At 71.8% G+C, this 56,077-nt stretch carries 53 protein-coding genes and 1 pseudogene (2 of these 54 running past the window's edge); 22 read left to right on the forward strand and 32 right to left on the reverse strand.

Features of this window, described 5'->3' with window-relative positions; genetic code table 11:
- Window positions 1–627: the 5' portion of an NAD(P)-dependent oxidoreductase gene (locus ACFQRI_RS21170; protein ID WP_380671301.1), read on the reverse strand. It extends 435 nt beyond the left edge of the window; 627 of the gene's 1,062 nt are visible here — the first part of the coding sequence; its start codon is at window positions 625–627; the stop codon falls past the left edge of the window.
- A gap of 78 nt (window positions 628–705) precedes the next feature.
- On the opposite strand from ACFQRI_RS21170, the gene ACFQRI_RS21175 reads away from it, so the two are divergent.
- Entirely contained in the window at window positions 706–1,455 is a 750-nt protein-coding gene (locus ACFQRI_RS21175; protein ID WP_380671303.1) for a DeoR/GlpR family DNA-binding transcription regulator, read from the forward strand.
- Window positions 1,456–1,462: 7 nt separating this feature from the next.
- Here ACFQRI_RS21175 and ACFQRI_RS21180 read toward each other — a convergent pair whose 3' ends face one another.
- The 4 genes from ACFQRI_RS21180 to ACFQRI_RS21195 all read right to left on the reverse strand — a co-directional run bounded on the left by ACFQRI_RS21180 (window position 1,463) and on the right by ACFQRI_RS21195 (window position 5,706).
- Window positions 1,463–2,749 carry an MFS transporter gene (locus ACFQRI_RS21180; protein ID WP_380671305.1) on the reverse strand — a complete coding sequence of 429 codons (1,287 nt, stop codon included), beginning with the start codon at window positions 2,747–2,749 and terminating at the stop codon, window positions 1,463–1,465.
- Window positions 2,750–3,041: 292 nt separating this feature from the next.
- Window positions 3,042–3,434: a hypothetical protein gene (locus ACFQRI_RS21185; protein ID WP_380671307.1), complete on the reverse strand. Its 393-nt coding sequence runs from the start codon at window positions 3,432–3,434 to the stop codon at window positions 3,042–3,044.
- A gap of 109 nt (window positions 3,435–3,543) precedes the next feature.
- Complete coding sequence (locus ACFQRI_RS21190) at window positions 3,544–4,032, reverse strand: glutathione peroxidase (RefSeq protein ID WP_380671309.1); 489 nt, start codon at window positions 4,030–4,032, stop codon at window positions 3,544–3,546.
- 117 nt (window positions 4,033–4,149) lie between these two features.
- On the reverse strand, window positions 4,150–5,706 hold the full coding sequence (locus ACFQRI_RS21195) for an IclR family transcriptional regulator (protein ID WP_380671311.1): 1,557 nt from the start codon (window positions 5,704–5,706) through the stop codon (window positions 4,150–4,152).
- Window positions 5,707–5,913: 207 nt separating this feature from the next.
- Here ACFQRI_RS21195 and ACFQRI_RS21200 point away from each other — a divergent pair, with 207 nt between their 5' ends.
- The 4 genes from ACFQRI_RS21200 (at window position 5,914) to ACFQRI_RS21215 (ending at window position 9,622) form a co-directional block, all read left to right on the forward strand.
- Window positions 5,914–7,257, forward strand: coding sequence for an MFS transporter (locus tag ACFQRI_RS21200; RefSeq protein ID WP_380671313.1), 1,344 nt, complete (start codon window positions 5,914–5,916; stop codon window positions 7,255–7,257).
- Between the two features lie 11 nt (window positions 7,258–7,268).
- A complete protein-coding gene (locus tag ACFQRI_RS21205; RefSeq protein ID WP_380671315.1) occupies window positions 7,269–8,252 on the forward strand; it encodes an NAD(P)-dependent oxidoreductase in 984 nt (327 codons plus the stop codon).
- A 21-nt stretch (window positions 8,253–8,273) separates the two neighbouring features.
- On the forward strand, window positions 8,274–8,924 hold the full coding sequence (locus ACFQRI_RS21210; protein ID WP_380671317.1) for an RraA family protein: 651 nt from the start codon (window positions 8,274–8,276) through the stop codon (window positions 8,922–8,924).
- A 98-nt stretch (window positions 8,925–9,022) separates the two neighbouring features.
- Entirely contained in the window at window positions 9,023–9,622 is a 600-nt protein-coding gene (locus ACFQRI_RS21215) for an ABATE domain-containing protein (protein ID WP_380671319.1), read from the forward strand.
- A 185-nt stretch (window positions 9,623–9,807) separates the two neighbouring features.
- Here ACFQRI_RS21215 and ACFQRI_RS21220 read toward each other — a convergent pair whose 3' ends face one another.
- On the reverse strand, window positions 9,808–10,413 hold the full coding sequence (locus ACFQRI_RS21220; RefSeq protein WP_380671321.1) for an MBL fold metallo-hydrolase: 606 nt from the start codon (window positions 10,411–10,413) through the stop codon (window positions 9,808–9,810).
- 279 nt (window positions 10,414–10,692) lie between these two features.
- Here ACFQRI_RS21220 and ACFQRI_RS21225 point away from each other — a divergent pair, with 279 nt between their 5' ends.
- On the forward strand, window positions 10,693–11,787 hold the full coding sequence (locus ACFQRI_RS21225; RefSeq protein ID WP_380671323.1) for an LLM class flavin-dependent oxidoreductase: 1,095 nt from the start codon (window positions 10,693–10,695) through the stop codon (window positions 11,785–11,787).
- A gap of 111 nt (window positions 11,788–11,898) precedes the next feature.
- Window positions 11,899–13,203 carry an MFS transporter gene (locus ACFQRI_RS21230; protein WP_380671325.1) on the forward strand — a complete coding sequence of 435 codons (1,305 nt, stop codon included), beginning with the start codon at window positions 11,899–11,901 and terminating at the stop codon, window positions 13,201–13,203.
- A 124-nt stretch (window positions 13,204–13,327) separates the two neighbouring features.
- Here ACFQRI_RS21230 and ACFQRI_RS21235 read toward each other — a convergent pair whose 3' ends face one another.
- Window positions 13,328–13,996, reverse strand: a complete 669-nt coding sequence (locus ACFQRI_RS21235) for a haloacid dehalogenase type II (RefSeq protein ID WP_380671327.1) — start codon at window positions 13,994–13,996, stop codon at window positions 13,328–13,330.
- A 91-nt stretch (window positions 13,997–14,087) separates the two neighbouring features.
- Between ACFQRI_RS21235 and ACFQRI_RS21240 the strand changes: the two genes are divergently transcribed.
- The gene (locus ACFQRI_RS21240) at window positions 14,088–14,675 is read left to right on the forward strand and encodes a TetR/AcrR family transcriptional regulator (protein ID WP_380671329.1); all 588 of its coding nucleotides are present in this window, start codon (window positions 14,088–14,090) and stop codon (window positions 14,673–14,675) included.
- Window positions 14,676–14,736: 61 nt separating this feature from the next.
- On the opposite strand, the gene ACFQRI_RS21245 is transcribed toward ACFQRI_RS21240, so the two are convergent.
- Complete coding sequence (locus tag ACFQRI_RS21245; protein WP_380671331.1) at window positions 14,737–15,684, reverse strand: GlxA family transcriptional regulator; 948 nt, start codon at window positions 15,682–15,684, stop codon at window positions 14,737–14,739.
- 121 nt (window positions 15,685–15,805) lie between these two features.
- On the opposite strand from ACFQRI_RS21245, the gene ACFQRI_RS21250 reads away from it, so the two are divergent.
- The 3 genes from ACFQRI_RS21250 to ACFQRI_RS21260 all read left to right on the forward strand — a co-directional run bounded on the left by ACFQRI_RS21250 (window position 15,806) and on the right by ACFQRI_RS21260 (window position 17,291).
- Window positions 15,806–16,435 (forward strand): cysteine hydrolase family protein, encoded by a 630-nt coding sequence (locus tag ACFQRI_RS21250; RefSeq protein ID WP_380671333.1) that lies wholly within the window; start codon window positions 15,806–15,808, stop codon window positions 16,433–16,435.
- A 116-nt stretch (window positions 16,436–16,551) separates the two neighbouring features.
- Window positions 16,552–16,806 carry a hypothetical protein gene (locus ACFQRI_RS21255; RefSeq protein WP_380671335.1) on the forward strand — a complete coding sequence of 85 codons (255 nt, stop codon included), beginning with the start codon at window positions 16,552–16,554 and terminating at the stop codon, window positions 16,804–16,806.
- A 155-nt stretch (window positions 16,807–16,961) separates the two neighbouring features.
- Window positions 16,962–17,291: a carboxymuconolactone decarboxylase family protein gene (locus ACFQRI_RS21260; RefSeq protein ID WP_380671337.1), complete on the forward strand. Its 330-nt coding sequence runs from the start codon at window positions 16,962–16,964 to the stop codon at window positions 17,289–17,291.
- A gap of 225 nt (window positions 17,292–17,516) precedes the next feature.
- Here ACFQRI_RS21260 and ACFQRI_RS21265 read toward each other — a convergent pair whose 3' ends face one another.
- From ACFQRI_RS21265 to ACFQRI_RS21275, 3 genes are all read right to left on the reverse strand, one after another.
- Entirely contained in the window at window positions 17,517–17,846 is a 330-nt protein-coding gene (locus ACFQRI_RS21265) for a hypothetical protein (RefSeq protein ID WP_380671339.1), read from the reverse strand.
- A gap of 145 nt (window positions 17,847–17,991) precedes the next feature.
- Window positions 17,992–19,473, reverse strand: coding sequence for a SulP family inorganic anion transporter (locus ACFQRI_RS21270; RefSeq protein WP_380671341.1), 1,482 nt, complete (start codon window positions 19,471–19,473; stop codon window positions 17,992–17,994).
- Window positions 19,474–19,810: 337 nt separating this feature from the next.
- On the reverse strand, window positions 19,811–20,203 hold the full coding sequence (locus ACFQRI_RS21275; protein WP_380671477.1) for a MerR family transcriptional regulator: 393 nt from the start codon (window positions 20,201–20,203) through the stop codon (window positions 19,811–19,813).
- 554 nt (window positions 20,204–20,757) lie between these two features.
- On the opposite strand from ACFQRI_RS21275, the gene ACFQRI_RS21280 reads away from it, so the two are divergent.
- Both ACFQRI_RS21280 and ACFQRI_RS21285 read left to right on the forward strand, forming a co-directional pair.
- The gene (locus ACFQRI_RS21280; protein ID WP_380671343.1) at window positions 20,758–22,365 is read left to right on the forward strand and encodes a peptide chain release factor 3; all 1,608 of its coding nucleotides are present in this window, start codon (window positions 20,758–20,760) and stop codon (window positions 22,363–22,365) included.
- 226 nt (window positions 22,366–22,591) lie between these two features.
- Window positions 22,592–23,278 carry a nucleoside deaminase gene (locus ACFQRI_RS21285; protein ID WP_380671345.1) on the forward strand — a complete coding sequence of 229 codons (687 nt, stop codon included), beginning with the start codon at window positions 22,592–22,594 and terminating at the stop codon, window positions 23,276–23,278.
- Between the two features lie 138 nt (window positions 23,279–23,416).
- Here the strand turns inward: ACFQRI_RS21285 and ACFQRI_RS21290 are convergent, their stop codons facing one another.
- The 8 genes from ACFQRI_RS21290 to ACFQRI_RS21325 all read right to left on the reverse strand — a co-directional run bounded on the left by ACFQRI_RS21290 (window position 23,417) and on the right by ACFQRI_RS21325 (window position 36,140).
- Window positions 23,417–28,903 (reverse strand): ATP-binding protein, encoded by a 5,487-nt coding sequence (locus tag ACFQRI_RS21290; protein WP_380671346.1) that lies wholly within the window; start codon window positions 28,901–28,903, stop codon window positions 23,417–23,419.
- 572 nt (window positions 28,904–29,475) lie between these two features.
- Entirely contained in the window at window positions 29,476–29,904 is a 429-nt protein-coding gene (locus ACFQRI_RS21295; RefSeq protein ID WP_380671348.1) for an OsmC family protein, read from the reverse strand.
- Between the two features lie 184 nt (window positions 29,905–30,088).
- Window positions 30,089–31,507 (reverse strand): sugar porter family MFS transporter, encoded by a 1,419-nt coding sequence (locus ACFQRI_RS21300; RefSeq protein WP_380671350.1) that lies wholly within the window; start codon window positions 31,505–31,507, stop codon window positions 30,089–30,091.
- A gap of 101 nt (window positions 31,508–31,608) precedes the next feature.
- Window positions 31,609–32,385 (reverse strand): TIM barrel protein, encoded by a 777-nt coding sequence (locus ACFQRI_RS21305; protein ID WP_380671352.1) that lies wholly within the window; start codon window positions 32,383–32,385, stop codon window positions 31,609–31,611.
- Complete coding sequence (locus ACFQRI_RS21310; RefSeq protein WP_380671354.1) at window positions 32,382–33,467, reverse strand: Gfo/Idh/MocA family oxidoreductase; 1,086 nt, start codon at window positions 33,465–33,467, stop codon at window positions 32,382–32,384. Before ACFQRI_RS21310 ends, ACFQRI_RS21305 begins: the two co-directional genes overlap by 4 nt.
- 46 nt (window positions 33,468–33,513) lie before the next feature.
- Window positions 33,514–33,867 (reverse strand): VOC family protein, encoded by a 354-nt coding sequence (locus tag ACFQRI_RS21315; RefSeq protein WP_380671358.1) that lies wholly within the window; start codon window positions 33,865–33,867, stop codon window positions 33,514–33,516.
- 5 nt (window positions 33,868–33,872) lie between these two features.
- Complete coding sequence (locus ACFQRI_RS21320) at window positions 33,873–34,931, reverse strand: sugar phosphate isomerase/epimerase family protein (RefSeq protein ID WP_380671360.1); 1,059 nt, start codon at window positions 34,929–34,931, stop codon at window positions 33,873–33,875.
- Between the two features lie 30 nt (window positions 34,932–34,961).
- Window positions 34,962–36,140, reverse strand: a complete 1,179-nt coding sequence (locus ACFQRI_RS21325; protein WP_380671362.1) for a Gfo/Idh/MocA family protein — start codon at window positions 36,138–36,140, stop codon at window positions 34,962–34,964.
- A gap of 236 nt (window positions 36,141–36,376) precedes the next feature.
- Between ACFQRI_RS21325 and ACFQRI_RS21330 the strand changes: the two genes are divergently transcribed.
- From ACFQRI_RS21330 to ACFQRI_RS21340, 3 genes are all read left to right on the forward strand, one after another.
- The gene (locus ACFQRI_RS21330; RefSeq protein ID WP_380671364.1) at window positions 36,377–37,396 is read left to right on the forward strand and encodes a LacI family DNA-binding transcriptional regulator; all 1,020 of its coding nucleotides are present in this window, start codon (window positions 36,377–36,379) and stop codon (window positions 37,394–37,396) included.
- A 129-nt stretch (window positions 37,397–37,525) separates the two neighbouring features.
- On the forward strand, window positions 37,526–37,912 hold the full coding sequence (locus ACFQRI_RS21335) for a MerR family transcriptional regulator (protein ID WP_380671366.1): 387 nt from the start codon (window positions 37,526–37,528) through the stop codon (window positions 37,910–37,912).
- 62 nt (window positions 37,913–37,974) lie between these two features.
- Complete coding sequence (locus ACFQRI_RS21340) at window positions 37,975–38,673, forward strand: nitroreductase (protein WP_380671368.1); 699 nt, start codon at window positions 37,975–37,977, stop codon at window positions 38,671–38,673.
- A 104-nt stretch (window positions 38,674–38,777) separates the two neighbouring features.
- On the opposite strand, the gene ACFQRI_RS21345 is transcribed toward ACFQRI_RS21340, so the two are convergent.
- Together ACFQRI_RS21345 and ACFQRI_RS21350 are read right to left on the reverse strand one after the other, a co-directional pair.
- Window positions 38,778–39,539, reverse strand: coding sequence for a glucose 1-dehydrogenase (locus ACFQRI_RS21345; RefSeq protein ID WP_380671370.1), 762 nt, complete (start codon window positions 39,537–39,539; stop codon window positions 38,778–38,780).
- A 58-nt stretch (window positions 39,540–39,597) separates the two neighbouring features.
- Window positions 39,598–40,527, reverse strand: a complete 930-nt coding sequence (locus tag ACFQRI_RS21350; protein WP_380671479.1) for a xanthine dehydrogenase family protein molybdopterin-binding subunit — start codon at window positions 40,525–40,527, stop codon at window positions 39,598–39,600.
- 213 nt (window positions 40,528–40,740) lie between these two features.
- On the opposite strand from ACFQRI_RS21350, the pseudogene ACFQRI_RS21355 reads away from it, so the two are divergent.
- From ACFQRI_RS21355 to ACFQRI_RS21370, 4 genes and pseudogenes are all read left to right on the forward strand, one after another.
- Window positions 40,741–41,145 (forward strand): annotated as a pseudogene (locus tag ACFQRI_RS21355) (cyclophilin-like fold protein); the annotation flags it as partial.
- 275 nt (window positions 41,146–41,420) lie between these two features.
- A complete protein-coding gene (locus ACFQRI_RS21360) occupies window positions 41,421–41,702 on the forward strand; it encodes an MDR/zinc-dependent alcohol dehydrogenase-like family protein (protein WP_380671485.1) in 282 nt (93 codons plus the stop codon).
- A gap of 39 nt (window positions 41,703–41,741) precedes the next feature.
- Window positions 41,742–42,155 (forward strand): (R)-mandelonitrile lyase, encoded by a 414-nt coding sequence (locus tag ACFQRI_RS21365; RefSeq protein ID WP_380671372.1) that lies wholly within the window; start codon window positions 41,742–41,744, stop codon window positions 42,153–42,155.
- A 795-nt stretch (window positions 42,156–42,950) separates the two neighbouring features.
- Complete coding sequence (locus tag ACFQRI_RS21370) at window positions 42,951–43,721, forward strand: sunset domain-containing protein (RefSeq protein WP_380671374.1); 771 nt, start codon at window positions 42,951–42,953, stop codon at window positions 43,719–43,721.
- Between the two features lie 42 nt (window positions 43,722–43,763).
- Here the strand turns inward: ACFQRI_RS21370 and ligD (ACFQRI_RS21375) are convergent, their stop codons facing one another.
- The 10 genes from ligD (ACFQRI_RS21375) to ACFQRI_RS21420 form a co-directional block, all read right to left on the reverse strand.
- Entirely contained in the window at window positions 43,764–44,678 is a 915-nt protein-coding gene (gene ligD, locus ACFQRI_RS21375; protein ID WP_380671376.1) for a non-homologous end-joining DNA ligase, read from the reverse strand.
- Complete coding sequence (gene ligD / locus ACFQRI_RS21380; RefSeq protein ID WP_380671378.1) at window positions 44,675–45,673, reverse strand: non-homologous end-joining DNA ligase; 999 nt, start codon at window positions 45,671–45,673, stop codon at window positions 44,675–44,677. The genes ligD (ACFQRI_RS21375) and ligD (ACFQRI_RS21380) overlap by 4 nt, the downstream gene beginning before the upstream one ends.
- Window positions 45,670–46,263, reverse strand: coding sequence for a DNA polymerase ligase N-terminal domain-containing protein (locus ACFQRI_RS21385; protein ID WP_380671380.1), 594 nt, complete (start codon window positions 46,261–46,263; stop codon window positions 45,670–45,672). Before ACFQRI_RS21385 ends, ligD (ACFQRI_RS21380) begins: the two co-directional genes overlap by 4 nt.
- A gap of 167 nt (window positions 46,264–46,430) precedes the next feature.
- On the reverse strand, window positions 46,431–46,889 hold the full coding sequence (locus tag ACFQRI_RS21390; protein WP_380671382.1) for a PPC domain-containing DNA-binding protein: 459 nt from the start codon (window positions 46,887–46,889) through the stop codon (window positions 46,431–46,433).
- 111 nt (window positions 46,890–47,000) lie between these two features.
- Window positions 47,001–48,395, reverse strand: coding sequence for a hypothetical protein (locus ACFQRI_RS21395; protein ID WP_380671384.1), 1,395 nt, complete (start codon window positions 48,393–48,395; stop codon window positions 47,001–47,003).
- Window positions 48,392–49,195: an alpha/beta fold hydrolase gene (locus ACFQRI_RS21400; protein WP_380671386.1), complete on the reverse strand. Its 804-nt coding sequence runs from the start codon at window positions 49,193–49,195 to the stop codon at window positions 48,392–48,394. The genes ACFQRI_RS21395 and ACFQRI_RS21400 overlap by 4 nt, the downstream gene beginning before the upstream one ends.
- Before the next feature lie 74 nt (window positions 49,196–49,269).
- Window positions 49,270–51,159, reverse strand: coding sequence for a helix-turn-helix domain-containing protein (locus tag ACFQRI_RS21405; protein ID WP_380671388.1), 1,890 nt, complete (start codon window positions 51,157–51,159; stop codon window positions 49,270–49,272).
- A 30-nt stretch (window positions 51,160–51,189) separates the two neighbouring features.
- Entirely contained in the window at window positions 51,190–52,521 is a 1,332-nt protein-coding gene (locus ACFQRI_RS21410) for an MFS transporter (protein WP_380671390.1), read from the reverse strand.
- 49 nt (window positions 52,522–52,570) lie between these two features.
- Entirely contained in the window at window positions 52,571–53,350 is a 780-nt protein-coding gene (locus tag ACFQRI_RS21415; protein ID WP_380671392.1) for a 3-hydroxybutyrate dehydrogenase, read from the reverse strand.
- Between the two features lie 101 nt (window positions 53,351–53,451).
- Window positions 53,452–54,249 (reverse strand): IclR family transcriptional regulator, encoded by a 798-nt coding sequence (locus ACFQRI_RS21420; RefSeq protein ID WP_380671394.1) that lies wholly within the window; start codon window positions 54,247–54,249, stop codon window positions 53,452–53,454.
- Window positions 54,250–54,404: 155 nt separating this feature from the next.
- On the opposite strand from ACFQRI_RS21420, the gene ACFQRI_RS21425 reads away from it, so the two are divergent.
- Window positions 54,405–55,115 (forward strand): CoA transferase subunit A, encoded by a 711-nt coding sequence (locus ACFQRI_RS21425; protein WP_380671396.1) that lies wholly within the window; start codon window positions 54,405–54,407, stop codon window positions 55,113–55,115.
- The gene (locus ACFQRI_RS21430; RefSeq protein ID WP_380671398.1) at window positions 55,112–55,741 is read left to right on the forward strand and encodes a 3-oxoacid CoA-transferase subunit B; all 630 of its coding nucleotides are present in this window, start codon (window positions 55,112–55,114) and stop codon (window positions 55,739–55,741) included. Before ACFQRI_RS21425 ends, ACFQRI_RS21430 begins: the two co-directional genes overlap by 4 nt.
- A 58-nt stretch (window positions 55,742–55,799) precedes the next feature.
- Here ACFQRI_RS21430 and ACFQRI_RS21435 read toward each other — a convergent pair whose 3' ends face one another.
- On the reverse strand, window positions 55,800–56,077 hold the end of the coding sequence (locus ACFQRI_RS21435) for a QsdR family transcriptional regulator (protein WP_380671400.1). Its footprint extends 328 nt past the window's final position; 278 of the gene's 606 nt are visible here — the last part of the coding sequence; its start codon lies off the right edge, out of view; its stop codon occupies window positions 55,800–55,802.

Genomic DNA, 56,077 nt, shown 5'->3' on the forward strand with positions numbered 1-56,077 from the left:
GAGCGCACCGGCGGGCAGGTAGGGGTCGTGCACGACGACCTCGGCACCCATGGCGGCGACGATCCGCGCCACGTGCTGCCCGACCGCGCCCGCTCCCAGCAGCCCGATGGTCGACCCGGAGATCTCGCCGCCGACCACGTCGTGGCGGTAGAAGTCCCCGCGCCACTCGCGGCGCAGCAGGCTCCCGTGCAGCGCGGGCAACCGACGCAGCGCGGCGAGCAGCAGGGCCAAGGTCATCTCGGCGGTCGCGATGCCGTTGCGCCCCGGGACGTTCACGATGCGCACGCCGCGCGCGGCGGCGGCCTCGACGTTGATGTTCACCGGCCCGCCGCGCCCGACGCCGATGAACTCCAGCTCCGGAACCGCGGACAGCGCGCGCTCGGTGATCGGGGCCAGCTGCGTGACCAGGCCCCGGTGCCCGCGGAGGGCGTCGATCAGCTCGTCCTCGCTGCCGGAGGCCTCGTCGACCTCGGCGACCGCGCCGAACGGCTCGTCGGGCCACGGGAGCTCCAGCTCGCTCACCGCAGCTCGGGAGCCGAGCCGGTCGGTGATCTCCGCGCGGAAGATCGCCGACCGGATGAACCGGTCTCCGGCTGCGAGGACGGGGAATGGCGGGCTGGGACTCATGCGGGTCCTTCCTGCGGTGAGCGGCTCCGGCGTGGTGGTGCCGATGCCGGCTGTCGAGCGGGTCATACGATGCTCTTCGTGAAGAGTCTGGCCATGGAGGAACGAATCGAGTGGCTGCGCGCCGAGCTCCGATCCGCCGGATCGGTCTCCCTGAGCGAAGCGGCGGAGGCCCTCGGGGTCAGCGAGATGACCGTCCGGCGCGATCTGCGGCAGCTGGAGGACGAGGGCGTCGCGCGCCGGATGCGCGGCGGAGCGCGCCACGCCGAACCCGTCAGCTTCCAGCACCGCGACAGCGCCAGGGCGGGGGAGAAGCGCCAGATCGCCGAGAAGCTGCTGCCGCTGGTGCCCGACCAGGGTCTGGTCGTGCTCGACTCGTCGACCACGATGTACCGGCTGGCCGCGCTGATCTCCTCGGCGGCCGGGCTCACCGTGCTCACCAACAACATCCAGACCTTCCAGGTGCTCCAGGGGCGCCCTGGGGTGACCCCGGAGCTCACCGGGGGCCAGTTCGACGAGCGCAGCGATTCCCTGGTGGGACCGTTGGCCGCGGGCACGGTCGAGCAGCTCACCCCCGACGTGTTCTTCGCCTCCACCGGCGGCATCGACTCGGCGACCTGCTTCGAGTCCACGGTGGAGGAAGCGGCCCTGAAGAAGGCCTGCGCGCGGGTGTCGCGTCGGATCGTGATCGGGGCGGACTCCGCCAAGCTCGGGGTTCGGGACCGCGCCGCCTCGGTGGCCCTGGACGACGTGGCCGCGCTGTGCACCGAGCTCGAACCGGACGACCCGCGGCTGGCCGAGCACCGGCCGCGGGTGCGCCACCTCATCTGAGGGGTCGTCACGCCGGTTCGCTCGCCCGCTGCTCGGGCTCGCTGGCGGCCAGCGCGTTCTGATCGACCTTCATCCGGAAGCTCAGCCCGAAGCCGATCAGGTAGGTAGCGGCCAGCGCCAGCACGGTCCCGGTCGTGCCGACCCGGTCCCACAGCACGGTGACCAGCAGCGATCCCACGAACTGCGAAGCTCCGGCGGAGAGGTTGAGCAGCGCGACGGCCTGTCCGCGGCGGTTCGGCTCCAACGCGGGCATCAGCGCCGACAGCGGGACGTAGGCGGCGATCGCGACGCCGAAGACGATCACGGCGCCCGCGGTCAGCAGCGCGTTCGGTCCCGCCAGCACGGGCGTGAAGTAGAGCAGCAGCGTCGCGGCGCACATGCCGAGGCCGCCGAACCAGCGGATGGTGCGCACCCAGCCGACCCGGTCGCCCAGCACGCCCCACATGAGGTTGGTGAACACGGTGACCAGGTAGACCAGGCTCCACAGCTGCAGCCAGCGCTCCTGGCTGAAACCGATGTCGCGGACGAAGACGATCGGCAGCATCACGATGAAGCCGTAGAGGGAGAGCTGGTTGATGACCCGCTGGATCATGCCGTAGGCCAGCTGGACGTTCTGGAACGGCATCCGGAGCGTTTCCACGAGCGTGAGCCCGAGGCCGCGCAGCGTGCGCTCGCCGGAGATCGAGGGGCCTCGGCCGCGCACCAGGAACGTCGCCATCAACCCGCCCACGGCGATGAAGCCGATCGCGCTCCAGAGGGTGGTCACAGCACCGATCCACGGGATCGTGAGGCTGGGGAGGTAGGAGCCGAAGACGCCGACGCCGAGCGAGTAGGAGCACCAGAACCAGCCCATGGCCGAGGACATCCGGTGCTGCGGGGCGGCGTAGGAGATCCACACCACGAACCCGAAGACGAACATCGGGTAGGCGATCGCGCGGATCGCGTACATGAGCACCATCAGCGGGTAGTTGTGCTCCATCACGCCGAAGAGCATGAAACCGGCGTGGAAGACGACCCAGCCGACGGTGGCCGCCGCCATGACCCGGCGCGGCCCGTAGTGCTCGGCCAGGACGCCGGAGGCGAAGGCGGCGAACGCGACGACCAGTCCGTAGACGGTGAACAGCGTCCCCGCTTGCGAGGTGCTGAAGCCGGCCTGGGTGACCAGGTAGTCGGAGAGGAACGCCTGTTCGAGGCCGTCGCCGGTCATGAAGAAGGCGATGGCGACGTAACCCCACAGCAGCGCTGGGGACAGTCCCAGGAACGAACGAGATGCCGACGGCGGTGTCGGGGTCATGCGCGGGCTCCTTCGAGAGGTACGAGGCGGCGTCGCCGCGAGGAGCACACTCTGACACATCTTGTGATGTTTTGTTAAGAGGTGTTCAAAGAACAACTTGGCGCGCCGGTGCGCTGCGCGAACGCAGGCGCGGGCGCGGGCGAGGGGGAGCGGGGTGGTGCTCGATCGCTGCCGGGCTGTGCGCCGCGGCGGGGTCGGCAGCCGGGACGACACACGCGCGTCCGCGCCGGGACCGCCGCAGGTCGCGCTCAGCGCGGTGCGCGAATCCGTCGTCGTGCGCGGGCTCCCGCGGCTACCACATCACCTGGCTGCCGACGATGACGGCGACGACGAGGGAGAGCGCGAACGCGCCCCACGCCATCCCCGCCCAGCGCAGGCCGGTCCCGCCGCGGCGGATGGAGAGCACGCCGCCGACGGCGCCGAGGATCAGGCCGATGAGCAGGCCCGCCGGCAGGATCGCCATGAACACCCCTTGGGTCACCGTGCTGATCTCGCCGCTGGGGCAGTGCAGGGAGCCGGGGGTGAACGTGCAGGCGTCGCCGAAGGCCATGGCGGCGCTGAGCGTCCAGAGCGCCACCAGGCAGCCCCCGGCGAGCAGCAGCAGCACGAGCAGCGCTGCGGCCGCCGCGATGCCGAGCCACCTGCGGCGCTTCGGCGTCGGGTGGTCGTCTTGCGGGCTCGTCACGGTGCTCTCCCCGGTCGCGATGGGTCCACTTCGGTGCGCCGAGGTTAGTGATCGCGCTGCGCGGAGCGCATCCGTAGAAGTACTCAGGCGCGCGGCCGGGGTCGGCGGGTCAGGCGGGCAGGAGCTCTTCGAGCGGCTCGACGACTTCGAAGGAGTTCGGGATCGTCTGCGGGGCGAAGCGGGCGGCGACAGTGCCGTCGGGGGCGACGAGGAACTTCTCGAAGTTCCACCGGATGTCGCCGCTGTGCCCGTCCGCGTCGGCGGCCCGGACGAGCTTGGCGTACAGCGGGTGCCTGCGCTTCCCGTTCACCTCGATCTTCTCGGTGAGCGGGAAGGTGACGCCGTAGGTGGTCGTGCAGAACTCGGCGATCTCCTCGGGCGTTCCGGGTTCCTCGGCCGCGAACTGGTTGCACGGGACGCCGAGCACGGTGAAGCCGCGGTCGGCGTAGGTCCGCTGGAGCTGTACGAGCTCGTCGTACTGCCGGGTGAGGCCGCACTTGGAGGCGACGTTGACGACGAGGAGGACCTCGCCCCGGTACTGGGCGAGGTTCGCGGGGCCGCCCTGGAGCGCGCCGATGTGGACGTCGAGGATGGACATGCCGGCGATGCTAGGCGGCCTCCTGCCCGGTGTGCCGGGCAGCCTTCGGCCGCACCATGCTCCCGAGGCCGGCGCGAGGGGCTGAACCGGCTCGCGGGCCCGGCGAGACGCCGAAGACTAGGTCGTGAGCAGGCGCGTGATCTGTTCCGCGGTGCTCGTGAGCGCCGCGGTGAGCTGTGCGACGTCCAGCTGGTCCTTGCGGAACCGCGGAATGGTGAGGGTTACCGAGCCGGCCACGCGTGCTCCTTCGAAGAAGGGGGCGGCCAGCCCGAACGCGTCGGGGATCCGCTCGCCGTCGGCCTCGGCCCAGCCGCGTTCGCGGATGGCGGTCAGATCGCGTCGGAGCTGTCCTCGTTCGGTCCGGGTTCGCGGGGTGAGCGGTTCGAGGGCCTGCTGCTCGACGACCTGGGAACCGGCGTGCGCGAGGATGGCCTTCCCGGCGGCCCCGGCGTGGAGCGGGATGGGGGTTCCCGGGGCGAGGCCGTAGTGCACCGGGTTCGGCCCGGCGACCACCGTGGTCATGACCGCCGTCGCGGTCTCCTGGTCGTACACCGCGAGCGCTGCCGTCTCGCCCGTGTCGGTGGCGAGCCGGGCGAGGTCGGGGGCGAGCACGTCCGGCAGCGGCGGGCGCTCTCCCAGCACCGCGGCCCAGCGCAGCAGCAGCGGTCCCGCGATCAGCTGCTCGGTCGGCGTGGTTCTGGCGATGCCGGACGCCTCCGCGGTGGCCCGGAGCTTGCTCACCGTCGAGGGGTTGGCCCCGACGCGGGTGATGAGCTCGCGTCCCGGGGCCACGCCGTGCGGTTGCGCGGCGAGGGTGGTGAGCAGGCGCTCGAACCGCCCCAAGGCGGTCGAATCCGCGTTGTCGGACGAGCTGGGGAGACCGGCGTTCGAAGGAGTAGGTGAGCCCATCGGGATCCGGCTGAGCGCAGCCGCCGCGTCGCGGACGAGCGGGGCGATGCGCGCCAGGTCCTCGTCGGTGGTTGTGTAGCGGGGACGGGTGGCGGAAATCGCGGCCTTCTCCCCGGACGCGGTCTCGAACGGTGCGGCGACGCCCGACGCGAGCGCGATGTGCTGACCGACGCTGGTGATGTAGCCGGTTCGCTCCGCGTGCGCGAGATCGGCGGCCAGCTGGTGGCGATCGACGATCGTTTTCTCGCTGAAGCGTTGCAGCTCCACGCCGTCGAGGGCGTCCAGGCCGATCGAGCTCAGCAGCGCCTTACCCGCGGCGCCGGCGTGCAGCGGCAGGATCATGCCCGGCGTGAGCTGGTAGCGGACCGGTCCGTCGTGCTCGTGCAGCATCGCGAGGAAACCGGTCGTCGGCAGCGGCCCCCGGACGACGACCATGATCGTCGCCTCGCAGGCGGAGGAGAGCTCGGCGAGCACCGCGGCCGCTCTGCTCAGCACCGGGTGCTGCGCGTGCAGCTGCGCTGCGATCACGCGCAGCCGCGGGCCGACGTGGTAGTTGCTGGAGTCGGCTTCGACGAGGCGGCGCTCGGTGAGGCCTCGGAGCACGCGGTTGACCGTGCTGCGGCTCTCGCCGATCTCGGCGGCGAGCTCGCGCACACCCCACCCGTGCGGACGGGGCCGCGTGATGAGGGTGTCGAGAACGCGCACGATGCGTTCGTTGCCCGCGACCGGGCCGGTCGCGGTGACCTGCGCAGCATCGAGATTCATCTCGCAGCGGTGATCGGCCGCCATCCCACCTCGCTTCGTCGTCGCGGCCCGGTTCGGCCCGGGCGCGCCCCTTGCTCTCACCGGCCGCCTCCCCGGGGACGCGCGGCGGCCGGGACGGCACGGCCTTGACATCTCGGGAAGCCGCACCGAAACTCTAGCGCACATTAACTGAGACGCTGTCCCAATTTTTACAGCAATGGAGCTGGCATGTCCATGACCGATGTCGGTGACGGGCCCGCGGCCTCGACCGCGACCCGGAAGAGAGAAGCGAAGAGGGCGACCGCGGCCGCCGTGTTCGGCACGTTCGTCGAGTACTACGACTTCAGCGTCTACGGCTACGTCGCCGCGACGCTGTCGACCGTGTTCTTCCCGAGCGAAGACCCCGTCCTCGGCTTGCTGAGCACGCTGTTGGTCTTCGGTTCGGCCTTCCTCGTCCGGCCGCTCGGGGCGATCTACTTCGGCCGTCTCGGTGACCGGCGCGGCAGGCGCACGAGCCTGATCGCGTGCATCACGTGCATGGGGCTGGCCGCCGGGCTGACCGGTCTGCTGCCGGGGTACGCACAGATCGGCATCTGGGCACCCGTCCTCCTGGTCATCCTGCGACTCCTGCAGGGGTTCTCCACGGGTGGCGAGATCGGTGGCGCGGCCGCCTACATCCGGGAGTGGGCTCCGGAAAGGCGTCGTTCGCTGTACATCTCGTTCGTCCCCAGCGTCGGGAACTTCGGCAAGGCGCTCGCCGCGGGCATGACCGCGCTCGTCGCGAGCGCCGTGCCCGGCGAGGTCATGCTCAGCTGGGGATGGCGCATTCCCTTCCTGCTGGCGATCCCGCTCGGCGTCCTCGTGCTCGTCCTGCGACTGCGGGTCGAGGACAGCCCGGAGTTCGTCGCGGCGCAGAGCCGGCAGGACTCGCAGCGGAGCGCCGGTGCTCCGCGTCGCCCCGTGCGCGAGCTGTTCAGCGGGCACCGCGCCGCCGTGGCCAAGGTCATCGCCATCGCGCTGGTGCAGAACATCGGCACCTACGTCGGAACCGTGTTCGTCGCGGTCTACCTCAGCGACGTCCTCGGGTTCACCAAGGCGTCGTCCTCGACGATCGTGCTGATCGCGGTGCTCTTCGCGGCGGTGCTCATCCCGGCTGCGGGCCACCTGGGCGCGAGGATGGGCGGCAAGCGATTGCTGATCTGGTCCTACGCGGCCTACATCGTCGTGGTGGTCCCCGCTTTCGCGCTCATGAACCAGGGATCGGTCGGGCTCGCCGTCGCGGGGCTCGCGCTGAGCATGGTGCCCTACGCGCTGTGCCAAGCCGGGACGTACGGAACCATTCCCGAATTCTTCCCGGTGCAGGTGCGGCACACCGGCGTCGCGTTCGGGCACAGCACCGGCGCGGTGATCGGCGGGGGTGGCGGTCCGTACCTGGCCACCTGGTTGATCGATGCCACGGGCAGCACCTTCGTGCCCGCGTTCGTCCTCGTCCTGTCCGCGGCGCTGGGGCTGATCGTCGTCGCGCTCGCGGTCCGCCCCGCCGCGCCCGGAACCAGCCACCTCTACCGATAGCGAGCACCACCTTGCCTACGATCTACGTCTCCGACCCGGTGCACGACGACGTGCTCGCCGATCTCGCCACCGACGGCGTCGTCCACCTCGGGTACGGCGCGAACGCCGTCGACTACGCCGACGTCTGCGAATCCGTCGACGCGGTCCTGCTGCGCGCCGAGGAATTCCCCCGCGGCAAGATCGAAGCATCCCCGAGGCTGCGGATCATCGCACGTCACGGGGTGGGGACCGACAACGTCGACCTCGACGCGGCACGCGAGCACGGGGTGTGGGTGACCATCACCCCCGGCGGGAACGCCAGGGCGGTCGCCGAGCACGTCTTCGCGCTGATCCTCGCCCTGGCCCGCAAGGTTCCCGAGGCGTCGAACCGGACCCGTTCCGGGGTCTGGGGCGAGCGCAAGGACGGCCTGACCGGGGTTGAGCTGAACGGCCGTGCGCTGGGGCTCCTCGGGCTCGGCAGCATCGGTCGCAGGGTGGCCGGCATCGGTCGAGCCTTCGGCATGGACGTGCTGGTCAGCGATCCCGCGGTGGACGCCGAATCGGCCGAGGCGCTCGGGTGTCGGCTCGTGGGCCTCGAAGAACTGATCAGCAGCTCCGACGTCGTCAGCCTGCACGCGCCGCTGCTGCCCTCCACGCGCCACATCATCGGATCCGCGCAGTTCGACGAGATGCGCCCCGGAGCGCTGCTCATCAACACCTCGCGCGGCGGACTGGTCGATGAAGCGGCCCTGGTCGCGGCGTTGCGATCCGGGCGGCTGGGCGGGGCGGGGTTGGACGTCCTGGAAGCCGAGAGCGACAACATGCGCGACCCCGTGTCGTGCAACCGATTTCCGATCGACGAGTTCGACAACCTGCTAGTCACCCCGCACGTCGCCGGTCAGACGGACGAAGCGCTGGCCGAGGTCGGGGGTGCGGCGGTGGCCTGCGTTCGCAGCGCCCTGGCAGGTGGCATCCCGGACAACGCCGTCGTCACGCCTCCGCGCGCGGCCGCCTGAACCCACCGAAGGAGCAGTCTCGTGTTCATCGACGCACCCACCGATTCGATCACCGTTTCCGCACCGCACGACCGTCCAGAACGCTCGCTGCTGGCCCGCCTGGGCAAGGCCCCCGCCGCCAACGTCGGAGACGTCTTCCAGCGCATGCTCGTCCTCGACGGAGGCATTCGCGCCTGCACGGAAGCGACCGCTCTGGTCGGCACGGCTCTTCCCGTGCACACCCGTGCCGGCGACAACCTCGCGATCCACCGCGCTCTCGACGAAGCCCGGCCGGGAGATGTGCTCGTCATCAACGGTCAGTCCGATCGCACGCGGGCGGTCATCGGTGACCTCATCGGCGAGATCATGGCCAGCCGGGGAGTGCTCGGTGCGATCGTCGACGGTGCGGTCCGCGACGTCGCGGCGCTCTCGGCGCAGGGCTTGGCGATCTTCGCTCGTGCCGTCACCCCGGCGGGCCCGTTCAAGAACGGGCCGGGAAGTGTCGGTTCTCCGGTCGCCGTTGGCGGTGTCGTCGTGTCGCCCGGCGACGTCGTCGTGGCCGATGCCGACGGCGTGGCCGTCGTTCCCGCCGGGCGTGCTGCCTGGGCGGCGGAGCGCGTCGAGGAGGTCGTGGAGCACGAGGAGCGGCTGCGCAGCCAGATCATCGCTTCCCGGGACGCGACCTCGAGGTGACCAGCGCAGGACGTCCGCGGAGCCCGGGTCGGGCTCATGGCCGGGTTCGCGCATCCGTCGGAGAAGTCACGGTTGTGCGCGAGCTGTACCATGAGGTCATGACGGAGTCCCTGGTCGAACGGACTGGCCTGCCGCCTGCGCAGGGCGAGGAGGAGCACTTGGCCCTCGCCCTCGCCAACACCGCCATCGCGCTGCCCGGCGAGCAGGTGGTCGACCTCCTGGGGACGCCCGCGCAGGCGAACGACTGGCTGGTGGGGTGCGGGCTGGCTCCAGCGGACGCCGACCTGCAGGAGATGTGCGCGGCGCAACTGCGTTCGCTGCGCGAGCAGATCAGATCGCTGTTCGCCTCCCGGGTCGCCGAGGTGCCGGCGCTGCCCGCTGCGGTGGCGGCCGTCAACGACGCGATGACGCGCGTCCCCGTCGCGCCGCTGCTGCAGTGGGACGACAAGACCGGCCCGTACCGCACTCAGCCGCACCCCACCACGGCGATCGTCGAGCACGCCTTGGCCACCCTGGCCGCCGATGCCGCCGACCTGCTCACCTCCGCCGACGCCGAACGCCTCACCGCGTGCGGCTCCACGCCCTGCAACCGCTTCCTCCTCCGCCAAGGTCGCCGCCACTGGTGCTCCGTTCGGTGCGGAGATCGTGCTCGCGCCGCCCGCGCCTACGCCCGCCGCGGCCGCGCCGGTGCGCAATAGCGCCGCCCGGGACTGGAGTTCGGTCCGGGGCTTCGTCGCGCGGTAGTGCTGGGCGCCTCGAGTCATGATCGCGTCAGGTTCTGCGCTGCTGTCATCGAACGCGCTTGGAGACCCGGCCTTTCGGTGGGGTGACGCCGAAGGCCGGGTCGTTGCCGGGAATTCGGGTGCTTCTGAGGAAGCGGGGTTCAGACCGGGGTGTCCTCGTCGGGGGTGAAGGCCTTCCCGTGGCCGGGGACGATCAGCGCGGGTTCTAGGTCGAGGATCTTCCGGCGGGAGGCTCGCAGGGTCTCGTTGTCGGTGGAGGTGGGGTCTTCCGCTGGGCCGGTCGCGCTCCACCAGGCGTGGGTGAAGACGATCGTGCCCTCGTCGGTCTTCGCGACGGTGGTGATGTCCTGCGGGGTGTGGCCGGGGGTTTCGATCAGCCGGATCGAGGGCGAGAGCTGGTAGCCCTCGGCGGGGCGGTCGTACCAGAGGTCGCCCCGGTAGATCGCCCAGACGTCGTGGGCGCGCGCGTTGGGGAAGAGCGCTGCGTTGAGGGTGTGGTCCGGGTGGTGGTGGCTGAAGACGACGTCGGTGATCTCCTCGGGGCTCAGGCCCGCGCCGGCGAGCGGATCGAGGATGAGCTTGCGGTCGTCGACCATGCCGGGGTCGACGACGACGGCGCGGTCGCCATCGCGCAGCAGCGAGACGGTGGAGGCGACCTGCCAAGGCCTCTCGAAGCCGTCCCGACCCGCGTTGCGCGGATCGCGGACGTCGTAGCCGGAGGTGAGCAGGGTGAATTCGGCGGTCATCCGACGCGCTGCTCCTTGGTCGTGGATGGATGACATGTCCGGCCGCAGGCGGTGCGCCCGTGCCGGGGGTGTTTGAGTCCCGCCGATCGCGGCGCGGGGCGGGACGGGGTCGGCCGGAGGTGCTCGACCCCGCTCAACCGCTTCTCACGGTACATGTTGCAATCATCCGTGACAAACAGCTAGGGTCACGGATGCAACTCGGACCTTCCGTGAAGACGCGCCGGGCGCGGCGCATGCACGGGTGGGCATTCGCCACGCCAGACACCCTGAAGGAACCTCGTGAACGACCTGATCGAGGGCGCGGCTCGCGGCTGCGCCCCCGCGCCCCTGTCCGTCCTCGACACGGCCCTGGCCGGTCGCGGTGTCAGCGCCGCCGATGCGCTGTCCGGCAGCATCGCGCTGGCGCGGCTCGCCGATCGGCGTGGCTTCACCCGCTACTGGGTTACCGAACACCACTCCATGCCAGGAGTTTCCGCATCCAGCCCCGCCGTTCTGCTGGCCCGCCTGACCGCGCACACCTCGCGGCTGCGGCTCGGTGCGGGGGGAGTGATGCTGCCCAACCACGCCCCGCTGATCGTCGCCGAGCAGTACGGCCTGCTCCAAGCCCTCGCCCCGGGCCGCATCGACGTCGGACTCGGCCGCGCCCCCGGCACCAACCCGTCCACCGCCGACGCTCTGCGCCGCGGCCGCTCGGCCGAGGACTTCCCGGGTCAGGTCATGGAGCTCCTGCGCTTCCTCGACGACGACTTCCCCGATGAACACCCCTATCGCCAGCGCGTCTACGCCGTGCCCGGACCGGCCCAGGACCGTCAGAACGACGTGCCGCAGGCGGCCGGTCGTCCCCAGGTCTGGTTGCTGGGCTCCTCGGGTTACTCCGCCCAGCTGGCCGCGCACCTCGGCCTGCCCTTCGCCTTCGCGGGTCAGTTCTCCCCCGTCGGCGTCGCACCGGCGCTGCAGCTCTACCGCGACCGGTTCGCTCCCTCGGCAGTGCTGGCCGAGCCGTACGCGCTCGCCAGCGTCAGCGTCATGGCCGCGGACGACGAGCTCGAAGCCCTGCGGCAGACGCGCAGCTACGCGCACGCGATGATGCGCATGCTCCAGGGCAAGTCGTTCCTCGTGCCCACGCCCGACGAGGCCGCGTCCTACCGCTACGCGAACTCCGAGCAGCAGGTGCTCGACCACTGGATCAGCAGCGTCCTGCACGGCACTCCCGAACAGGTCACCGCGCACCTCGACCGGCTGCACGCGGACGCCGGTCCCGACGAGATCATGCTCGGCTCGGCGGGGCACACCCCGGAGGCGCTGCTGCGCTCCACCGAACTGCTCGCCGACGCCTGCGCGATGCCGTCGGCGCCGGCTGCCGCCGCCCGCTGATGCGCCTGCCCTGAATCCCGGGACCTGCGCGGTCCTGCCGGTGGCCTGGGCCGTCGAGCGGCGCAGCGCCCGCACCACCGACCTCGCCGAACGTTTCGCAACGGAGGCATCATGCACGACGCCGAGGCCAAGCCGCCCAGCCCGCAGGCGAACGCCCCCTCGCTGACCGGGACGCAGAAGCGCACCCTCGCCGTCCTGCTGGTCTCCCAGATCTTCAGCGGGGTCGGGCTGGCGGCCGGGGTCACCGTCGGCGCGCTCCTGGTGCAGGACATGCTCCGTTCCACCGCCCTGGCCGGGCTGCCCAGCGCTCTCCTCACCGCGGGTTCGGCCGTTGCCGCCGTCAGCATCGGGCGGATCTCCCACGCCCTGGGGCGCCGTCCCGGGCTGGCCGCGGGCTACCTCGCCGGGGCGCTCGGGGGCGCCGGGGTCGTAGCCGCGGCCAGCCTCGACCTCCCCGCCCTGCTGGTGATCTCCCTCGTCCTCTACGGCGCGGGCACGGCGGCCAACCTCCAGGCCCGCTACGCCGGGGCCGACCTCGCCGCTGCTCGAAATCGCGCGCGCGCCGTGTCCACGGTCCTGGTCGCGACCACCTTGGGCGGTGTCGTCGGCCCGAACCTCGCCGCTCCCGCCGGTCATCTCGCGACCGCTCTCGGCCTGCCCCCTCTGACCGGTCTTTTCCTCGTCTCCGGCGCCGCCTTCGCCGTCGCGGCGCTGATCCTGATCGTCTGGCTGCGCCCGGACCCCCTCGTGCTCGCCCGTTCGCTGGCCGACGAGCCGGAGGACGCGCCCCGCGTCGGTTCGGGTGCGGTGCCCGAGGATTCGAAGCACGCCGAGCGCCGCCACCCCGGGCTGTGGCTCGGCGTGCTGGTGATGGTCCTGGGTCAACTCGTCATGGTCGCGATCATGACCATGACCCCGGTGCACATGCAGGACCACGGGCACAGCGCCGCGGCTTCCGGACTGGTCATCGCCTTGCACGTCGGCGCGATGTACCTGCCGTCGCCGCTGGCCGGAACGCTGAGCGACCGCTGCGGACCGAAGCGGGTGGTGATCGCCTCCGGGCTGGTTCTCCTGGCTGCCGGGGTCATCGCCGCCGCCTCGCCCGACGACTCCGTCGTCCTGCTCGCCGTCGCGCTGGTGCTGCTCGGCGTCGGTTGGAACTTCGGCCTCGTCAGCGGCACCACCATCCTCACCAACGCCGTTCCCGTCACCACTCGCGCGAAGACCCAAGGCGTGGTCGACGTCGCCGTGGCGGTAGCCGGCGCGACCGGGGGCATGGCCTCCGGCGTCGTCGTCGCAGCGGCCAGCTACCCGCTCCTGGCCCTGACCGGCGCCGCGCTCGCGCTCGTCGTCCCAGCTGCCATCGCGATCTCCGCGAGGCGCGCGCTTCCCGGAGATCGAGCGGGACGACCTTGAACCGGTCGCCGGATCAGGCCCCGGGAGCACGAGTCGCGGGGCCGCGTGGAGAAATGCCGCTGGTGCGACGCCGCGAGGTGCGGGCGCCGTCGGCGATCGCTGCCCGACGCGAGCGAGACCGCGGTCAGGTCAGCTGGAGCAGGCGGTCGGCGACCTCGGTGAGATCGCGCCCGTGCACGTCGGCCGGGGTGTACACGTCGCCGTAGCGACCTTCGAGCCGCTCGCACCAGCCGGCGAGGCAGCCGGCGCGCTTGGCGCCGTGGCAGTCCCAGGCGTGCACCGCCACCAGCGCCGTGTTCTCCGGCGCGGCCCCGAGTTCGCGCGCGGTCAGGTGGTAGATGGCCGGGGCGGGTTTCCACGTGCCGGCTCGGTCAGCGGTGACGACGTCGTCGACGAACCCCGCCAATCCGGCGTTCTCCAGAAATCCGGCCGTGTTCTGCGGATTTCCGACGGTGAGGCAGCCGACGGCCACGCCGGCCTCGGACAACCTGCGCAGCGCCGGCTCGGCATCGGGATGGGCGGGCAGCTCGCGGAATCCGTCCAGCACGTGGTCGATCTCGTCCTCGCTGGCGGTGTGCCGAGCATCGGTGCGCAGCGCCTGCCGAGCCACCGGGTAGAACTCGGCGCGGTCTCCGCTGAGCGTCAACGCCATCGAATCCCGCTGGAATCGCATGAACCAGGGCTGCAGCAGCTCGGCGGGCTGACCGATCTCCTCCAGCCGCCCGGCCAGTGCCTCCACGTCGAGCAGGGTTTCCAGGACGTCGAAGGCCACGGCGTGCACGCGAGCTGTCATGGGGGCTTCCTCCTCGGAGGGGCGTGGAGTGATCGTTTGGTACGTTGGGAACGTACATACCGGTTTGTATAGTGTCCATGCGGAGGCATCGATGGCCGGTTCGAGGACCGGGAGCGGGGGTGGCCGCAGTCCGGCTGCGGAACGCATCCTGACCGTGGCGTCCCAGCTGTTCTACGAGAAGGGGATCAGAGCCGTCGGGGTCAACGCGATCGCTGACCGCGCGCAGGTCACCAAGGTGACGCTCTACGCCCACTTCGGTTCCAAGGACGGGCTCGTGGCCGCGCACCTGCGTTCTCGCGACGCGCGGTGGCAGGCCGAGCTGGGCGAGCGGTTGGCGGCCGCGGGAGCGCCGGGCGAGCGGCTGGCCGCGATCTTCGACGCCTACCAGGCGTGGGCGGTGGCCGATGACTTCCGCGGGTGCGGTTTCGTCAACGCCGCGGCCGAGCTCGCCGATCTCGACCACCCCGCGCGCGCGGTCATCAGCGAGCACAAGGCGAGCGTCGCAGCGCAACTGGAAGACGCGGCCGCCGCTGCCGGCTGCCCGTCGCCCGGCGAAGTGGCGGAGGAGTGCTTGCTCCTGCTCGAAGGCGCTGCGGTCACCGCTGCGCTCCGGCGCGACACCGAACCGCTGCAGCGGGCCCGCCGTGCTGCGCTGCGCCTCTTGCCGTCCTCGAACTAGCCGGGCGCTCCCTTCGGTGCGCGGATCGGTCCGAGTTCGGGCGACGCGGACGCCGGTCGGCTCACGGCGCGGCGGTGAAGCGGAGCCGGTAGGAGGTGGGGGTGGTGTTGTAGTGCTTGACGAAGTTCTGCCGGAACGTGACGGCACTGGTGAACCCGCACGATTCGGCGATGCGGCTGACGCTCCAGGTGGTGGTTTCGAGGAGCCTGCGCGCCTCGTCGAGGCGGTGGATCAGGACCCATCGCGCCGGGCTCATGCCGGTGGTTTCGCGGAACCGGCGGGAGAAGTTGCGCTGGCTCATCGACGCGTGCTCGGCCAGGTCTTCGACGGCGAGGGACTGGTCGAGGTTGGCCAGGGCCCAGGCGATGGTCTGGCCCATGGGGCCGTCGTCGCTGCTCAGCAGCGGTCGTTCGATGTACTGGGCCTGGTCCCCGTCGCGGTGGGGTGCGATGACCAGGTGGCGGGCGATGGTGGTCGCGGCTGTCGATCCGAGGCGGGTGCGGATGACGTGGAGGCAGGCGTCGAGGGCGGACGCCGTGCCCGCCGAGGTGAGCACGTCCCCGTGATCGAGGTAGAGCGCGTCGGCCTGGATCTGCACGGCCGGGTGCTGTTCGGCCAGTTCGTTGGCGGCGGCCCAGTGCGTCGTGGCGGTGCGGCCGTCGAGGATTCCGCTGGCGGCCACCGGGAACGCGCCGAGGCAGAGTCCGATGATCGTCGCGCCGCGCGCGTGCGCACCGCGGATGCGCTCGATGAAGGCCGGCTCGGGCGCGGGGAGGTGAGCGGGCCAGGACGGGAACACCAGCAGGTCGGCCGAAGCGGTCGCGTCGGGTCCGGAGAGGTCGTCGATGACCACTCCTTCGTCGGCGCGCACCGGGCGCCCGTCGGAGCTCCAGACGGTGGTGCGCCAACCGTCCGGGACGGTCTGGCGGGACACCTCGCCGAAGGCGAGCAGCGGCGCGGCCAGGTGGAACGTCGTGATCCCGTCGAAGGCGTGGATGGCGATCCGCATGGTTGGCCTGATTTCATCGAAGGTGGTCTTCCCTGCCACTCACGGTAGCGCGCCCGCGCTCAGCACGATGGGCGTGGCGGTTCACCCGGCCGCCGCTCGATCGTCCGAGGAGGATTTCGCAGTGAACGCCCCGCGCCGTGCTCTCGTCGTCATCGATGTCCAGCAGGAGTACTTCCAGGGACCGCTCGCCGTCCAGCACCCGCCGCGAGACGAGTCGCTGCCCCGGATCGCGCGGGCGGTCGACAGCGCCGTCGAGGCAGGAGTGCCGGTGATCACCGTCCAGCACGAGTACCCCGCGGGCGCACCGGTGTTCGCGGTCGGATCCGAGGGCTGGCAACTGCACCCCGAGATCGAGCGGCGTGCCGAGGCCGCCTCGAAGCACGTGGTCAAGGGCTTCTCCAGCGTCTTCACCGCCGGTGACCTGACCGAGTGGCTGCGCGCCAACGACATCGACACCCTCACGCTCGTCGGGTACATGACCAACAACTGCGTGCTGGCCACCGCTGCTGCGGCCGAACCGCTCGGATTCGCCGTGGAAGTGCTCTCGGACGCCACTGGTGCCATCCACCTGGCCAACGAAGCCGGGAAGGTCTCGGCCCAGCAGGTGCACGAGACGCTCATGGTCCTGCTGCACTCCAACTGGGCGGCCGTCTCCGACACCGACACCTGGGCGGGGGCCGTGTCGGACCAGAAGCCCCTGCCCAAGAGCGACCTCGGCACCTCTGCAGTGCGGGGTCAAGCCGCCCGCTGACCGGAGCGCAGGAGGGGGCGTTCGGCCGCTGAGTCGAGCGCCCGCTGCTCCACCTCAACCGCGCTGAGGCGGAGCACGTCCCGGGCGTCCGCGGACCCGGAAGGTGCGCGGGACTCGTGGGACCGTGCGTCGGCGACCTCGGCGAGCACCTGCCGACCAGCCTCGTGGAGCGCCTCATCGGAGGCGCGAGCCGCAGTCGGATCACCGTCCAAGGCCGCGCGGTCGGGTTCTTCGACGACGTCGACCTCGAACTGGTCGACCGCATGTCCGCGGTGCACACCGGAACCCCTTACGGCATCCGACGTCCCCGCGCCGCGGTCCGCCTCGAGATCACCGACTGGTCCCACCCGGTCCCCAAGACCGACACCTAGCCCGGTCGCATGACCGACCTCTGCCTCGTGCCGATGCCGCGCCGGGCTTCGTCGAACCCGGCCCGATATACCCGTGGGGGGTATGTTCTGTAGGGTGCTGCCGTGGCGGCTGACGGCGGTCACTGGCTATCCCAGGACGAGGAAAGGGCGATCGAATGCATTCTCACGACCACGATGCGAAGTTCATGGCCGACATCAAAGAGGCCGCGCCGGAGATGGTGTCGGCGTTCTTCGGCTTCGACAAGGCCGTGTTCGACGAGAGCACCGGAAACCTCGATCTGGCCACGCGCGAGCTGGTGGCGGTCGGGGTCGCGGTGACCACGCAGTGCTCCTTCTGCATCGAGGATCACGCCGAGCGCGCGGTCAAGGCCGGCGCGTCCAAGGGCGCTGTCGCCGAAGCCGTCATGGTCGCCGCCGCCTTGCGCGCCGGTGGCGGCGTCACGCACGGGTGGAAGGCGATGAAGAGCATCGCCGAGGACGAGTAGGCCGCACCGGAGGCGTCGTGCACGATGCGGGCCCGCCCTCCGGGGCGGGGGCCCAGGGCCCATCGTCAGCTGCGACGAGCCTGCCGTCGATGCGGCCGCCTCGTCGCAGACCGTCCCGCGCAGGCGAGTTCGCGCAGCTGCCGACCCGGGGCGTGCGCGACGAGGCCGCTCATCGCGCACGCCCCGGACGCTCGATCGACCGCGGAGGGCGAGTCCGGGACCGGCCTAGGAGACCACCATCGAGTCGGGGGAGTCCGCGAACCCCAAGATGGGGGAGAGTGCGGGGGAGAAGTCCTCGTCGGCCCGCGAGGCGATCCACTCGTCGAGCTCGGCGACGAACTCGGGGGTCGCCTTGTAGCGGACGCGCTGGGCCGCGGCTTCGTCGACGCGGTCGATGAGCTTGACGACCTGCTCGCTGAACTTCTCGTAGTCGGTGACCTTGTCCAGGAACGCGCTCGCGACCCCGTCGAAGTCGATCTCGGCGACCTGCTCCTCGCCCAGCTCCGGGAGGACATCGGCGATGTAGTCGCCGCACCGGTAGAGCAGGAAGGCCACCCGGTGCAGCGCGATCGAGGTCTTGCCGGACCGGGCGACGCCGATGAAGGCTCAGCACCTGCGCGGCGGGTGGGGCTCGAGCGGGCCAGATGCGACGAGGGCCGCTCCCCGGCTGCACTGCCGGGAAGCGGCCCTCGTCGAACCGTCAGTGGCTGCCTGCGAGCTCCCCGGTGAGGCGGTCGTGCATGGCGGCGCTGCGGGTGTTCAGGCCGACGATCTCGACCTCCTTGCCCTTGGCCTCGTACTTGGTGGTGATCGCGTCGAGGGCGGCCACAGTGGAGGCGTCCCAGATGTGGGCGTCGGTGAGGTCGATGACGACCTTGTCCGGGTCGTTGGCGTAGTCGAACTGGTAGACTAGATCGTTGCTGGAGGCGAAGAACAGCTCGCCGGTGACCTGGTAGACGACCTGGCCGCCGTCCGGGTCGGTGGCCGCGGTGACGTCGACGAGGTGGGCGACGCGGCGGGCGAAGATGACCATCGCGGTGATCGAGCCGACGACCACGCCGATGGCGAGGTTGTCGGTGGCCACCACGACGACCACGGTCACGGCCATCACGAGGATCTCACCGGTGGGCATCCGCTTGAGGGTCTTCGGCGCGATGCTGTGCCAGTCGAAGGTGCCGAAGGCGACCAGGACCATCACCGCGACCAGCGCGGCCATCGGGATCTGCGAGACCAGCGGCCCGAACGAGATGCACAGGATCATCAGGAACACGCCGGCCAGGAACGTGGACAGCCGGGTGCGCGAGCCCGCGGTCTTGACGTTGATCATGGTCTGGCCGATCATCGCGCAGCCGCCCATGCCGCCGAAGAAGCCGGTGACGATGTTGGCGACGCCCTGGCCGATCGACTCGCGGGTCTTGTTCGAGTGGGTGTCGGTGATGTCGTCGACCAGCTTGGCGGTCATCAGCGACTCCATCAGCCCGACCAGCGCGAACGCCAGCGCGTAGGGCGCGATGGTGGTCAGCGTGTCCAGCGTGAACGGCACGTCCGGGATGCCCGGGACCGGCAGCGAGCTCGGCAGCGAACCCTTGTCGCCGACGGTGGGCACGGCGATGCCCGCGGCGATGGTCACCGCGGTCAGGGCGATGATCGACACCAGCGGTGCCGGGACGACCTTGGTCAGCTTGGGGAACAGGACCATGATCACCAGGCCTGCCGCGAACAGCGGGTAGACCATCCACGGCACGTCGATGAGCTCGGGGACCTGGGCCATGAAGATCATGATGGCCAGGGCGTTGACGAAGCCGACCATGACGCTGCGCGGCACGAACCGCATCAGCTTGGCCACGCCCAGCGCGCCCAGGACGGCCTGGAAGATCCCGCCGAGGATGACCGCGGCGATCAGGTAGCCCAGGCCGTGCTGGTGCGACAGCGGTGCCACCACGAGGGCGATCGCGCCGGTGGCGGCGGAGATCATGGCGGCGCGGCCGCCGACGATCGAGATGACCACGGCCATCGTGAACGAGGCGAACAGGCCCACTCTGGGGTCGACGCCGGCGATGATGGAGAACGAGATCGCCTCCGGGATCAGCGCCAGCGCGACGACCAGACCGCCGAGGATCTCGGTGCGCGCGACCTTCGGTGACAGCCACGCCGGTCGGCGCAGCGGGAGTGAATCAAGCACAGATCAACCAGACATGCTCGGGCGCCGCAGCGCGGCGCAGGGCGTTCGCCGCGCGAGGCGGCGGTGACTCGGCAAGGGGGCGGGACGCCTCGCGTCCCGGGAGCAAGCCGTCGACGGTGGCGGCTGGACTGGGTCGGGCGGTCACCACATCCTGCTGGCAGGCAAGAGCGCTCCTCGGCTCGAGGTGCGAGCCGGGGGCGTCGGTGACCCCGGGGGCCGACCGGCGGTGGGTGCACCGCGGCGGCCCGCAACTCTTCCCTTACGTTAGACGAGGAGGTCGCGCTCTTCCGAACGGCTCCGCGCAAATGAGTCCGGGATCACGCGGGCTCGGCTCGGGTCAGCTGCCGCTGGTCCTGGACGTGCGCCGGGGTGCGACCAGGTGATCCCGCAGCATGGCGGCGAACTCCTCGGCGATGGTCAGCTTCTCCCGCAGCTCCGCGCAGGCGTTCTCGGCCGTCGCGGTGAACTCGGCGAGCCGCTGCTCCGGGTCGTCGATCTCCGGCGCGCCCGGGGCGGGGTCGAGGATGGCCAGCAGCTCGCGCATCTCGTCGAGCTGGAAGCCCAGCGGCTTCATCCGCTTGATCAGCTGCAGCCGGTCGACGTCGGGTTCGGTGTAGAGCCGGAAGCCGCCCTGGCTGCGCGCGCTCGGCACGACCAGGTCGACTTCTTCGTAGTAGCGGATCGTGCGCAGCGACAGACCCGTGCGCTCGGCCACCTCGCCGATCTGCATCCGCTCGTCCACGCCGAAACCACTCCTCGCCGACCGCGCTGGCGCGGCCGTCTCGCGTCCTGATTCCCATCACGATACGCAAGGCGGGATTCTCGCCCGGTTACCGCCCGTGAGCGGGCGGGTCCTCCGGCTCGACCCGGGTGCGCAGCAGGGCGGCCGGGATCGCCGCGCACGCACCGGCGGCGATCAGGTGCCCGGTGGTGATGGAGGCGGCCGTCATCGGCGGTCCGAACGCCAGCGGGGAGAGGAACTGACCGGGAGAGCATCGCGGTGCCATACAGCGAGGTCGCCTGGCCTCGCCGCTCCGGCCCGGCGGCATCCCCGATCAGCACGGAGCAGCAGCCCGTTCGCCACGCCGAGCAGCGCGGCAGCACGTCAAATCTACGCTCACGTTAGGGTCGGATGTCGGGCGTTGGTGCCGCTGCGCGCGGATCGCCTGGCCCGGACGAGGGCGTCGCGCGGTGCTCGTTCGAGGTGAGCGCAGATGTGTTTCGGGAGGTCGACGAGTTGACGGAGCTGGGTTGCCGGAGTGCTGATCGCAACGGGGCCGACCGGTGAGCGCCGGGGCGACCGCAGGCCGCGCTGCCGACCCCGCGCAGGAGGCTCGCCGGCGCCGGACGTTCGCGGTGATCAGCCACCCGGACGCGGGCAAGTCGACGCTGACCGAGGCGCTCGCGCTGCACGCGAAGGTCATCTCGGAGGCCGGCGCGGTCCACGGCAAGGCGGGCCGGCGGGGCGTGGTCTCGGACTGGCTGGAGATGGAGCGCACGCGCGGCATCTCGATCACCTCGGCCGCGCTGCAGTTCGCCTACGAAGACTGCGTGATCAACCTGCTGGACACGCCCGGTCACGCGGACTTCTCCGAGGACACCTACCGCGTCCTGTCGGCCGTGGACTCCGCGGTGATGCTGCTGGACGCGGCCAAGGGGCTGGAGCCGCAGACGCTGAAGCTCTTCGACGTGTGCCGGCACCGCGGCATCCCGGTGATCACCTTCATCAACAAGTGGGACCGCCCCGGGCGCGACGCGCTGGAGCTCTGCGACGAGGTGCAGGAGCGGATCGGCTTGCGGCCGATGCCGCTGACCTGGCCGGTCGGCGAGTCCGGCCGGTTCCGCGGCGTGCTGGAGCGGTCCTCGGGGGAGTTCGTCGGCTACGAGCGCACGTCCGGTGGCGCCGCGATCGCATCCGAGCAGCGGCTGTCCCCGGGCGAGGCGCGGGCCGAGGTGGGCGCGGACTGGGACCGGGCGGTCGAGGAGTCCGACCTGCTGTCGGCCTCCGGCGGGGACTTCGACGCCGAGGCCTTCCACGCGGCCACCGCCACGCCGGTGCTGTTCGGCTCCGCGGTGCGCAACTTCGGCATCGGGCAGCTGCTGCAGCAGCTGGTCGCGCTCGCGCCGCGACCCGAGCCGCGCCCGGACGTGCGCGGCCGACCGCGCGAGCTGGACGCGCCCTTCTCGGCGTTCGTGTTCAAGGTGCAGACCGGAATGGATCCGTCGCATCGCGACCGGGTGGCCTTCGCCCGGGTGTGCTCCGGTGCGTTCGAGCGGGGCATGGTCGTCACGCACGCCGCGACGGGCAAGCCGTTCTCGACCAAGTACGCCCAGCACGTGTTCGGCCAGCAGCGCGACACCCTCGACCTCGCCAACCCGGGCGATGTCGTCGGGCTGGTCAACGCCACCGCGCTGCGGGTGGGCGACACGCTCTACACCGGCAAGCCCGCGGTCGAGTACCCCGGCATCCCCAGCTTCGCGCCGGAGCACTTCGCGGTGGTGAGCACGACCGATCCGGGCCGTTCCAAGCAGTTCCGGCGCGGCATCGAGCAGCTCTCGCAGGAAGGTGTCGTGCAGGTGCTGCGCTCGGACAAGCGCGGTGACGCCTCGCCCGTGCTCGCCGCGGTCGGCCCGATGCAGTTCGAAGTGGCGATGCACCGGATGGAGAACGAGTTCCGCGCCCCGGTGCGGATGGAGCAGCTGCCCTACAGCGTGGTCCGGGTCCTGGAGGACGACCAGCAGCGCGCTCTCGCCGACGGGCGCCGCAGCGAAGTGCTCGACCGCGCCGACGGCACTCCGCTGGTGCTGTTCGCCAGCGAGCACGAGATGCGAACCACGCAGCGCCTGCACCCGGAGCTCAAGCTGAGCCCCGTGGTCGGCGCCCAGGGCTGAGGGAATCGACGAAGAAGCCGCGCGCACCGCGCCAGCAGCATCGACCGAACCCGCGCCTCGGCGGTCGCCGCCGCGGGCGCGCTCGGCGTGCGCGTCCTCGAAGCCGTGGCGTTCCCGGACTGGCCCGAGCTGCCCCGCCTGCGCGGCACGCGCGACCTCGGTGGTCCACGCGCCGCAGGAAGCGATCGCTGCCGATGGCGACGTGCGACGCAACTCCGGAACGTGGATGCTCGTCGAACGCGACGATGCCTGGTGGGTGTGCGCAGTGCAGCAGACCAACGTCATCGATCTGCCGCCCGACTGGAACGCCCGCTGCGAGAACGCCTGGCGCGCCCGTTCGGCCGGTGGTCGCCGGGTGGCGGGCCTGCGGATCCGCAGCCGATCCCGAAGCGGGGCGCGACGGAGGACGACGACGGCCGGTCCGCGAGGAAGCAGCCGCAGGAGGGGAGCCGTGCGCGAATACGGCGAGTTGATGGAGCACGCGATCGAGCAGGCGCGGATCGGTGCGGCCGAAGGCGGAATACCGATCGGTGCGGCGCTGGTCGTCGGCGGTGAGCTGCTGTCCGCGGGGCGAAATCGCCGCGTCCAGCGGGCGAGCCCGACGCTGCACGCGGAGATCGATTGCATCGAGAGCGCGGGGCGCCAGGCGGCGTCGACCTACCGGCGGGCCACCTTGTTCACCACGTTGTCGCCCTGCTTCCTGTGCACCGGGGCGGTGCTGCTCTTCGGGATTCCGCGCGTGGTGATCGGCGAGAACCGCACCTACGCGGCAGGCGAGGAGCTGCTGCGCGGCCACGGGGTGGAGGTCGTGGTCCTCGACCTGGACGAGTGCGCCGAGCTGATGGCCGACTTCGTGACCGCGCGGCCGGAACTGTGGCACGAGGACATCGCGGTCGACGACGCCGGCGGTTGAGCGCGGCGCTCGCGGTTTCCCGCAGGGTTCGTGCCCCACGACGCGTTCTCGCTGCGCACCGGTGGTCGCCGAGGAGTACGGCGCCCGGGCTCGACCGGGAGCCCGGGCGCCGTCCGCCTTGGACCAGCTGCGGGTGCGTCAGCCCTTCAGGCCGTTCTCGACGGCCTCGATGATGCGCGGACGCAGCTCGGCGGCGCTGATGATCGCGTCCACCGATCCGACGTCGACCGCGCGCTGGATGTTGTGCGCCTGGTCGAACTCGGCGGCGACCTCGCTGAGCTTCTCGGCCCGCACGGCCGACCGCGTCTCCGCGAGCTGCGTGCTCAGCGCCGCTCGCTCGGCGCCGCTGGCGGTCGAGATCTGCTCCTGCAACGCGGCCACCCGCGGGTCCTTGGCGGTTCGGTCGTTCACCTCGCCGGAGAACACGACGGCCGCCGCGGGCGCCCCGCCGAGCACCGAGGCGAACGAGCCCTCCAGCGCCAGGACGGTCATGTTCGGGTTGAGCGCCTTGGAGAACACCACGAACGCGCCGCCGTGGTAGCGGGAGATCACGCAGAACACGATGGGCCCGTCGAAGTTGACGATCGCCCTGCCGATCTCGGCGCCGTACTCCAGCTGCAGCTTGCGCAACGACTCCGGGGAGCCGTCGAAACCGGACAGGTTGGCCAGCACCACCAGCGGGCGATTGCCGGAGGCGGCGTTGATCGCGCGCGCGGTCTTCTTCGACGACCGCGGGAACAGGGTGCCCGCGGTGTAGGAGTCCGGGCCGTCCGTGGGCGGGAAGCCGCGGCGGGGCACCGAACGCGACTCGATGCCGATCAGGCAGACCGGTCGGCCGCCGATGTGCGCGTCCTGCACCGCGGCGGTGTCGGCGTCGGCCATGCCCGCCCACCGCTCCGCCACCGGGTGGTCCTGGTCGGAGACGGCGCGCATCACCGTGCGGATGTCGAACGGCTTCTTCCGCTCCGGGTTGTGCTCGGCGGAGAAGATCTGGCCCACCGTGCTGAAGTCGCTGCCGACGACGGCGTGCGGGAACTCGGAGACGTCGCGGTCGAACGGGTCGCTCGTTCCCGCGTTGCGCGGACCGGTGTCGCCGGGCACGACGTAGGTGTGGTCGTAGTGCGCCATGAGCACGTCGCGAGCGCCGGCGAGGTCGGGCGCCCAGTACTGGGCCTGGCCGTTCGGCCCCATCACGCGGTCGTAGCCGCCGATGCCGAAGTTGTCCTCGGCCGAAACGCCGCCGGAGAAGTCCAGCGATTGCTTGCCGGTCAGCACCATCGCCGAGTCCGGGGTCATCACCAGGACGCCCTTGGTGTGCATGAGCATCGTCGCCTCGGCGTTCCAGTACGGCTGCGCGCCGACGTTGATGCCCGAGACGACGACGTTGATCTCGCCCCCGTCCTGGGTGAACTCGACGATGCGCTTGAGCGCCGCGGCCACCCAGTCCATGTTCTCGGTGCCCGAGGACATGGAGATCCGCGCCCCGGCGGAGAGCGCGAACCACTCCACGGGCACGCGCATGCGCTCGGCCAGGTCGAGCGCGGCGATCACGCGCGAGCACTCCGGTTCGGACAGCGCGCCCAGCGCCTTCGTCGGGTCGCCCAGCAGCAGGACGCGGGTGACGCCCTCGGGGTGCAGCCGGGTCGGCGTGGTGATCACGCCGGCGACGATCGCCGCGGTATTGCCGCCCTTGGGGCGATCGACCGGGGCGAGCGCGCCGGTTTCGTCGAGGTCGTGCTCGACGAACCGCCCTTCCGGGCCGGCGAGCAGGTCGGTCAGCTCGTAGGGGTAGGCGTTCCCGCGCCGCGCGGCGCGCTGCACCTTCTGGCGGTAGTCGTTGAGAGCTTCGACCGGGGCCGTCACCGGTTCGCCGACGTGCAGCTGCGGACCGCGCCCCGGATCGACGGTGATCCGCACCGAGATGTCGGTCAGCTCGCCCGAGGCGGTGCGCTGGCGGGCCAGGAACTCGACCTCCTCCAGCCCCGCGCCCGCCGCGGTCGGCCTGATGCGCTGGACGAGCGTGTTGAGCTCGTCGGTGGTCAGGTCGGTCGGCGGCCAGACGTACATCGTGATCCGGTTGGTGTCGAACCGCCTGTTCTGCGGTCGCTGCGCCTGGACCGCGCGGATCGCGTCGAGGCACCCGGCGATCGCGTCCTCCACCGCCGGCAGCGCGACCAGCCGGCCGTCGGCGTCGCGCAGCGGCGTGAGGTCCCGGATCTGGCTCATCGCGACGAGCCGCTCGTCGGCCGGGTTGCTCCTCGCGGACGCCTTGAACAGGTAGATCTCCTCATCGGCCGAGGGCAGCCGGGTGAGGTCGAACTCGCGGAGCCGCTGCAGCTGCAGCCGCTGCGCGATCTGCGGGTGCAGGCCGCGGATCAGGCGGTCCTCGACGAAGGTCGAGCCCTCCGGGCGGAAGGTGAAGTGGTGGTGCATCACCGCGCCGCTGGTGCCGGCGACCGTGGCGGTGATCCGGGTGACCCCGGCGGGCAGCCGCTGCTCTGTCAGGATCTCGCCGAGCCGCACCGCCATCGCGCCGACGTCCGGCTGGTCCTCCCACGTGACGTACAGATCGGCGACCAGGCCGCCGTCGGCGGGCGCATCGGCCGCGAGCTCGCCGACCGCGGCGACCGCAGCGGGCAGGTCGGCGATGTCCGCGGCGGTGGTGACCACCCGGGTGCGGCCGTCGGCCCCGCTGTGCTCGGCGGTGACGAACCGGCAACCGCCGGCGTCCCGCGCGGTGACCTCGGCGAGGTCGCGGTTGCCGTAGTAGCGGCGGGTCAGCACTTCCAGCAGCGCGACGTGGTCGCGGCCGGGGCGGCCGATCCGCTGACCGATCAGCCGAACCAGCGGCTCGGCGCTGGCGACCATGTCCTGGATCCGCTCGGCGCGGTCCGGCGCGTCCGGGTCGCGGTCGAGGTGGCGCAGGTGCTCGCGGACGTCGGCGTAGACCTTGGCGCGGTTGCGGCGCAGCAGCGGCTGGGCGAACCAGCGGAACACCACGCCCCGGGCGAGGTCGGACACCGCGGAGAACCGCACCTGGGTCGCCTCGACCAGGTGCTCCAGGGCCAGCCCCGCCCGCTCGCGCAGCGGCTCGGCCGGTGGTGCGTCGGCCAGCCACTGCCGCAGCAGCTCGGAGACGATGGCGGCGTCCGCCGGCATCTGCTGCTGGGCCAGGAAGATCCGGAAGACCGCCGCCTCGAGCGCCTGCGTGCGGTCGAGGTCGGTGACGCCGTAGTGGGCGAGCACCTTGCTGAGCTTGGCCTGGAAGTCCTGGGTGACGCCGGCGCGTTCGACGTCCAGGCTCTGCAGGTAGCTGTGGAAGTACTCGCGCGGGCTGTGCACGGGGCTGTTCGGCTCGACGTCGAGCTCGCCGCCCGGCTTGTTGCGGCTGAGCTCGGACAGGTCGGCGAACGCGGTGAGCACCTCCAGCTCACCGGGCAGCGGACGCCCGCCCAGCTCCGCCCGCGCGGCCAGGTAGTCCGACAGCACCCGCGTGCGGTCGTGCGGGTCGACGTCGAAGCCGAGCACGAGGTTGCGCAGCTCCTGCAGACCGCGCTCGGCGCGTTCGGCCGCCGGGACGTCCGCGGGCTGCGCGGGGAGGTCGATCTCGACCTCCGCGCCCGCGGCGTCCTCCTCCTCGGCGCCCTCCTCGGCCAGCGGCTCCAGGCGCATCAACGGCGCGCCGGTCTCCACCTGGCTGCCCACCGACACCGGGCACTCGCGCACCCGGGCCCGGAACGGCGCGCGCAGCACCGTCTCCATCTTCATGCTCTCCAGCACCAGGATCGACGCGCCCGCGGCGACCTCGTCGCCGACCGACAGCGGCGTGGCCACGACCAACGCCGGTGCGGGGGATCGGACCACACCGCCCTCGTCGCGGCTGATCCGGTGCGTCACGCCGTCGACCTCGACCAGGTGCGTCGGTCCGTGGGTGGCCGAGGTCAGCTGGAAGCGGGTCCCGTTGACCACGATCCGGCCGCTGTGCGCGTCGAACCGGTCGATCTCGACATCGGCCGGGTGCACCTGCCCACCGGTGCTGACCTCGACCCGGAAGCGCTTCAGGCCGACGCGGGCGACGTGCACGCGGTAGCCGACGCCGCGCAGCTTGAGGTCCAGCGCCTGGCTCGCGTCGTGCTGCACCTGCGGGCGCCCGCCGTGCGCGGTGGCCAGCAGCCGCTGGCGGCTGACCTCCTCCTCGTCCTCGTAGGCCTCGATGGCCGCGGCGGCGAGCGCGACCGCGGAGTGCCGGTGGTTGACCAGGCCGCCGTCGGCGCGCACCCGGTCGATCCAGCTGGTGTCGGCGCTCGCGTCGATGACCTCGGGCCGGTCGAGGAGGTCGAGCACGAAGCTCTTGTTCGTCGCCCCGCCCTCGATGATCACCGTGGTCTCGGCCATCGCGCGGCGGAGCCGGCCCAGCGCCTGCTCGCGGTCGTGCCCGTAGGCGATGACCTTGGCGATCATCGAGTCGAAATCGGGCGGGATGCTGTCGCCCTCGCTGACCCCGGTGTCCACCCGGATCCCGGGACCGGAGGGCAGCAGCAGCCGCGCGATGCGACCGGGGGCCGGGGCGAAGTCGCGGTCCGGGTCCTCGGCGTTGAGCCGGGCCTCGACGGCGTGCCCGGCCTCCTCGGGGCGCGTGCCCTCCAGCCTCCCGCCGCTGGCGACGTGCAGCTGCAGCCGGACCAGGTCGGTGCCCGTGGTGATCTCGGTGATCGGGTGCTCGACCTGCAACCGGGTGTTGACCTCGAGGAAGGCGAACAGCTTGGTGCCCGGGTGGTAGAGGAACTCGACGGTGCAGGCGCCGCGGTAGCCCACGGCCGTGGCGAGCCGCTCGGCCGAGGCCTTCAGCTCGGCGGTCTGCTCCGGTTCCAGCACCGGCGAGGCGGACTCCTCGATGATCTTCTGGTTGCGCCGCTGCACCGAGCAGTCCCGCACGCCCAGCGCCCAGGCGGCCCCCTCGCCGTCGGCGATCACCTGGACCTCGACGTGCCGGGCACCGGTGACCAGGTGTTCCAGGAAGACCGTTCCGGAGCCGAACGCGCGCAGCGCCTCCTGGCTGGTGCGCTCGTAGGCCTCGGCCAGCTCGTCGGCCGAGGTGACCTTGCGGATACCGCGTCCGCCGCCGCCCGCGGCCGCCTTGAGCATCAGCGGGTAGCCGATCTCGTCACCGATGCGCAGGGCGTCGGTGAGGGTGCCGACCTCGCCGCGGCTCCACGGCGCCACCGGGACGCCGACCTCCTCGGCGATCAGCTTCGCCCCGATCTTGTCGCCGAGCTGGCGCATCGCGTCCGCGCTCGGCCCGATGAAGGTGACGCCGGTCTTCTCGCACAGCTCGGCGAACTCCGGGTCCTCGGCGACGAACCCCCAGCCGACCCACGCGGCGTCGGCGCCGGTGTCCACCAGCGCCCGCTCCAGCGCGGCGTGGTCCAGGTACGGGCGCTGCGCAGCGGGACCGAGGTCGTAGGCGAGGTCGGCTTCCCGGACGAAGGTCGCGTCGCGGTCGACGTCGGTGTGCAGGGCCACCGTTTCGATCCGCCGCCCGGTCTCCGCGGAAAGATCCCGGACCGCGTGGATCAGCCGCATCGCTGGCTCTCCGCGGTTGACGATGGCGATACGACCAAACACCGGCTGCGCCTCCCAGATAGCTACGCTCCGCGGGCGACGCTCCATTCCCCGGCGTCGCCCGCACCTGCCGTCCAGCCTGCTCGATCAAGCCCGGCCGACCAATGAGGCGCGTAGCGCGTGCCGCGGCGGTAAATTTGTGGAGACCCTACAAAAGCCTGGTCGCGCGGGTCGCAGTCGTGACGGCGCGCACAGCTGTCGAGGCGTCGCGCGCCCCGCTGCGAGCCGCGGTGTGGCAACCCGGCACGCGTTCCGCCCGCCGCGGGAGCAGCTGGCCTCGCCGAGCCTGACCGACAGGCGTCGTCCCGGGGATGGCTCGCGCTTGTTCGCTCGCGGGGAGCCGCACGGCTCGCGGTTGCGAACCCCGCCGTCCCGACGATCGAGAGGTGCCCGTTGATCTGCGAGCAGTCGCAGGTCAACGGGCACTTCTGCGTTTCGGTGCGGAGCAGTGCTGATCGCGCGTCGACCGCTGGGTGACCGCGCAGCGCTCCGCGACGGCGGACTGATCGATCAACGCCGGCGCCCCCGCCGGTCGGAGCCCTGCCTGGCTCGTTCCCGCGAGGAGCGCTGCGGCCTCATGACGCCAGCGAGGCGGTGAGGGAGATCGTCGTGCCTGCGAGCGCCTGGCTCACCGGGCAGTTGGCCTTGGCGTCCTCGGCTGCCTTGCGGAAGCTCTCCTCGTCGGCACCGGGCACTTCGCCCTGAACGGTCAGGTGGACACCCGTGATGCCCTCGCCCGGCTTGAAGGTGACCTCCGCCCTGGTGTCGAGCTTGGTGGGCGGGGTGCCGGCCTGGGCGAGGCCGTTCGACAGCGCCATGGAGTAGCAGCTGGAGTGCGCGGCGGCGATGAGTTCCTCGGGGCTGGTCTTGCCGTTGGGCTCCTCGGCGCGGGACGGCCAGGACACCGGGTACTGCCCGATCTTGGAGGAGTCCAGGGCCACTGTGCCGGTGCCTTCCAGCAGGTTGCCCTCCCAGGTGGTGTGCGCGGTGCGCGTCGTGCTCATTCCGGTTCCTTCCTGGTCCAACGGGTGGGGCGCTTGCTGTGCTCGAGCGCCCCCAGCATCCGACCAAACCGGATCGCCCGCACGCTGCCTTCCCCGATCAGTCGTCCCGCGGCGTTCCGGCGGGGCGCCCTCTCCATCTCGACCAGCTCGCCCGCGGCCTTCGCGGCCGGCCGGTCTTCGCAGGTCAGGAGTAGCGGGCGCGGAAGTCGCCCTCGAGCTCTTCCAGGGAGCGGTCCTTGGTCTCCGGCACGCACGTGGTGATGAAGGTGATCGCCAACGTCCCGAAGACGGCGAACGCGAGGAAGGTGTTGGAGATCCCGATCGCCTCCACGATCGGCGGGAAGCCGAGGGCCACCAGGGCGTTGGCGATCCAGAGCGCGAAGATGCTGATCCCGATCGCCAGACTTCGGATCTTCAGCGGGAACATCTCCGAGAGGATGAGCCAGACCAGCGGGCCGATGGTCGACTGCATCGAGAAGACGAACAGCACGACGAAGACGAGGACGAACCACGCCTTGGCTTCCCCTCCCGGAATGAGCAGGGCGGACAGCCCCACGAGGAGGTGGAACGTCGTGGTCAGCGCGAATCCGCCGAGCAGCATGGTGCGTCGCTTGATCTTGTTCATCACCGATAGCCCCACCGCTACCCCGATGACGCTGACGGCGCCGTTGAGCGTGTTCGCGATGATGGCCGAGTTGGCGGAGAAGCCGGCGCTGCCGAGGAGCTGCGTGCCGTAGTACATGATGGAGTTGATGCCGGTGAACTGCTGGCAGATCCCGAGACCGGCCCCGATGAGGATCAGCACCCGGACCCAGCGCACCCCGAGGTCAACGGCTCCAGCGGTCTTGGCGGTCCGCTCCTCCTCGGCGAGGCGGTGCACTTCGGCCATCTCGGCGTGCGCGCGTTCGGGGCTGCGAACCTGCAGCAGCACGGCCAGGGCCTCGTCGTGCCGTCCCCGGGCGACCAACCAGCGCGGGCTCTCCGGCAGCCGGAGCATGCCGAAGAAGAGCACGATCGCCGGCAGCACCGCTACCAGGAGCATGGCGCGCCAGATGCCGGCGACGTCGTGCCAGATGCTGAAGATGATGGCGTTGACGACGAAGGCGGAGAACTGCCCCACCACGATCATCAGCTCGTTGCGCGTGACGATGCCGCCGCGGCGCTCGACGGGTGCGACCTCGGCGAGGTAGACGGGGACCGTCGCCGAGGCTCCGCCGACGGCCAGCCCGAGGACGAACCGGAACAGGGCGAGGACCTCCCAGCTCGGAGCCAGCGCGCACCCGAGCGTGCCGAACACGAAGACCAGCGAGAGGAGCAGGATGTTGTGCCGTCGGCCGTAGCGGTCGGACAGCACCCCGCCGACCACGGCGCCGAAGGCGGCGCCGAACACGAGGTTGCTGACGACGATCCCCTCGGTGAAGGGCGTGAGCCCCAGGTCTGCGGTGAGCGGGTCGAGGGCGCCGTTGACGACGCCGGTGTCGTAGCCGAACAGCAGGCCCCCGAAGGTGACGATCACGGCCACCAGGCCTAGGCGCCGGGAGGGGGCACTTCGCGAGTCGGCCGGGAGCGCGATCGGTGGGGAGTCCGCGTTTCGTCTCGTCATGACGACTGCTCCTCGTCGAGCGATCGGGAGTGAGTTCGGACAGGTGCGCCGGGACGGCTCGTGGCCCGGAGGTCCGCTCCGGGAGCCCTGCTGGTGCGCGGTCAGGCCGCGAACGCGGCGGCGAAGGAGTCGAGCGCCTGGTCCGGGTCGTGCTTCGCCCAGCCCTCCAGGGCGACGACGCCCGCGTAGCTCAGCTCGCGCAGCGCTCGCCCGACGGCGGGGTAGTTGATCTCGCCGGTTCCGGGTTCGCATCGGCCGGGAACGTCGGCGATCTGGATCTCGCCGACGTGGGGGAGCGCATCGTGCACCAGCTCGATGAGGTTTCCCTCCCCGATCTGGGCGTGGTAGAGGTCGAGGTTCATCCGCAGATGGGGGCTGTCGACCGCGCGGACCAGGGCCAAGGTGTCCTCGGCGCGGGCGAACGGCGTGCCGGGGTGGTCGACGGCGAGGTTGAGGTTCTCGAGGGTGAACACGCGGTCCGCTTGTTTGCCCAGCTCGGCGAGCTGGTTCAAGGTCTCGGCCGCGGTCAGCCACATCGTCGGGGTGACGACCTCGACCGGGCGCACCGGAAGGCCTCCCTCGCCGAGCCCGGTGCCGTGCAGGTTCAGGCGCGGGCACTCGAGCTTCTCGGCGACGTCCAAGGACTCGGCGGCGCTGTCGAGCAGGGCGCTGATGCCGTCGCGTTCGGTGAGGTTCCCGGTGATGTATCCGGTCATCGAGGAGAAGGAGGCCTCGGTGGCGGCCAGTTCGTCGATGTCCTTGTCGACCCAGTTCCAGATCTCGACCTGCATTCCGCGGTCGGCGATCCTGCGAACGCGTTCGGCCAACGGGATTTCGGTGTAGAGCATCTCCGCGCAGGCGGCCAAGGAGTAGGTCATGAGATCGCTCCGGAGCCGAGGCCGTCGAGGGCGGGGAGGACATCGGAGATCGAAACGGGTGCACCGGTCTCGATGCTCCGAATGGCGGCCACGGCGATCGACAACGCGGTGCGGGCCTCGGCACCGGTGGGACCGACCGGGCTCCCGTGCCGGATCGCGTCTGCGAAGGTCTGGAGCTCGGCGAGGTACGCGTCGCGCAAGAGGTCGGTGTCGCGCCGGGACGTCTCGGCGTGGATGCCTGCTGCGTCGTGCAGCGTCATGTCGGTGGCGCGGCAACTGCCGGTGGTGACCATGCCCGCCGACCCGAAGGCCTCGGCGCGCACGTCGTAGCCGTACGCCGCGGAGAAGTTCGCATCAGCGGTGGCCATGGCGCCGTTGTCGAACCGGATGCTGACCACCGCGGTGTCCAGGTGGCCGGCGGCTCTCGCTTCGGGGGAGACGAGCGCGTCGGCGAAGGCGTGCACGGTGGCGGGTGCGGCGCCCGGGTTCAGCCAGCACAGGGCGTCGAAGTCGTGGATCAGGGTTTCGCGGAAGATGGTCCACTGCGGGGTTCGCATCGGGTCCCCGAGGAACGGACCGGGGTCGCGCGTGAGCGACCGCAGGATCTGCGGGGTCCCGACCTTGCCGCGAACGATGGCGTCGCGGGCAGCGGCGAAGCCCGGGGCGAAGCGGCGGTTGAAGCCGACTTGCAAGATCACCCCGGCGTCCGCGGCGGCCCTGATCGCGCGGTCGGCGTCCGGTAGCGAAACCGCCATCGGCTTCTCGCAGAACACGTGCTTACCCGCGGCAGCGGCGGCGACGACGAGATCGGTGTGGACGCGCGCAGGCGCGGTGATCAGGACGCCGTCGATGTCGGGGTTCTCGAAGACCTCCTCGGCGGAGGTCGCTTCGGCGCCCAGCTGGGCGCCGAGTCGTTGGGCCGCTTCTGGGCTCGGGTCCGCGACGGCCGCGAGACGTGCGCCGGGAATCCGGCGTGCGACCAGTTCCGCGTGGTTGGTGCCGATGCGTCCCGCGCCGATGGTGGCCAGGTGCAGCTCGTCGGCGCGCCGCGTGCTGTGCGGGTGTTGGGTGGGAGTTGTCATCTCGCTCCTCGGGTGAAACCGGGCTGCGCGTGGTGGTGAGTGCTGTTCAACCTGCGGATTCGTGCAGTTCGACGTGATTGCCGGAGGGGTCCTGCAGGAACGACTGCCGGGCATCTCCCACCCGGACGGGTTCGGAGACCTCCACGCCGAGACCGGCGAGTCGTTCCCGCACCGGGTCGAGCTCGGCGACGTGCAGCGCGAAGTGCTGTCCGCGCGCCGGCGGAGGCTCGCCTTCGATGAGGTGCAGCTGGTGATCGCGCAGGTCCAACCAGGCGCCGCGCACCTCGGTTGCCGGTCGATCATCGCGTTGCGGCAGGCCGAGCACGCCGGCGTAGAAGTCGAGCGCGGCGTCCAGGTCCCGGACCACGATCGAGATGTGGTGGAGTTCCGGAGAGGTCAACTCGTTCACCGTCCACTGCGTTGCGAGTCGTGCGGGTGGTGGTGTTCTGCGAGCGCGTGGTTGGCGCGGCGGTTCGCCGCGGCGGCGTGCAGGTGCTCGGCCGCCAGGGACAGGCCTTCGAGCTGGGAGTACGAGGCGTCCTCGTGCTCGATGTTCACGGCCATGTCCGGGTCGACCTCGGCGAGCGCGTCCAGGAACTCGGTCCAGTAGGCGATCCCGTGGCCGATGCCGACGGCGACGAACTTCCAGGCCGGGTCGGCCGGCCAGGTGTTGCACCAGGTGCCGATGCCGGTGGGGACCTTCGCGGGCGCGTCTCCCGGAACGCGTTCGAAGGAGGTGTCCAGCACCCCTCGGACGTCGATGCCGGGGCACAGCGTCGCGTCCTTGGCCGCGGCGTGGAAGACCAGGGGGCCGAGGTGGCGGATGCAGGCCGCCGGGTCCATGCCCTGCCACACCAGGTGGGAGGGGTCCATCTCGGCGCCGAGGTTGCTCGCGCCGGTCCGCTCGACGAGGTTCTCGAGCGTGATCGGGGAGAACACGAGGTTGTGCGGGTGCATCTCGATGGCGACGCGAACGTCGTTGGCGCGGGCGAGCTCGTCGATCTCGGTCCAGAAGTCGGTGGCCACGCCCCACTGGTAGTCCAGGACGTCCGCGTAGACGCCGTCCCACGGGCTGACCACCCAGGACGGGTACTTCGCGTCCGGATCCGACCCCGGGGTGCCGGACATCGTCACGACGTTGCGGATGCCGAGCAGACCGGCGAGCTCGATCGTGCGCCGGAGGTCGTCGGCGTGCTTCGGGCCGGTGCCGGGCAGCGGGCTGAGCGGGTTGCCGTTGCAGTTGAGCCCGGTGAGCTCCACGCCGCGCTCGGCGAAGGCGGCCAGGTACTCCGCCCTGGCCCGCTCGGAGGAGAGCAGGAGGTCGATCGGGCAGTGCGGCGCTGGCAGGAAGCCGCCCGTGTTGATCTCGGCCGAGTTGAGGCCGTTGGAGCGGAGCACGTCGAGGGCCTCGTCGAGCGGTCGGTCGTGCAGGCAGGCGGTGTAGGCGCCGAGTTTCAGCGGCACGGTGGGAACCTTCCCGTCTCGCGTTGCGGATCAGGCCACGGCGATCGACGTGCCGGTCTGGTCGGAGGCCACGACGGCTTCGATGACGCGCAGGGTGTGCAGGGCGTCGGAGAAGCTCGCGCAGGCCGGCAGCGGTTCGGGCGTGCCGACGATCTGGTCGAGGAACGCTCGGCACTGGTAGATGAAGGTTTCCGCGTTGCCGCCGCCGTTGCCGGGCGCCTGCGTCGGGTACCCGCCGGCGAAGTAGGGCAGCTGCGGCCCGGCGATGACTTGGCGCGCACCCCGCGTCCGGTACTCGGGCTGGGTGTCGTCGAAGACGTACTCGGCCGGGCGGTGCCAGTCGAAGGAGGCGCGGCCGGACAGCCCGTGGGCGTCGAACGCGAGCCCGTTGGGCATGCCGAACGCGGTGCGCGACACCGAGAACGAGCCCGCGAGCCCGGAGGCGAACCGCGCGGTGAACGCGGCGGTGTCCTCGTTCTCGACCTCGCCCATCTCGTCGCCGACCGGGGCCGGTTCGTGCCCGACGACGGGGCCGATCGGAACCGGGCGCTTCGGGATCTGGGTCGACAGGGCTGCGCCCGCGATCGACTCGATCGGCCCGCAGATGTGCTCGGCGAGGTCGATGAGGTGCGCACCGATGTCGCCGAGCGCGCCGCTGCCGGGGCCTCCCCTGTAGCGCCAGGCGAGCGGCGCGCGGGGGTCGGCGGCGTAGTCCGTCCAGTACCGGCCGTTGAACAGCGTCATCTCGCCGAGCTCGCCCGTCCGGACGTGATCGCGGATGGCGGCGATGGCCGGTGTCCGGCGGTAGCTGTAGCCGACGGCGGTCACGACGTCGGTGGCCGCCTCGGCGGCGACCATCGCCTCGGCGTCCGCGATCGTGCCGGCGAGCGGCTTCTCGCACAGCACGTGCTTGCCCGCGCTGATCAGCGCTTCGGCGACCTGCCGGTGCAGAGCGTTGCCGACCACGATGCTCACCGCGTCGATCGCGGGGTCGTCGACGATCTCCTCCCAGCTGGACAGCGCCTCCTCGTAGCCGTACCGGCGGGCCGCGTCCTCGGCCAGCTCGGTGTTGGCGTCGGCGATCGCGGCCAGCCGGATCGGCGGGAGCCCTCCGCCGAAGACGGTGTTGACCTGGCGGTAGCCGGCCGCATGACTGCGTCCGGCCAAGCCGGCCCCGATGACTGCGACTGACAGTGGCTGCTTCGACATGGATGCGTGCCCTTCTCGGTCGGGAGCTCGGCGGCTCGTGGGCGCTGAGGGGGAGCTGTCCGGGCAAGACCTCGTGCGCGTGCACCGCTCGGGTCCGCGGGGCCGAAACGTTTCGGTTCGCTGTGATGGCTGACACTAGGGAGTCGGTGGTCCGTATGTCAAGACATGATTCGCCGGCTGTTGCGATAGGTTGAGGTGCGGTTGGGATGCCGGGCGCGAGTCGGAAGGCGGGTGCGATGCCCGAGAGGAGCGGGAAGACCACGATCGTCGACGTGGCGAGGGCCGCGGGCACGTCGGTCTCGTCTGCTTCCGTCGCCCTGGGCGGGCAGCCCGGCGTTTCGGAGAAGACGCGGGCCCACGTCCTCGAAACGGCGAAGCGGCTCGGGTACCAACCGGACCAGCGGGCCAGCCGGCTGCGCCGGCGCCGGTCGCGGCTGCTGGGCGTGACGTTCGCGGCGAACCAGCACTTCCACGCCGAGGTGATCGAGAACCTCTACCGGTCGGCGGAGCGCGAGGGCTACGACCTGCTGCTCACCGCCACCACGGAGAGCCGCTCGGCCCGGAAGGCCGTCGAGAGCCTGCTCAGCGACAGGTGCGAGACCCTCATCCTGATCAGCCCCGACATCGACGAGCCCGAGCTGGAGCGGCTGGCGCAGAGCGCCGCGGTGGTGACCATCGGCTCGCACCTGCGGGCGCCGGGGGTGGACTCGCTGCACGCGGACGATCGCCAGGGCGTCGCGGACGTCGTCGACCACCTCGTGGAGCTCGGGCACCGGGACATCGCCTACGTCGACGGCGGCCGCAGCGGGGAGGCCGTCGCACGTCGGGAAGCGTACGTCGAATCGATGCGCGCGCGGGGCCTGCACCGGCACGTCCGGGTGATCGACGGGAACCCGACCGAGGAGTCCGGGGCGGAGGCCGCCACGCGAATCCTGGAGTCCGGAGACGCCACCCCGAGCGCCGTTTTCGCGCACAACGACATGATCGCGTTCGGCCTGCTGCTCACCCTGCGCTCCCGAGGCGTGGCGGTCCCCGGCGACATGTCGGTGGTCGGCTACGACGACACCCGACTGGCCGCGCTGACCACGGTTCAGATGACCTCGGTCAGCCAGGACGCCGCACAGCTCGCGACCGCCGCGGTGGGGCGCGCGATCGAGCGAGCGGAGAAGGCCCCGCCCGCGAGGGAGATCGTCAGCCCGGCGCGCCTCGTCGTCCGGGCCACGACCGGACCACCGCGCCCGCGGCTCGATGAGTGACCGCGTGCCGGGAAGCGCTGTTCCGGGGTGATTCCGCCGGGTCGAGCGGGGAGCGGGTCCGCCCCGCGAGCTCGAACCGGCCGCGCAGGTAGCATCCGGTCGGGGAGTGCAGCGGAGCGAGGGGGCGCCGTGCGGATCGGGGAGCTGGTGGAGCGGACGCGGGTTCCGGCTCGGCTGCTGCGGTACTACGAGGAGCAGGGCCTGATCACCCCGCGCCGACTGGACAACGGCTACCGGGACTACGACGAGTACCTGGTGGATCGCGTGCTGAAGATCCGCGGACTGCTCGACGCCGGCATCCCGACGCGGATCATCGGCGACATGCTGCCGTGCTTGAACCAGTCGCAGGACATCGTCGTGCCGAATCCCGACCCGGAGCTGCGGGAGCTGCTGGAGCGCCAGCGCGACCGGATGACCGAGAAGATCGAGTTCCTCGCGCACAACCGCGATGCGATCGCGCGCTACATCGACGCGCTGGGGCGCGCCGAGCGGGACGTGGATCCCCCCGAGGCGTAGCGGGAGACCTCGGTCACCTCGCTTTGACCTTCACATATATGTGACGGTTCGATGATGGCCGCATGACCGAGCAGTTCAGCCGATCCAACGCGTCGTCCGTCAGCGACGTCATCCGGTCCCGCCGTTCGGTGCGGGCGTTCCTGCCCGACCCCGTCCCGCCGGAGGTCATCCGCGGCGTGCTCGAGGACGCGCGGAGCGCGCCCTCGCACAGCAACACCCAGCCCTGGGTGGTCCACGTCGTCTCCGGGGCCGCGCGCGACGAGCTCAGCGCCGAGCTCGTGGCCGCCTACGACGAGCAGCGGTTCTCGCCCGACTTCACCGACACCTACGGCGACGGCGTCCACCTGGAACGCTCGCAGCACCACGGCGCCGCGCTCTACGGCAAGCTCGGCATCGCCCGGTCGGACCGCGAACGCCGCGACGAGGTCGTGCGCGACAACCTGAGGTTCTACGGCGCACCGCACGTCGCGATGCTGTTCCTGCCGCAGCTGGGCGACGGGGTGCGCGCCGCCAGCGACGTGGGGATGTACGGGCAGAACTTCCTGCTGTCGGTGCACGCGCGGGGATTTCACGGAGTTCCGCAGGCGGTGCACGGCCTGTTCGCCGATACCGTGCGCAAGCAGCTCGGCGTCTCCGACGAGTTGAAGCTGCTCTTCGGCATCGCCTTCGGCACGGCCCGCCCCGATTCGCCGCTGCGCAGCCTCGACGTCGGCCGGGTGCCCCTGGACGAGAGCGTGGTGCTGCACGACACGGCTCTGTAGCCACCCGGCGCGGGTGGTCGGGACGCCGACGCGGAACGCCGCGCACCGGAACCCTCCTCGCGCGGTGGAGCGTCCCCGAGCGCGGCCCGCCGACCGCATCGGGGTCACGGTGTCTGGCCGCCGTCGACCACCATGGCGTGCCCGATCGTGAAGCCGGCCTCCTCCGAGCACAGCCACAGCACGGCCGCGGCGATCTCCTCCGGACGGCCGAGGCGTCCGATCGGTTCCTGGGCGATCGCCGCGGCGTAGCCCTCCCTCGTCCCGCCGGTCACTCGCCGGATCATCTCGGTGTCGACGATGCCCGGGCAGACGGCGTTGATCCGGATGCCGGCAGCGGCCTGCTCGAGGGCCGCCGACGACGTCAGGCCGACCACCCCGTGCTTGGTCGCGCTGTAGGCGGCCTGGTCGCGGAAGGCCTTGACCCCGGCGCCGGAGGCGGTGTTGACGATGGCACCGCCTCGCCCGGTTCTGGTCATCAGCGCGATCTCGCGGGTCGTGGTCAGGAAGACCCCGCGGAGGTTGATGGCGACGAGGCGGTCGAACTCCTCGTCGGAGACCTCGGTGATGGGCTTCTGCGGTTGGTCGACCCCGGCGTTGTTGAACGCCAGATCCAGCCGTCCGAACTCCTGCTCGACAGCCGCCATCGCGGTGTCGACGTCCGCCGCCCGCGCCACGTCGCACCGCAGCGGCAGGGCCCGGCCGCCCTCCTCCTCGATGCGGCGCGCTGTGTCCGTCACTCCTTCGAGCGCGATGTCGGCGACGGCCACCGCAGCGCCCTCGCGGGCGAACGCGAGCGCGGTGGCGCGGCCGATCCCCGTCGTCGCTCCGGTCACGAACGCGACCTTGCCCTCGAATCGCTTGCTCACAGAGTCAGTCCTTCCTCGCGTCTTCCGCCCGTTCGAGCGCTTCGCGCCCGGCGCGAGATCAGAGCAGGGCGCCGGCGGTGATGGGGAGTTGGCGGATGCGGCGGCCGGTCGCGTGGAACACGGCGTTGGCGATCGCGGGGGCGACGCCGACTTGGACGATCTCGCCGAGCCCCTTGACGCCGATGGGATCGGCTTGGCGGTCTTCGCCGTCGAGGTAGATGGCCCGCAGGTCGCTGATGTCGGCGTTGACGGGAACCAGGTAGTCGGCGAGGTTGGCGTTGGTGATCCGGCCATCGCGGTGGTCGGTGGCGGTGTGCTCCAGCAGCGCGGTCCCGATGCCGCCGACCATGCCGCCGAGAGCTTGGCTGTCGGCGAGCTCGGGGTTGATGATGCGGCCCGCGTCGTAGACGCCGAGCATTCGCCGGACGCGCACCAGGCCGAGGCCCTGGTCGACCGCGACCTCGGCGAAGACCGCACCGTAGGCGTAGATCGAGGATCGATCCCGCTCGGGCGGGGCGTAGGTCCCGATGGTTTCGAGGTGGGAGCGGTCGTTGCGGGTCAGCAGCTGGTGATAGCTCTCCCCGCGGGTGGGGTCGTTCTTCACGTGCAGTCGACCGCGGCGCACGATGACGTCGGCGGGGTCCACGCCGTGCAGCGGCGATCGGGGGTCGTTGACGGCCAAGAAGATGGCTTGCCGCCGGACCTCGTCGCAGGCGTGCTGGACCGCGGAGCCGACGCTGGCCGTGGTCTGCGAGCCGCCGTGCGGAGGAGTCGACGGCATGCTGGAGTCCCCGAGCCGGAACCGCACCGCGTCCGCGGTCAGGCCGAGGGCATCGGCGGCGATCTGGGACATGGAGGTGTAGGTGCCAGGCCCCATGTCGCTGGTCGCGGACTGGATCAGGGCGGTACCGCGCGCGTCGAGCCTGGCGTGGGCCTGGGCGGGGCTGCGCGCCGTGTCGTAGACGGCGGCGGCCATCCCGGTGCCGATCGTGGTCGGGGTCGCCCTGCCCGTCGACGGCGGCTACGTCGCCCGCTGATCCCGATGGCGCCGGGACGTTCGGACGAGCGGTCGGGCGAACGCCCGCGTGGAAGTCGACCACCTCGCTCTCCTCACCACCCCGGCGCACCCGACTCCGCACCGCCCGCCGAGCGGAAAGCAGGGCGGTACGGCGGAGATCGAGCCGACCAGGAGGAACCCACCATGAACGTCCGGCGGGGATCGCGGCCGGGCCGTCCTGGGTGGACGGCCCTGGCGTTGTGCGCCGCGCTGGCGCTGACCGCCCGCTCCGGCGGCGGAGGCGATTCGACCAACCCCGGTGCGCGGTCGGCGGGAACACCCGACCCCGCTCCGTCCCGATCGCGCGGAACGCCCATCCGCATCACGATCGGCGACGAGGTCGTCCCCGGCACGCTGGCGAGCAGTCCCGCGGCCGCGTCCCTCGTCGAGCAGTCGCCGCTCACCTTGACGTTCGACGATCACGGAGGCGTCGAGAAGACCATCAGGCTCCCCCGCGAGCTCTCCACCGAGGGCATGCCGCGAGGGGACGACCCGGAGATCGCGGACATCGGCTACTACGCCCCGTCGAGAGACCTCGTCCTCTACTACGGGGAGGTGGGCAACTGCCGGGATCGCCCGCCTCGGCAAGCTCGGCGGCGGAGTCGAGCTGATAGCCGAACAGCGGGGCGCGTTCACCGCCACGATCGAACGCGCGGACTGATCGACCGGTCCGGGCAGCCGGGCACATCGCTTCGTCCCAATCGCACGAGGTCTTCGGGAGAGGTCGCCCACCTCGCATCCCGGGGCGCGCGGAGGGGTGTTCTGCCAGTACACCTACCGGCCGTGCCTCCCGCGGCGAGGAACGCTCCGGTTCCATGGGACAGATGGCTCGTCGAAATCGCGATCGCACCGGCGGGCACGTCGGCTACGTCGGCGTCGCCCACGACGTCGCGCTGCCGGGATTGGAGCTGTTCTTCTCCCACGTGCACCTGCACGGCGGCCCCGCCCCGGTGCGCCAGTACCTGCCCGAGCTGATCGACCTGATCTGGCGCCGCGAGATCGACCCCGGCAAGGTCTTCGACCTCGCGCTCCCGCTGGAGCGGGCCGCCGAGGGCTACCGGGCGATGGACCAGCGCAGCGCCATCAAGACCCTGCTCACCCCCTGAGGGCGCACCGCACCGAGACGCAACGGAAGGAAGGTTCCCATGCAGATCACCCGCAGCAGCCTCGACACCCAGCACGGCTCCGGTGACTGGTTCACCGGCGACGTCTTCATCGACACCATCGCAGCGCCCGCCGGCACCTCGACCTTCGGCGCCGCCGCGGTGCACTTCACCCCCGGCGCGCGCACCGCGTGGCACACCCACCCCCACGGTCAGACGATCTTCGTCACCGAGGGCGTGGGGCTGTGCCAGCGCGAGGGAGGACCGGTGGAGGTCATCCGGCCAGGTGATCGCGTGTTCTTCGAGCCCGGTGAGAACCACTGGCACGGTGCCGCGCCCAACAGGTTCATGGTCCACATCGCGATGCAGCAGAACGACGAGTCGGGTAGCCCCGTCACCTGGGGGCGCCGCGTCACCGACGACGAGTACGCCGCTGGATCCACCGACGGTTCCTGACGCGCTCGCCGCGGTCGCGCGACGTGCGTGCCACCGCGGCGTGCCCCACGCCAGCGACTCGGGTGTGAGGACCGCGCTCCTCGTGGCGAAGTCCGTCGCCGCTGCCGGTCGTGGTGAGCTCTCGTCGCGAAGCGGCGTGGCGCATCGTGCGCCCGGGATCGCGGTTTCCGCCTGGCAGGGGCGTCGCTCCGCCAGGCCGGGTGGGGCTGCGCGGCTCGTCGAGACGTAGCCGGGTGTGGTGGGCGTCGGAACCGCGATCGGGGATCGTGAACCCGCCGGAGGTCTTCGTCCCAGGGCGAGGCCTCCGGCGGGCTTCAGCGGGCGGTGAGGAGACCGATCGGCGCGATCGCCTGCGGAGCGGTTCGGAGCCAGATCACCCGGTCCCGGCGTCGCTGCAGCTGCGCGGTCTCCGGCGGGACGGCAGGGCTGGCCGGGGCCGCGCGGTGCCTCTTTGCCGATGGGCTGGTGTCGGATCAGGTCGCCACGCGCGCCCGTGTCCGCGCCGACCTGGGCTGACGACCGCAGCGGCCGGGTCTCCCGGAGGAATTGGCGGCCTGATGAGGACGTCGAGGAACGTCCCCGGCGGCGCCGCGCGACCTCCGCTGCGCGGGGGAACGGGTCGACGAGGGCTCCGCGCTTCGGGCCGGGCTCGACGCGCTCGACGTTGCCGAGAGTGTGAAATGCACCGTGTTCACCCCGCGATCGGGTGACCTCGGCTGGCTGTGCGCGACAGGTGTGGTTACAACGATCGGCAGTCGATCATTCCGCTCTCCCGGAGAACTTAGGAGTGGTTCCGTGCCGAAGTCGAGACATCGGGCGCCCTCGGCCTGCTTGCGCCATTGGGTCGTCTGGGCGGCAGCGGCGGTGGTGGTCGCCGCCGCGTGCGCCTTCTTCTCTCCCCTCGGCGGCGGGCCCGCGTCCGTCGCGTGGACCTTTCTGCTGCTCCTGCTGTGCTTCGCCGCGGGGTCGGTGGCGAACTCGATGTTCCTCGCCCGGCCGTCGCGGCAGGCGGGGCACCTGGTCCTTCCAGCGGTGCGGGAACCCATGGCGGTGGAGGCGGCTCCGGGTGTACCGGAGGCGTCGCGCGCCCGGCCGGCAGGGGACCGCCCCCGCCCGGCGCGGACCGGTCCGGAGCTCGCGGCGTTCGCCTCGCCCCGCGACATCGGCGGCAACGTCGAGGTCGCGGTGCTCATCTCGGGCAACGTCCGACCGGATCCGGCCGGTACCGAGGCGCTCGGCGTGGGACGCGCGGCCCTCAGCGGCGTGGACGTCGTCGAGGGCATCCCGCTGCAGCAGACCGGCGTGGCACCGTCCGAAGTGGAGTTCGAAACCGCTCCGCGGGAGGTGGAATCGGGACCGTACCCGGGTTCGGTGCACCCGATGTCCAACGGCCGGTCGCCGGACAGCCGCTACCGGGTCAAGGGCAACACCCGGTCCAAGCGCTACCACACGGTGCAGTCGCCGTACTACGAGCGCACCAAGGCGGGCGTGTGGTTCCGGTCCACCGCGGACGCCGAGCGCGCCGGCTTCTCGGCCTGGAACAGCCGGGTGAAGGCCGCGTCCTGACGAACCGGCGTCGATCGCTGCGCGCCCGGCCGCCCGGTGCGGTCAGGTGTCCGGGTGGAGCTGTTGCAGGCGCTGTTCCGGTTTGCGCAGCGAGCGGGCGCGGTTGTGGAAGTCCGACCAGCGATCGCCCTGCCGGTCCAGGCGGTCGAGGGCGCTTTCGATCGTGTGGTGCCACGGGTCGGTGGTCTCCAGCTCGTCCCAGGCCAGGGGAGTCGCCACCGTTGCGCCCGGTTTGGCGCGGACGGCGTAGGGCACCACGGCGGTCTGGGCGTAGGCGTTGCGGAGGTAGTCCAGGAAGATCCGGTCGCCGCGCTCGTCCTTGCGCTGCTCGGTGGTCAGGTCGTGCGGTCGGCGCTCGGCGAGCGCCGTCGCGAGCCGTCGCGCGAAGTCCCGGGTCTGGTCGAAGGTGTGCTGCCTGCGCAGCGGCGCGACCACGTGGTACCCGCGGGAACCGGTCGCGAGCAGGAAGGGCACCAGTCCGAGCTCTTCGAGCGCCGCGCGGACCTCGCGAGCCGCCGAGCGCAGCAGGTCGAGATCTCGCTCCGGCGGGTCGAGGTCGAGCACCAGCCGGTCGGGGCGTTCGAGCGCGTCCGTTCGGGACAGCCAGGCGTGCGGGGTCACGCACGCCTGGTCGGCCAGGTAGACCAGCGTCGCCGCGTCGTCGCAGACCGCGTGCTCGGTGACCCCGCCCTCCTTCTTCGGCACCTCGACGCGGTTCACCCAGTCCGGGAAGTGCCCGGGGACGTTCTTCTGGAACACGGCTTCGCCGCCGATGCCGTCCGGGTAGCGCTCCATGGCCAGCGGACGTCCCCTGGTGTAGCGGATCACGGCGGGCGCGACCTGCTGGTAGTAGCGCGCCAGCTCGTACTTCGCGATCCCGTCGTCGGGGAAGAGGACCTTGTCGGCGTTGGAGATCTCGATGCTCCTGCCGCCCGCCCGGAGCGTCTCGGTGCTCATGCCGGGATCTCCCGGACGACCTCGGCCGGGTCCTTGTCGCGGCGGAGCCCGTGATAGCTGGGATGGCGCAGCTTGCCGTCGTCGGTCCACTCGGTGAAGGCGACTTCGGCGACCAGGCGAGGCGCGACCCAGTGCGCGCGCCGCTCGTCGACGTCCCCGGCGAACGGGGAGCGGCTCCGCTCCAGCTCGTCCAGGCGCCGGCGCAGATCGCGCAGGGTCGCGTCGTCGAACCCGGTGCCGACCTTCCCGCCGTAGACCAGGCGCCGGTCCTCGTAGTAGCCGATCAGCAGGGCACCCAGAGCCGGCCGGCTGCCGGTCGGTTCGGTGAACCCGCCGATGACCACTTCCTGGTTGTTGACGCACTTGAACTTCAGCCAGGTGCGGGAGCGCCCCCGCGCGTAGGCGCTCGTGGCGTCCTTGGCGAGCACGCCTTCCCAGCCGGACCGGCAGGCGCGGGCGTGGTAGTCCTCGCCCCGGCTGTTCACGTAGGGCGTCCTGCGCAGCGGATCGCGGAGGTCCAGCGCCCCGGGGAGGAGCTTCTTGCGCTCGCGCAGCGGCAGCGGCGTCACGTCGTGGCCCGCGGCGTGCAGCACGTCGAAGACGTAGCAGCGCACGGGCACCCGCGGGCCGCTCGCCGCGCCCGGCCCGGCCTGCATCCGCTGCTGCAGCCGGGCGAAGCTGCTGACCCCGCCTCGGAACGCGACGATCTCGCCGTCGAGGACGAGGTCCTCGCCGGGCTGCTCGGCGACCGCGCGCACGAGTTCGGGGTAGGTATCGCCCAGGTCCTTGCGGTTGCGCGACAGGATCCGAACTTCGCCACCGCGCTTGAAGATCAGGCACCGCTCGCCGTCCAACTTGGGCTCGAACAACCAGTCGGCGGCGCTGAAGGGCTCGTGCACCAGGGTCGCCAGCGCGGGATCGATCCAACGCGGCTGCGCTCGCCGACGCAGCCGCGCCCGCGCGTCCTCGGAGAGCCGATCGAACAGCGCGCTCATCGCCACTCCGGGCCGTGCGCGGCGAGCTCGCGCAAGCTGCTGCCGCTCAACGCCGATCGGGGCTGGGTCTTGGTCGGCTTGCGCCGGCGGTCGGCGCCCTCGTCGCGCATCTTGATCAGCAGCCAGTCGCCGGAGCTCTTGCCCATCCGCACGAGGGCGTAGCCGCCGCGCAGCTTGGATCCCTCCAGCCAGATGCTGATGCGTCCGCGCTCCAGCGCCTCGTGCGCGCTCAGGTCGTCGGTGCTGAGGTGCCGGTAGCGCCCGGTGTCCCAGACCAGGACCGTGCCCGCGCCGTACTCGCCCTCGGGGATGACGCCTTCGAAATCGGCGTACTCCACGGGGTGGTCCTCGGTGGGCACCGCCAGCCGCTTGACCTCGGGGGCCACCGAAGGTCCCTTGGGGATCGACCAGGACTTCAGCACGCCGCCGACCTCGATCCGGAAGTCGAAGTGCAAGGTGCTCGCATCGTGCATCTGGACGACGAATCGCGCTTCCCGCCCAGCTGCCGAACCGGAGCCGGCGGCACCGCGCGGTTCACCGGAGGTGGCGAAGTCGCGCTTGCGGAGGTACTCCCGCAGCTCGTCCTGCATGCGACCGTCCTACCCGCGCTGGGCGGCGCGCAAACCCGAGGACTGCGCGCATGCGGCTGTCAGGTGGAGCCCGAATCCGCCGGAGGGCGGAACGGCCGCGCGGAACGTCCTGGGGCGGAGGCGATCCCGTCGCGGCTTCGAGCGGGCATTCGACGACGCGGGCGCCTTCAGGACGATCGACCGGTCTCCCAGGCGTCGAGGTCGATCAGCGCGAGGCCGGTGCTCTCGTCGTACCGGCGGACGACGTGCGGAGGCGACTCGGTGATCGAGACCTCCAGCGTGGGGTGCACGCGCCCGGCTTTGAGGTGCCCGCCGCGGGTGCTGCCGTCGCGGCGCCCGAGCACCGCGTGCAGGTGGAGCTCCGGCTCGTCGCGACCGCTGGAGATCACTCCCGTCAAGCTCAGCACCTCGACCTGCTCCTCGACCGGAATGTCCTGGTACTCAGCGGTTTCCGGATCGAAGTAGGCCAGCGTGGCGCGGCTCAGCCCGCCGATCGCGCTCACGGAGCCCGTCCCGATGCCGCGCGCCCGGACGAACTGGGAGAGCTCGTCGAGGACCTCGTCCCCGCTGTCGAGCACCGCGACGTAGGTCGCGGGTGCTCCGGTCACCAGCTGCTTGCTGCGCATGCTCCTCGTTCCTCCGCGCGTGGGACGGCTTCTCCCGCGGCGTTTCCGCGCGGACGCGGTGCTAAACCACCAGCCGATCCGAAGGACGGCACCCGCGATCGCACCGCGACGTCAGACCGGGTCGGTGAGGTCGACGTCCGGGTGCTCGGCCAGCACCGGCGCGACGCTGTCCAGCCGCAGCGGGGCCGGCATGGGATGCCGGTGCCGAACGCGGGAGAGGTCGCGCTGGGCGCGCACCAGGGAGGCGAAGTCGCGCGGGTAGGCGGCGGTGTCGCACCCGGCCAGCGTGCCCACCTTGCGGGCCCTCCCGACGAGTTCGAGCCACTGCTCGGCGGTGGCCAGGCCGATCGACTCGGTCCCGTGGGAGAAGAGCATGAGGCGGATCTCGTCGTGGTCGCCGAGGGCGTCGAGGTAGGAGCTCAAGGCCTGGTGGGAGCTCTCGGTGTTGAACGCCATCCAGAACGGGATCGAACCGGTGCGCAGCGCCCACCACGGCTCCATCAGCAGGAACGACTCCGCGAGCAGGCGATCGTCCGGCACGCCGCGCTGCCGGTACCACCAGCGGTGCAGCTCGGCGACGGGCGGGCTGAGCTCTTCGGGCTCGCCGAAGCGCAGCCGCCGGAAGGCGAGCCCGTTCGCGCCGGTCGCGTCCCGGAGGTCGTCCAGGAGGGCCGGGTCGAAGCCCCACTCGGCTTCCGGGGCGCGTTCGTCGGGCTGCGGCGGGTCCCAGCCGGTGCGCGCGGCGCCGTAGCGCCGCAGCAGATCGGACACGCGGGGACCGCCCTCGTGGTACTCGGCCTCGGAGGCCCCGCCCAGCGCCCCGAACTGGAAGCGGTGGCGCGGGCCGAGCCTGGTCACCGGCCACGACAGACCGCATTCGACGCTGATCACGGTGCCGCCGCGCTCGACGTGGTCGCGCAGGAACCGGCGGTAGGCCGCAGGCAGCGACCGCCACTTGACCCGGAAGTAGGACATCCCGGCGATCATGAGGCGGTCCTGGTTGGGATCGTGCATGTGGTGCAGGCTCAGCCCGGGGTTGGCCCGGAGCAGGTCGTGGGCGGGCTGGCGGCCGGCGTCGAGCTCCGCGCGCGGGTCGTCGCGGTCGACCCCGCGGCGGCGCACCGGCACGAGCAGCGTCTGCGGCAGCCACGGCGCGTCGAGCGCGGCGGCGAGGTGCATCAGCGCCCCGTTCGAGGAGCCGACGAACACGACCGGGTACCGGCGTCGCGGGTAGTGGTCGACGACCCACTCGGCGAGGTCCTCGGCGCTGATCCGGCCCAGCGCCGTCCGCGGGACCGCCTCGGCGACGCCGCTGGCGGCGTAGAGGTGCTCGGCGGCTCGGGTCGGCAGGTGGTTGACGCCGCCCATCGCGGCGGACAGCAGCGGTACCGCCGACCGGAGCGCCTGCCCGAGGGCGGGGACGTCCCGACCGGCGAGGAAGCACGACAGCGCGCGCAGCATCCCGGTCGCGGAGTCGAAGGAGGCGACGGCGCGCTGCGGTTTCACCGATCCACCTCTTCGAGGTGCGCGGCGACGCGGGCGGCGACACCGCCCGGATCGCTGAACGGAACCATGTGGCCCCGCGCCGACCGCACGGCCAGGCGCCCGCGCGGGAGCAGCCGGGTGGCCTCCTCGGCCCACTCCTGCGGCACGATCGCGTCGTGCTCCCCGCGGAGCACCAGCGTCGGGGCGACGACGTGCGGGAGCTTGTCCTCGATCCGGTCGCGCAGCGCGGTGCGGAAGGCCCGCACGAGCCGCCGCGGGCCCGCGTCGAGGTAGTCGCGCAGCACCAGCGCCGACAGCGCCGGCGGTTCGTGGCGTCCGTTGCGGGCCCAGCGGCCGAGCTGGCGGACGAACCCGCGGGCCGCGGGGTCGACCGTGGGGCCGATCAGCACGCAGCTGCGCACGAGCTCGGGATGCCGCACCGCGAGGTCGACCGCGATCTGGCAGCCGAACGAGCAGCCGAGCACGTGCGCCGGTGCCAGGTCCGCGGTGACGAGGAAGTCGCCGACGCACTCGCCGAACTCGGCGAGCGAACCGGGCGGTTCCGCGCGCGCACTGGCCCCGTAGCCCGGCAGGTCGAAGGTCAGCGTCCGGCGGGGCGCGCCCAGCTCGCGGATCAGCGGCAGCAGCTCGCGGCTGGAGACCCCGGCGCCGTGCAGGCACACGACCGGCGGATCGACGTCGCCGGACCACCAGCTCACGACCTGGCCGCTCGGCAGATCGTGCACTCGGCGGTGCGGAGCTCGGGCGCCGCTGGGGGTGATCGGTGCCTCCTGCGCGGGGTCGGCGGTGGGCTCCAGCATGGGGGAGGCGCCGACCGCGGGCGAGCCGAGCCCGGCGCGCGGGTCGACCGATCGGGCCAGCGGTGCGCGGGCCGTCAGCCCGCGCCGCGGTCCGGTGCGGCGATCTTGTGCAGCCGCAGGGCGAGCTGGAGCTCCAGCGCGCGGTCGTGCGCCTGCCAGTCCTCGCCGAGCAGCGCCCGGACGCGCTCCAGCCGCTGCGCCACGGTGTTGACGTGCACGTGCAGCACGTCCTTGGTGCGGTTGAGGTTCGCCCCGCTCGCGAAGTAGGCGTCCAGCGTGCCGACGAGGTCGGTGCCCCGCTGCTCGTCGTAGTCCAGGACCGGCCCCAGCACCGAGCGGACGAAGCCCGCCGGGTCCGAGCGGTCGCCCAGCACCACGCCGAGGAACCCCAGGTCGGCCATCGCCGCTCCGTCACCGGTGCGCCCCAGCGCGAGCAGGGCGCGCAGGCACCGCCGCGCCTCCGCGCAGGCCCCCGCGAGCGCCGCGGGACCCGTTGCCGGACCGGCCGCCCCGGCGGTGACCGCGCAGCCCAGCGAGCCGCCGAGCTCTGCCGCGAGGTCCTTGGCGGCGCGGTCGGGATCGGTCCGCGGCAGCAGCACCACCTGATCTTCCAGCGCTCCGGCCACGCCCCCGGCGGCCCGCGCGTGCCAGGCCACGGCAGCCGCCAAGCGCTCGCGCGGCACGCCGTCGGCGTGCACGACGAGCGCGGTGTGCTCGGCGGTGAGATCGATTCCGAGGCGGCGAGCGCGAGCCACCAGGCCCGCCGGGTCCCGCTCCGGCGCGGTCAGCAGGTCGGCCACGAGCTCGCCGCCGACCTTGTTCTCCGCCTCGGCGGTCGAGCGCTGCAGCAACAGCAGCAGCGCGGTGACCACGCCGGCGCGCTCGAACAGGCGCCGGTCCGCGTCGGAGAGGTCCCGGCGCCCGGTGAGCAGGAGGCCGCCCAGCAGCTCGGGTCCCGCCAGCACCGCGCACACCCAGACCTCTCCGTGCGGCACCGCCCGGCCCGCGGTGCGGGAGGCCGCGACCGCTCGCGCCGGCTGCGGGACCGGGTCGCTGCCGACGCGGGCGAGCTCGTTGCCGTTGGCGTCGTGCACGACGATGCCCCCGCCCAGCATCGAGGCGACCGCCGAGGCGACGTCCAGCACGTCCTCGCCCCGCAGGACGAGGTCGGTGAGCCGGTCGTGCGCCTCCTCGGCGCGCTGCATGGCCTCGTTGTGCGCGCGGATCGTCTCGTTGGCCGCGTTGAGCTCCTCGACGGCCGTGCGCGTCTCCTCCAGCAGCCGCGTCGTGTCGATGGCGATCGCGGCGTGATCGGCCAGCGAGGACAGCAGCGCCACCTCGTCTCGCGCGAACTCGCGCACCGACCGGAAGCCGGCGAACAGCACCCCGATGACCTCGCCGCTCAGCGACAGCGGGACCCCGAGGATGGCCACCACGCCCTCGTCGCGCACCGCCGCGTCGATCGGCTCGGTGTGGTCGAACCGCGTGTCGGAGGCGTAGTCGGCGCTGGCGTAGGGGCGGGCGGTCTGGGCGACCAGCCCGCCGAGGCCCTCGCCCATGCCGAGCCGGACCTGCTGGAAGCGGGCGGAGATCGAGCCGTCGGTCACCCGCATGTAGGTCTCGCCGCGGGCTTCGTCGTTGAGCGACAGGTAGGCGATGTCCGCGGCGAGCAGCATCCGAGCGCGGTGGACGATCGAGCGCAGGACCGCGTTGAGGTCGCGCAGCCCCGCGAGGTCGCTCGCGCTGTCGAACAGCGCCGCCAGCTCGGTCTGCCTGCGCTCGTGGCCGGCGACCCTGCGGTTCAGCCGCAGGGCGAGCTCGGTGGCCTGCTCGATCTCCGCCAGGTCCGCCTCGGCCACGCCGGCGGCGCGAGCGGTCACGGCGACCTCCGCGACCTGCTCGCTCGTGGCACCCTCCGCGAGGAGGTCGAGCAGCCGCCGCAGCGCCCTCGCCGACCGGTCCATGGAGCCATTCTCCCGGATCCCGCGGGATCCTCAGGCGGTGGTGGTCTGCCGCTCGGCCACGTCGGACAACCCCACCGCGCGCGTCTCCCGGGACAGCGCGACAGCGGCCACGCTCAGCAGCGCACCGGCCGCCATGTAGATCGCCACCGGCACCGAGCTGCCGAAGCCCTGCAGCAGCGCCGTCGCGATCAGCGGGGCCAGACCACCGGCCACCGCCGAGGCGAGCTGGTACCCGATGGACGCGCCGGAGTACCGCACCCGGGTGCCGAAGAGCTCGGAGAAGTACGCGGCCTGCGGGCCGTACATCGCTCCGTGCAGCACCAGTCCCACGGTCGTCGCCAGCGTGATCACCGCGAAGGAACCGGTGTCCAGGAGCCCGAAGAACGCGAACGCCCAGACGCCGCTGCCGGTGGCGCCGAGGATGATCACGGCTCGGCGTCCCCACAGGTCGGAGAGCGCGCCCCACAGCGGGATCACCGCGAAGTGCACGATCGATCCGATGAGGACCGCGTTGAGCCCGGCCGATTTGGGCAGGCCGACCGGGCCGGTCAGGTAGACGAGGATGAACGCGGTGACGATGTAGTAGGTGGTGTTCTCGCCCATCCGCGCGCCCATCGAGATCAGCAGCTCGCGCCAGTTGTGCCGCAGCACCTGCGCGATCGGTGCGCGCTGCTCGGTTCCCCGGTCCTTCGCCCGCTCGGCGGCTTCGAGGAACACCGGGGACTCCGCCACCGACAACCGGATCCAGAGCCCGATCATCACCAGCAGGCCCGAGAGCAGGAACGGGATGCGCCAGCCCCAGGCCAGGAACGCCTCGTCGGACTGCACCGCGGCGAGCAGCGCCAGCACACCGGTGGCGAGCAGGTTGCCGCCGGGAGCACCGGCCTGCGGCCAGGACGCCCAGAACCCGCGCCGCTGCGGCGATCCGTGCTCGGAGACGATGAGCACCGCACCGCCCCACTCGCCGCCGAGCGCGAAGCCCTGCACCAGCCGCAGGGCGGTCAGCATCAGCGGTGCGCCGATGCCGATGGAGGCGTAGGTGGGCAGCAGCCCCATCGCGCAGGTCGCGCCACCCATCAGCAGCAGGCTCAGCACCAGCAGCTTCTTGCGGCCGACCTTGTCGCCGAAGTGCCCGAACACGATGCCGCCGAGCGGCCGCGCGCCGAAACCCGCCGCGTAGGTGGCGAACGCCAGCAGCGTGCCGGTCAGCGGATCGAACTCGGGGAAGAACAGCTTGTTGAAGATCAGCGCGGCGGCGGAGCCGTAGAGGAAGAAGTCGTACCACTCGATGGTGGTGCCGATCAGGCTGGCGCTGACGATCTTGGCCAGGGAGTTGCGCGCGGGCGCGGATTGGTCGGTCATGGTCTCACCGCTTCGTCGTTGGAGCAGTCGGCTTCTCGGGGCGCGGCGGTCAGTGCGCCGTCCACCCGCCGTCGAGGGAGAGCGAGGTGCCGGTGATCGAGCGGCACCGGTCGCCGCAGAGCCACACGGCGGCCTCGGCGACCTCTTCGGGGGCGACCAGCCGCTTGATCGCGGCTCGTTCGAGGAGCACGTCCTCGACGACCTGGTCCTCCGGGATGCCGCGCACCCTGGCCTGGTCGGCGATCTGCTCCTCGACCAGCGGGGTCCGCACGTAGCCGGGGTTGATGCAGTTGCTGGTCACCCCGTGCGCGGCGCCTTCGAGCGCGGCGGTCTTGCTGAGCCCTTCCAGCGCGTGCTTGGCCGCCACGTACCCGGCCTTGTACGCGCTCGCCCGCAGCCCGTGGGCGCTGGAGATGTGCAGCAAGCGCCCCCAGCCGTTGCCGCGCATGTGGGGTAGGCACCGCTGCATCAGCAGGAACGGGGCGGTGACCATCACCTGCTGCATGCGCGCGAACTGCTCGGCCGGGAACTCCTCGATCGGCGCCACGTGCTGCATCCCGGCGTTGTTGACCAGCACGTCGACCTCGCCGGGCAGTCCCGCGATCGCGGAGCTGCTGGTGAGGTCGGCGACGTGCGCCGTTCCGCCGACCGCGTCCGCGACGGCGTCGACCGCGCTGCTGCGGTCGACGAGGTGCACCGCCGCACCGGCCGCGGCGAACGCCTCCGCGCACGCCCGACCGATCCCGCTGGCCGCTCCGGTGATCAGCACCGCGCGGCCGTCGAGCTCGCCGGGCGGCACCGGGATGTCGATCGCGTCACCCGTCTTCATGCCGACCGACGTTAAGCACGGGGGAGCGCGCCGGACATGTGCGCGCCCAACACAACGGCGACCTCGGCGGTGTGCTCGCACCACACCCGGACCGGGGGCGCTCAGGGTGCGAGCGGCGCGGTGAGGCCCTTTCCTCCGCCGGACTGGATCTGCTTGGTGAGCTGGTGCGCTTCCTTGAGCAGCAGCGTGCCGAGGTGGGGCCGGCGGCTGGCGCGGAAGCGGGATTCGATCCCGGTGATGGTGAAGGCCCAGGAGGGCCTCCCGTGCCGGTCGAAGACCGCCGCCGCCATGCCCCAGCTGCCCTCGACGACGAGCCCCGGGTTGACCGAGTAGCCGCTCCGGCGGGTGCTGGCGATCCGCTCGCGCACCGCGGCCTCGTCGTGGGCCTCCCCCCACTCGGCGGCGAGGTCGGTGCGACCGAGGTAGGCGTCGACCTCGGCGTCCGGGAGCATGGCCAGCACCACCAGGCCCGCCGACACGACGCCCAGCGGGAACCGGGCTCCTTCGTAGAGGACGAAGGAGCGGATCGGGAAGTCGCCGTCCTCGCGCAGCAGGCACACGGTTTCGCCACCGCGGTGCGCCGAGAAGAACGCGCTCTCCCCGGTGGCCTCGGCCAGCCGCCGCACGCCGGCCCGCGCCTGCTCGGTGACGTCGTAGCGCTGAGCCGCGACCTCGCCCAGCAGGTACAGCTCCGGTCCGAGGAACCACCGCCCGCTGGCCCGGTCCCGGTCGACGTACCCGTGCTCGTCGAGCGCGGACAGCAAGCGGTGGGCGGTGGGGCGCGCGAGCCCGGACGCGCGCGCGATCTCGGTGGTCGACGCACCGCGCTGGGGGAAGCCGGAAAGCGCCCGCAGCACCGCGCTGATGCGTCCGGTGACATCCGCCGGGGGTGAGGCCATGCTCGGATGGTACGTCCGCTCAGTGAACGTCCGGAGCGGATGCTTTTGCCCACCGAGAAGTTCGGCCGGGCCAACAGCCCGCTCGTTGACGATGATGCCCGGGTGGCATGGACTCCTGGAACTGCTCGTTCAACGGACCAGGGAGGAAGACAGTCGTGCCCGTTCTGCACAACGGGGCCGCCGAGGCGCTCGCCGGAGCGCTCGCCGACGGCCAGACCATCGCCGTCGGGGGCTTCGGCCTCAGCGGCAACCCGTCCGATCTGATCGAAGCCGTGCGGGAATCCGGCGTCCGCGAGTTGACGATCGTGTCGAACAACATGGGCGTCGACGGACGGGGACTGGGCCTCCTCCTGGAGGAGGGCCAGGTGCGCAAGGTCGTGGCGTCCTACGTGGGCGAGAACAAGCTGTTCGCGCAGCAGTACCTCGATGGCCACCTCGAGGTCGAGCTGGTGCCGCAGGGCACCCTGGCCGAGCGCGTGCGAGCGGGCGGCGCGGGCATCGCCGCGTTCTACACCCGCGCCGGGGTCGGCACCCCGGTCGCCGAGGGCAAGCCGCACGCCGAGTTCGACGGGCGCCTCCACGTGCAGGAGCGCGCGATCGTGGCGGACCTGGCGCTGGTGCGCGCGCACACCGCCGACCCGGCCGGCAACCTCACCTACCGGCTGGCGGCGCGCAACTTCAACCCGCTGATGGCCACCTGCGGTCGGGTCACCGTCGCGGAGGCCGAGCACGTCCTCGACGAGTTCGTCGACCCCGATGCGGTGGCCACGCCCGGCGTGTTCGTGGATCACCTCGTGGCGGCCCGGCCGCGCGTCAAGACGATCGAGAAGCGCACGGTGCGGCCGAAGGCGGAGGTGCGGGCATGAGCTGGTCCCGGGACGAGATGGCGGCCGTGGCCGCCCGCGAGCTGACCGACGGCGATTACGTCAACCTCGGCATCGGCGTTCCCACCCTGGTCGCCAACCACGTCCCCGACGGGGTGCGGGTCAACTTGCAGAGCGAGAACGGGATCCTGGGCCTGGGCCCGTTCCCGGTGGACGGCGAGGAGGACGCCGACCTGATCAACGCCGGGAAGCAGACGGTGACGGTCGAGCCCGGCGGGAGCTTCTTCGACTCGGCGACCTCGTTCGGCATGATCCGCGGCGGGCACATCGACGTCGCGCTGCTCGGTGCGCTGCAGGTCGGGGCCAACGGCGACCTGGCGAACTGGAACGTGCCAGGTTCCGTGGTCAAGGGCATGGGAGGCGCGATGGACCTGGTCGTCGGCGCCAAGCGGATCGTGGTCATCACCGATCACCGCGCCAAGGACGGCAGCCCGAAGGTCGTGGAGCGCTGCACGCTGCCGCTCACCGGTTCGGGGGTCGTCGACCGCGTGATCACCGACATCGCCGTCCTCGACGTCACGGCCGAGGGCCTACTGCTGCGCGAGACCGCGCCCGGGATCGGCGAGGACGAGGTCCGCCGATCGATCGCCGCCCCGGTCCTGGCGTAGCGGGGAGCCGGTCCGTCGCGGCATCGGATCGCGGCGGGCCGGCGCCCGCCGCGGCCGGTCACGGTTCGGGCCGATGCCCGAGCAGGGCGGCCACGAGGTCGAGGGCGGTGCGGATCTCCGGCTCGGTGCGTCCCAGCAGCGGGGCGTAGAGGTGCGCGTCGCACATCCGGATGATCGCCTGGCCCAGGACCTCGGGCGGTACCGGCGGCCGCATCCGGCCGGCCGCGGACTCGGTGTCGATGATCTCGGCGACCAAGCTCGCCGAGGTCTGCTCGATGGGTCCGGGCTGCAGGGCGAGGCGGATGAAGACCAGGGGTTCGCGCCGGCACAGCGCCT

It is taken from the genome of Saccharopolyspora griseoalba, assembly GCF_042665275.1.
Classification (GTDB): domain Bacteria; phylum Actinomycetota; class Actinomycetes; order Mycobacteriales; family Pseudonocardiaceae; genus Saccharopolyspora; species Saccharopolyspora griseoalba.

Coding starts and splice junctions, on each gene's coding strand:
- ACFQRI_RS21180 (WP_380671305.1), bottom strand. CDS start 2,749: ATGACCCCGACACCGCCGTCGGCATCTCGTTCGTTCCTGGGACTGTCC.
- ACFQRI_RS21190 (WP_380671309.1), bottom strand. CDS start 4,032: ATGTCCATCCTCGACGTCCACATCGGCGCGCTCCAGGGCGGCCCCGCG.
- ACFQRI_RS21195 (WP_380671311.1), bottom strand. CDS start 5,706: ATGAATCTCGATGCTGCGCAGGTCACCGCGACCGGCCCGGTCGCGGGC.
- ACFQRI_RS21200 (WP_380671313.1), top strand. CDS start 5,914: ATGTCCATGACCGATGTCGGTGACGGGCCCGCGGCCTCGACCGCGACC.
- ACFQRI_RS21215 (WP_380671319.1), top strand. CDS start 9,023: ATGACGGAGTCCCTGGTCGAACGGACTGGCCTGCCGCCTGCGCAGGGC.
- ACFQRI_RS21220 (WP_380671321.1), bottom strand. CDS start 10,413: ATGACCGCCGAATTCACCCTGCTCACCTCCGGCTACGACGTCCGCGAT.
- ACFQRI_RS21230 (WP_380671325.1), top strand. CDS start 11,899: ATGCACGACGCCGAGGCCAAGCCGCCCAGCCCGCAGGCGAACGCCCCC.
- ACFQRI_RS21235 (WP_380671327.1), bottom strand. CDS start 13,996: ATGACAGCTCGCGTGCACGCCGTGGCCTTCGACGTCCTGGAAACCCTG.
- ACFQRI_RS21240 (WP_380671329.1), top strand. CDS start 14,088: ATGGCCGGTTCGAGGACCGGGAGCGGGGGTGGCCGCAGTCCGGCTGCG.
- ACFQRI_RS21245 (WP_380671331.1), bottom strand. CDS start 15,684: ATGCGGATCGCCATCCACGCCTTCGACGGGATCACGACGTTCCACCTG.
- ACFQRI_RS21260 (WP_380671337.1), top strand. CDS start 16,962: ATGCATTCTCACGACCACGATGCGAAGTTCATGGCCGACATCAAAGAG.
- ACFQRI_RS21275 (WP_380671477.1), bottom strand. CDS start 20,203: ATGCAGATCGGCGAGGTGGCCGAGCGCACGGGTCTGTCGCTGCGCACG.
- ACFQRI_RS21285 (WP_380671345.1), top strand. CDS start 22,592: ATGCTCGTCGAACGCGACGATGCCTGGTGGGTGTGCGCAGTGCAGCAG.
- ACFQRI_RS21295 (WP_380671348.1), bottom strand. CDS start 29,904: ATGAGCACGACGCGCACCGCGCACACCACCTGGGAGGGCAACCTGCTG.
- ACFQRI_RS21300 (WP_380671350.1), bottom strand. CDS start 31,507: ATGACGAGACGAAACGCGGACTCCCCACCGATCGCGCTCCCGGCCGAC.
- ACFQRI_RS21305 (WP_380671352.1), bottom strand. CDS start 32,385: ATGACCTACTCCTTGGCCGCCTGCGCGGAGATGCTCTACACCGAAATC.
- ACFQRI_RS21310 (WP_380671354.1), bottom strand. CDS start 33,467: ATGACAACTCCCACCCAACACCCGCACAGCACGCGGCGCGCCGACGAG.
- ACFQRI_RS21325 (WP_380671362.1), bottom strand. CDS start 36,140: ATGTCGAAGCAGCCACTGTCAGTCGCAGTCATCGGGGCCGGCTTGGCC.
- ACFQRI_RS21330 (WP_380671364.1), top strand. CDS start 36,377: ATGCCCGAGAGGAGCGGGAAGACCACGATCGTCGACGTGGCGAGGGCC.
- ACFQRI_RS21340 (WP_380671368.1), top strand. CDS start 37,975: ATGACCGAGCAGTTCAGCCGATCCAACGCGTCGTCCGTCAGCGACGTC.
- ACFQRI_RS21360 (WP_380671485.1), top strand. CDS start 41,421: ATGGCTCGTCGAAATCGCGATCGCACCGGCGGGCACGTCGGCTACGTC.
- ACFQRI_RS21365 (WP_380671372.1), top strand. CDS start 41,742: ATGCAGATCACCCGCAGCAGCCTCGACACCCAGCACGGCTCCGGTGAC.
- ligD (WP_380671376.1), bottom strand. CDS start 44,678: ATGAGCACCGAGACGCTCCGGGCGGGCGGCAGGAGCATCGAGATCTCC.
- ligD (WP_380671378.1), bottom strand. CDS start 45,673: ATGAGCGCGCTGTTCGATCGGCTCTCCGAGGACGCGCGGGCGCGGCTG.
- ACFQRI_RS21385 (WP_380671380.1), bottom strand. CDS start 46,263: ATGCAGGACGAGCTGCGGGAGTACCTCCGCAAGCGCGACTTCGCCACC.
- ACFQRI_RS21390 (WP_380671382.1), bottom strand. CDS start 46,889: ATGCGCAGCAAGCAGCTGGTGACCGGAGCACCCGCGACCTACGTCGCG.
- ACFQRI_RS21400 (WP_380671386.1), bottom strand. CDS start 49,195: ATGCTGGAGCCCACCGCCGACCCCGCGCAGGAGGCACCGATCACCCCC.
- ACFQRI_RS21405 (WP_380671388.1), bottom strand. CDS start 51,159: ATGGACCGGTCGGCGAGGGCGCTGCGGCGGCTGCTCGACCTCCTCGCG.
- ACFQRI_RS21410 (WP_380671390.1), bottom strand. CDS start 52,521: ATGACCGACCAATCCGCGCCCGCGCGCAACTCCCTGGCCAAGATCGTC.
- ACFQRI_RS21415 (WP_380671392.1), bottom strand. CDS start 53,350: ATGAAGACGGGTGACGCGATCGACATCCCGGTGCCGCCCGGCGAGCTC.
- ACFQRI_RS21420 (WP_380671394.1), bottom strand. CDS start 54,249: ATGGCCTCACCCCCGGCGGATGTCACCGGACGCATCAGCGCGGTGCTG.
- ACFQRI_RS21430 (WP_380671398.1), top strand. CDS start 55,112: ATGAGCTGGTCCCGGGACGAGATGGCGGCCGTGGCCGCCCGCGAGCTG.